48 protein-coding genes and 2 pseudogenes (2 of these 50 cut by a window edge) are annotated in these 57,671 nt (G+C 61.7%); 30 read left to right on the forward strand and 20 right to left on the reverse strand.

Annotated features, from left to right (window positions below):
* On the forward strand, window positions 1-1,004 hold the 3' portion of the coding sequence (locus CFE428DRAFT_RS16925) for an ATP-binding cassette domain-containing protein (RefSeq protein ID WP_237705518.1). The gene continues 1,153 nt to the left of window position 1, outside the view; only the last 1,004 of its 2,157 coding nucleotides appear in the window; its start codon lies beyond the left edge, outside the window; it ends in the stop codon at window positions 1,002-1,004.
* 34 nt (window positions 1,005-1,038) lie between these two features.
* On the opposite strand, the gene CFE428DRAFT_RS16930 is transcribed toward CFE428DRAFT_RS16925, so the two are convergent.
* The 6 genes from CFE428DRAFT_RS16930 to CFE428DRAFT_RS16955 form a co-directional block, all read right to left on the reverse strand.
* Entirely contained in the window at window positions 1,039-1,845 is an 807-nt protein-coding gene (locus CFE428DRAFT_RS16930) for a glycosyl hydrolase family 18 protein (RefSeq protein WP_042725194.1), read from the reverse strand.
* A gap of 202 nt (window positions 1,846-2,047) precedes the next feature.
* Window positions 2,048-2,857 (reverse strand): glycosyl hydrolase family 18 protein, encoded by an 810-nt coding sequence (locus CFE428DRAFT_RS16935; RefSeq protein ID WP_237705514.1) that lies wholly within the window; start codon window positions 2,855-2,857, stop codon window positions 2,048-2,050.
* Window positions 2,858-3,040: 183 nt separating this feature from the next.
* Window positions 3,041-5,830: a PVC-type heme-binding CxxCH protein gene (locus CFE428DRAFT_RS16940; RefSeq protein ID WP_157447552.1), complete on the reverse strand. Its 2,790-nt coding sequence runs from the start codon at window positions 5,828-5,830 to the stop codon at window positions 3,041-3,043.
* The gene (locus tag CFE428DRAFT_RS16945) at window positions 5,736-7,061 is read right to left on the reverse strand and encodes a polysaccharide deacetylase family protein (RefSeq protein WP_006980828.1); all 1,326 of its coding nucleotides are present in this window, start codon (window positions 7,059-7,061) and stop codon (window positions 5,736-5,738) included. The genes CFE428DRAFT_RS16940 and CFE428DRAFT_RS16945 overlap by 95 nt, the downstream gene beginning before the upstream one ends.
* 59 nt (window positions 7,062-7,120) lie before the next feature.
* Complete coding sequence (locus tag CFE428DRAFT_RS16950; protein WP_006980829.1) at window positions 7,121-8,617, reverse strand: hypothetical protein; 1,497 nt, start codon at window positions 8,615-8,617, stop codon at window positions 7,121-7,123.
* 120 nt (window positions 8,618-8,737) lie between these two features.
* Complete coding sequence (locus CFE428DRAFT_RS16955; protein ID WP_006980830.1) at window positions 8,738-9,010, reverse strand: hypothetical protein; 273 nt, start codon at window positions 9,008-9,010, stop codon at window positions 8,738-8,740.
* A gap of 131 nt (window positions 9,011-9,141) precedes the next feature.
* Here CFE428DRAFT_RS16955 and CFE428DRAFT_RS16960 point away from each other — a divergent pair, with 131 nt between their 5' ends.
* The 9 genes from CFE428DRAFT_RS16960 (at window position 9,142) to CFE428DRAFT_RS17000 (ending at window position 19,050) form a co-directional block, all read left to right on the forward strand.
* The gene (locus CFE428DRAFT_RS16960; protein ID WP_006980831.1) at window positions 9,142-10,353 is read left to right on the forward strand and encodes a sialidase family protein; all 1,212 of its coding nucleotides are present in this window, start codon (window positions 9,142-9,144) and stop codon (window positions 10,351-10,353) included.
* A gap of 21 nt (window positions 10,354-10,374) precedes the next feature.
* On the forward strand, window positions 10,375-11,787 hold the full coding sequence (locus tag CFE428DRAFT_RS16965) for a right-handed parallel beta-helix repeat-containing protein (RefSeq protein WP_006980832.1): 1,413 nt from the start codon (window positions 10,375-10,377) through the stop codon (window positions 11,785-11,787).
* On the forward strand, window positions 11,777-13,366 hold the full coding sequence (locus tag CFE428DRAFT_RS16970) for a glycoside hydrolase family protein (protein WP_006980833.1): 1,590 nt from the start codon (window positions 11,777-11,779) through the stop codon (window positions 13,364-13,366). The genes CFE428DRAFT_RS16965 and CFE428DRAFT_RS16970 overlap by 11 nt, the downstream gene beginning before the upstream one ends.
* A 7-nt stretch (window positions 13,367-13,373) precedes the next feature.
* Window positions 13,374-14,138: a sialidase family protein gene (locus CFE428DRAFT_RS16975; RefSeq protein WP_006980834.1), complete on the forward strand. Its 765-nt coding sequence runs from the start codon at window positions 13,374-13,376 to the stop codon at window positions 14,136-14,138.
* Window positions 14,139-14,307: 169 nt separating this feature from the next.
* Window positions 14,308-14,538, forward strand: a complete 231-nt coding sequence (locus CFE428DRAFT_RS38270; protein ID WP_006980835.1) for a hypothetical protein — start codon at window positions 14,308-14,310, stop codon at window positions 14,536-14,538.
* A gap of 2 nt (window positions 14,539-14,540) precedes the next feature.
* Window positions 14,541-15,356, forward strand: coding sequence for an HpcH/HpaI aldolase family protein (locus CFE428DRAFT_RS16985; RefSeq protein WP_006980836.1), 816 nt, complete (start codon window positions 14,541-14,543; stop codon window positions 15,354-15,356).
* Between the two features lie 5 nt (window positions 15,357-15,361).
* Window positions 15,362-17,065 (forward strand): FAD-dependent oxidoreductase, encoded by a 1,704-nt coding sequence (locus CFE428DRAFT_RS16990; RefSeq protein ID WP_006980837.1) that lies wholly within the window; start codon window positions 15,362-15,364, stop codon window positions 17,063-17,065.
* Between the two features lie 178 nt (window positions 17,066-17,243).
* Window positions 17,244-17,999: an RraA family protein gene (locus tag CFE428DRAFT_RS16995; protein WP_006980838.1), complete on the forward strand. Its 756-nt coding sequence runs from the start codon at window positions 17,244-17,246 to the stop codon at window positions 17,997-17,999.
* A gap of 52 nt (window positions 18,000-18,051) precedes the next feature.
* Window positions 18,052-19,050, forward strand: a complete 999-nt coding sequence (locus tag CFE428DRAFT_RS17000; RefSeq protein WP_042725229.1) for a galactose oxidase — start codon at window positions 18,052-18,054, stop codon at window positions 19,048-19,050.
* Window positions 19,051-19,084: 34 nt separating this feature from the next.
* Here the strand turns inward: CFE428DRAFT_RS17000 and CFE428DRAFT_RS37465 are convergent, their stop codons facing one another.
* Entirely contained in the window at window positions 19,085-19,822 is a 738-nt protein-coding gene (locus tag CFE428DRAFT_RS37465; protein ID WP_006980840.1) for a GntR family transcriptional regulator, read from the reverse strand.
* A gap of 76 nt (window positions 19,823-19,898) precedes the next feature.
* Between CFE428DRAFT_RS37465 and CFE428DRAFT_RS17010 the strand changes: the two genes are divergently transcribed.
* The 9 genes and pseudogenes from CFE428DRAFT_RS17010 (at window position 19,899) to CFE428DRAFT_RS17040 (ending at window position 29,356) form a co-directional block, all read left to right on the forward strand.
* Complete coding sequence (locus CFE428DRAFT_RS17010; RefSeq protein ID WP_202797452.1) at window positions 19,899-21,122, forward strand: MFS transporter; 1,224 nt, start codon at window positions 19,899-19,901, stop codon at window positions 21,120-21,122.
* Window positions 21,123-21,131: 9 nt separating this feature from the next.
* Window positions 21,132-22,055 (forward strand): dihydrodipicolinate synthase family protein, encoded by a 924-nt coding sequence (locus tag CFE428DRAFT_RS17015; RefSeq protein ID WP_006980842.1) that lies wholly within the window; start codon window positions 21,132-21,134, stop codon window positions 22,053-22,055.
* Window positions 22,056-22,105: 50 nt separating this feature from the next.
* Window positions 22,106-23,536 (forward strand): discoidin domain-containing protein, encoded by a 1,431-nt coding sequence (locus CFE428DRAFT_RS17020; RefSeq protein WP_006980843.1) that lies wholly within the window; start codon window positions 22,106-22,108, stop codon window positions 23,534-23,536.
* Window positions 23,493-23,621: pseudogene (locus CFE428DRAFT_RS41160) on the forward strand (histidine kinase); the annotation flags it as partial. The gene CFE428DRAFT_RS17020 and the pseudogene CFE428DRAFT_RS41160, both read left to right, overlap by 44 nt.
* Before the next feature lie 88 nt (window positions 23,622-23,709).
* Window positions 23,710-24,099: a sensor histidine kinase gene (locus CFE428DRAFT_RS39870; protein WP_237705515.1), complete on the forward strand. Its 390-nt coding sequence runs from the start codon at window positions 23,710-23,712 to the stop codon at window positions 24,097-24,099.
* Window positions 24,100-24,106: 7 nt separating this feature from the next.
* The gene (locus CFE428DRAFT_RS17030; protein ID WP_006980845.1) at window positions 24,107-24,757 is read left to right on the forward strand and encodes a response regulator; all 651 of its coding nucleotides are present in this window, start codon (window positions 24,107-24,109) and stop codon (window positions 24,755-24,757) included.
* Between the two features lie 55 nt (window positions 24,758-24,812).
* On the forward strand, window positions 24,813-27,134 hold the full coding sequence (locus tag CFE428DRAFT_RS17035) for a DUF1549 domain-containing protein (RefSeq protein WP_006980846.1): 2,322 nt from the start codon (window positions 24,813-24,815) through the stop codon (window positions 27,132-27,134).
* Window positions 27,079-27,855: a DUF1553 domain-containing protein gene (locus CFE428DRAFT_RS38945; RefSeq protein ID WP_006980847.1), complete on the forward strand. Its 777-nt coding sequence runs from the start codon at window positions 27,079-27,081 to the stop codon at window positions 27,853-27,855. Before CFE428DRAFT_RS17035 ends, CFE428DRAFT_RS38945 begins: the two co-directional genes overlap by 56 nt.
* A 4-nt stretch (window positions 27,856-27,859) precedes the next feature.
* On the forward strand, window positions 27,860-29,356 hold the full coding sequence (locus CFE428DRAFT_RS17040; protein ID WP_202797453.1) for a DUF1501 domain-containing protein: 1,497 nt from the start codon (window positions 27,860-27,862) through the stop codon (window positions 29,354-29,356).
* Here CFE428DRAFT_RS17040 and CFE428DRAFT_RS33875 read toward each other — a convergent pair.
* On the reverse strand, window positions 29,353-30,081 hold the full coding sequence (locus CFE428DRAFT_RS33875) for a GntR family transcriptional regulator (protein ID WP_083805204.1): 729 nt from the start codon (window positions 30,079-30,081) through the stop codon (window positions 29,353-29,355). The two genes, CFE428DRAFT_RS17040 and CFE428DRAFT_RS33875, sit on opposite strands and share 4 nt — an antisense overlap.
* 97 nt (window positions 30,082-30,178) lie before the next feature.
* Here CFE428DRAFT_RS33875 and CFE428DRAFT_RS41165 point away from each other — a divergent pair, with 97 nt between their 5' ends.
* The 6 genes and pseudogenes from CFE428DRAFT_RS41165 to lpxD all read left to right on the forward strand — a co-directional run bounded on the left by CFE428DRAFT_RS41165 (window position 30,179) and on the right by lpxD (window position 37,558).
* A complete protein-coding gene (locus CFE428DRAFT_RS41165; RefSeq protein ID WP_202797454.1) occupies window positions 30,179-30,751 on the forward strand; it encodes a c-type cytochrome domain-containing protein in 573 nt (190 codons plus the stop codon).
* Window positions 30,664-31,230: pseudogene (locus CFE428DRAFT_RS41170) on the forward strand (DUF1549 domain-containing protein); the annotation flags it as partial. The gene CFE428DRAFT_RS41165 and the pseudogene CFE428DRAFT_RS41170, both read left to right, overlap by 88 nt.
* Before the next feature lie 1,036 nt (window positions 31,231-32,266).
* Window positions 32,267-33,577 (forward strand): DUF1553 domain-containing protein, encoded by a 1,311-nt coding sequence (locus CFE428DRAFT_RS33895; RefSeq protein ID WP_006980852.1) that lies wholly within the window; start codon window positions 32,267-32,269, stop codon window positions 33,575-33,577.
* Between the two features lie 3 nt (window positions 33,578-33,580).
* Entirely contained in the window at window positions 33,581-35,062 is a 1,482-nt protein-coding gene (locus CFE428DRAFT_RS17055) for a DUF1501 domain-containing protein (protein ID WP_006980853.1), read from the forward strand.
* A gap of 524 nt (window positions 35,063-35,586) precedes the next feature.
* Window positions 35,587-36,420, forward strand: a complete 834-nt coding sequence (locus tag CFE428DRAFT_RS17060; RefSeq protein ID WP_202797455.1) for a fatty acid desaturase family protein — start codon at window positions 35,587-35,589, stop codon at window positions 36,418-36,420.
* Window positions 36,386-37,558, forward strand: coding sequence for a UDP-3-O-(3-hydroxymyristoyl)glucosamine N-acyltransferase (gene lpxD, locus CFE428DRAFT_RS17065; RefSeq protein WP_006980856.1), 1,173 nt, complete (start codon window positions 36,386-36,388; stop codon window positions 37,556-37,558). The genes CFE428DRAFT_RS17060 and lpxD overlap by 35 nt, the downstream gene beginning before the upstream one ends.
* A 19-nt stretch (window positions 37,559-37,577) precedes the next feature.
* Here lpxD and CFE428DRAFT_RS17070 read toward each other — a convergent pair whose 3' ends face one another.
* The 6 genes from CFE428DRAFT_RS17070 to miaB all read right to left on the reverse strand — a co-directional run bounded on the left by CFE428DRAFT_RS17070 (window position 37,578) and on the right by miaB (window position 45,306).
* Window positions 37,578-41,474, reverse strand: coding sequence for an FtsK/SpoIIIE domain-containing protein (locus CFE428DRAFT_RS17070; RefSeq protein WP_006980857.1), 3,897 nt, complete (start codon window positions 41,472-41,474; stop codon window positions 37,578-37,580).
* Window positions 41,467-41,679 carry a hypothetical protein gene (locus tag CFE428DRAFT_RS17075; RefSeq protein ID WP_006980858.1) on the reverse strand — a complete coding sequence of 71 codons (213 nt, stop codon included), beginning with the start codon at window positions 41,677-41,679 and terminating at the stop codon, window positions 41,467-41,469. Before CFE428DRAFT_RS17075 ends, CFE428DRAFT_RS17070 begins: the two co-directional genes overlap by 8 nt.
* On the reverse strand, window positions 41,676-42,209 hold the full coding sequence (locus tag CFE428DRAFT_RS17080) for a hypothetical protein (RefSeq protein WP_006980859.1): 534 nt from the start codon (window positions 42,207-42,209) through the stop codon (window positions 41,676-41,678). Before CFE428DRAFT_RS17080 ends, CFE428DRAFT_RS17075 begins: the two co-directional genes overlap by 4 nt.
* A gap of 3 nt (window positions 42,210-42,212) precedes the next feature.
* Window positions 42,213-42,485 carry a WXG100 family type VII secretion target gene (locus CFE428DRAFT_RS17085; RefSeq protein ID WP_006980860.1) on the reverse strand — a complete coding sequence of 91 codons (273 nt, stop codon included), beginning with the start codon at window positions 42,483-42,485 and terminating at the stop codon, window positions 42,213-42,215.
* Window positions 42,486-42,946: 461 nt separating this feature from the next.
* Complete coding sequence (locus CFE428DRAFT_RS35080) at window positions 42,947-43,753, reverse strand: L,D-transpeptidase (RefSeq protein WP_006980861.1); 807 nt, start codon at window positions 43,751-43,753, stop codon at window positions 42,947-42,949.
* A 161-nt stretch (window positions 43,754-43,914) separates the two neighbouring features.
* Window positions 43,915-45,306, reverse strand: a complete 1,392-nt coding sequence (gene miaB, locus CFE428DRAFT_RS17095; protein WP_006980862.1) for a tRNA (N6-isopentenyl adenosine(37)-C2)-methylthiotransferase MiaB — start codon at window positions 45,304-45,306, stop codon at window positions 43,915-43,917.
* A 215-nt stretch (window positions 45,307-45,521) separates the two neighbouring features.
* On the opposite strand from miaB, the gene CFE428DRAFT_RS17100 reads away from it, so the two are divergent.
* Window positions 45,522-46,055 (forward strand): adenine phosphoribosyltransferase, encoded by a 534-nt coding sequence (locus tag CFE428DRAFT_RS17100; RefSeq protein WP_042725198.1) that lies wholly within the window; start codon window positions 45,522-45,524, stop codon window positions 46,053-46,055.
* A 93-nt stretch (window positions 46,056-46,148) separates the two neighbouring features.
* The gene (locus CFE428DRAFT_RS33900) at window positions 46,149-49,226 is read left to right on the forward strand and encodes a PAS domain S-box protein (RefSeq protein WP_006980864.1); all 3,078 of its coding nucleotides are present in this window, start codon (window positions 46,149-46,151) and stop codon (window positions 49,224-49,226) included.
* 142 nt (window positions 49,227-49,368) lie between these two features.
* Here the strand turns inward: CFE428DRAFT_RS33900 and CFE428DRAFT_RS17110 are convergent, their stop codons facing one another.
* Window positions 49,369-50,319: a DnaJ C-terminal domain-containing protein gene (locus tag CFE428DRAFT_RS17110; RefSeq protein WP_006980865.1), complete on the reverse strand. Its 951-nt coding sequence runs from the start codon at window positions 50,317-50,319 to the stop codon at window positions 49,369-49,371.
* Window positions 50,320-50,395: 76 nt separating this feature from the next.
* Complete coding sequence (locus CFE428DRAFT_RS17115) at window positions 50,396-50,944, reverse strand: hypothetical protein (protein ID WP_006980866.1); 549 nt, start codon at window positions 50,942-50,944, stop codon at window positions 50,396-50,398.
* Between the two features lie 172 nt (window positions 50,945-51,116).
* On the opposite strand from CFE428DRAFT_RS17115, the gene CFE428DRAFT_RS17120 reads away from it, so the two are divergent.
* The 3 genes from CFE428DRAFT_RS17120 to CFE428DRAFT_RS17130 are packed head-to-tail and all read left to right on the forward strand — an operon-like array spanning window position 51,117 to window position 53,821.
* Window positions 51,117-51,947 (forward strand): DNA-methyltransferase, encoded by an 831-nt coding sequence (locus tag CFE428DRAFT_RS17120; RefSeq protein WP_006980867.1) that lies wholly within the window; start codon window positions 51,117-51,119, stop codon window positions 51,945-51,947.
* An 18-nt stretch (window positions 51,948-51,965) separates the two neighbouring features.
* On the forward strand, window positions 51,966-52,913 hold the full coding sequence (locus CFE428DRAFT_RS17125) for an ABC transporter permease (protein ID WP_131989294.1): 948 nt from the start codon (window positions 51,966-51,968) through the stop codon (window positions 52,911-52,913).
* On the forward strand, window positions 52,910-53,821 hold the full coding sequence (locus CFE428DRAFT_RS17130) for an ABC transporter permease (protein ID WP_006980869.1): 912 nt from the start codon (window positions 52,910-52,912) through the stop codon (window positions 53,819-53,821). Before CFE428DRAFT_RS17125 ends, CFE428DRAFT_RS17130 begins: the two co-directional genes overlap by 4 nt.
* Here the strand turns inward: CFE428DRAFT_RS17130 and CFE428DRAFT_RS17135 are convergent, their stop codons facing one another.
* The 4 genes from CFE428DRAFT_RS17135 to CFE428DRAFT_RS17150 form a co-directional block, all read right to left on the reverse strand.
* Complete coding sequence (locus CFE428DRAFT_RS17135; protein ID WP_006980870.1) at window positions 53,822-54,535, reverse strand: NlpC/P60 family protein; 714 nt, start codon at window positions 54,533-54,535, stop codon at window positions 53,822-53,824.
* A 28-nt stretch (window positions 54,536-54,563) separates the two neighbouring features.
* On the reverse strand, window positions 54,564-56,438 hold the full coding sequence (locus CFE428DRAFT_RS35085) for an alpha/beta hydrolase (protein ID WP_006980871.1): 1,875 nt from the start codon (window positions 56,436-56,438) through the stop codon (window positions 54,564-54,566).
* An 80-nt stretch (window positions 56,439-56,518) separates the two neighbouring features.
* Window positions 56,519-57,496, reverse strand: a complete 978-nt coding sequence (locus CFE428DRAFT_RS17145; protein WP_042725199.1) for a hypothetical protein — start codon at window positions 57,494-57,496, stop codon at window positions 56,519-56,521.
* A gap of 106 nt (window positions 57,497-57,602) precedes the next feature.
* On the reverse strand, window positions 57,603-57,671 hold the final stretch of the coding sequence (locus CFE428DRAFT_RS17150; protein ID WP_006980873.1) for a hypothetical protein. The gene runs 246 nt beyond the window's last position; only the last 69 of its 315 coding nucleotides appear in the window; its start codon lies off the right edge, out of view; it ends in the stop codon at window positions 57,603-57,605.

Raw genomic sequence — 57,671 nt, forward strand, 5'->3', positions numbered from 1 at the left:
ACATCATTCGCGATCGCGTGGTGCTGCATCGCGAGCGCAATCTCGACGTCAAGCTGCCGTACTACATCTTCGCGAAGTTCACCACGCTGGCGCTCTTCTCCGCGGTGCAATGCATCTTGTTTGTGCTCGTCGGGAACAAGATCCTGATGATCCGCGGGATGTTCTGGGAATATTTCTTCTTCATGTTCATCACCGCGGCCAGCGGGACGAGTCTCGGCCTGGTCATCTCCTCGATCGTGGCCGATGCGAAGACGGCGGCGAATTTCGTGCCGCTGGTCTTGATTCCGCAGCTCATCTTTGGTGGCGCGTTGATCAAATACGAGGAGATGAATCGCGACATGGATTTCATCTACGGCTTCAAACGCTGGCTGACCCGGCATCCCGAAGCGAGCGCGCAGGGGAGGCGTGACGACTCGGCGTTGCGTGTGCCGTTAATCAGCCGCTTTGTGGCGACGCACTATAGTTACGAGGCGTTGATCGTGGCGCAGGCGAAGCTCAATCCGCTGACAATCCGGCAGGACCGTCTGCAAAAACAGATGGACGATCTCGTGTCCAAGAAGAACCGCTCCGACGCCGAAGCCGCACGACTCGAAGACCTGAAGGACACGCTCGCCTTGCTCAGCGGCCTGGAGGCGGCGACGCCGCGGGACATTGAGAAGAAGCTGAAGCGCGTGGATGAAATCCTCGACGGCAAACCGCTCGATGCCGGCGCGCTGAAGAGCCATTCCGGGGTGACGGCGGAGCGTCTTTACACGAACCAGAAGGTGACCGACCTCGTGGCCAAGGCGGAGACGGAGCAAAACGACTACCGCCGCCTGCGCGCCATCAATGTCTTCTTCAGCCCGGAGAAGCACTACGACATGTACATCTTCGGGCACTATTACATGCTGCGCATCAGCGTGCTCACCTACGCGACGACGATCCTCGTCGGTTCATCGCTCGGTTTGATGGCGATCCTCTACGGTGTCTTGAAGCGCCAGCTCCGCACGCGATCGCGAAATTAACGGAACGCGCTCCGAATCGGAGCGTATTCTCTGATCAGTGTCCCGCGCGCATCCTGGCCAGGCCCTTCCACGCTTCCGGCGTGTGCCAGTAGGGTGCGCTAAAACTGGCATCCCAAATGGAAATCCCCACCTGGCCATCGTTCAAGATCCACTCCATGTGCTCGGCGGCCGTGTTGCCCTGCCACTGGTCCTTGGCACCCGGCATTCCGATGAGTAGCTTGGCAGCATTGTCACCCGCGGCCGCCTTCTGCGCGGCATAAGCGCGCCACTCCGTGGCATGCACGCCGATGTATTCGTAGCCCATGGAATTGACCGCATCGACCAACGGAAACAGCTCCGGCCACCACGTTCGATTGGGCGCATTCCAAGTATCCGCGAAGCTATCCACGGTGACCTGTTTGTGCAGTGCGTGAACGCGCGTCGAAAGATCGCGAATGAACGCGAGGTAAGGTTCCTTCGAAGTCCTGAAGTCACCGTTGCCTTCGAGGTCGATATCGATCCCGTCGAGGCCGAGGCGCTCCATCTCGGCGACGAGCGCTTGGGCGAACTCTTCGCGGTGTTCAGCAAAAGCCGCCTGGGCCAGCGGCCAGTCCCACTTATCGACGTAATTATAGACACAGAGCATCAGGCGAATGTGATTCTGGTGCGCCCAATCCCGGATCTCCGCGATGGTCGCGTCGCTAGTCTTGTAACGCGGCGCTTTCTCTACGCCGCCCTCGCGGGTCGGAACCCAGAACTGGAGCCCGAGATGAGTGAACGCGTCCTTGGGGCCGAGACCGTCGACATCCTGCTGCAGCCTCGCGCGGCATTTGGCGACGTCGTAGGGCGGGATCCAGGTCATCACGATGCGCGCGGAAGGAGATTCGGCATGGAGGAAAAGGCAGGGGGAGAAAAGGCAGAACAGCCAACAGCCTACGCCCAACCGTTTCGACAAGCTCAAGGTCCTGAGCTTGTCGAAGGATATCCAACTTCCAATGGCCCCGCGGCGGGAGCGCGTTTTCAATGGAGAGGCCGTCTTCGAAGAGAAATTCATCGGATGTTTTTCAACGTCCAGAGCGCATCCTGGCGAGAGCTTTCCACGCCGCCGCCGTCTGCCAGTACGGAGCGCTGAAGCGCGCATCCCAAATGGCAACCCCGACGCTCTCATCCTTCGCGATCCAATCCATGTGTTCGGCGGCGGTGTTGCCGAGCCAGTCTGTCTTGGAACCGGAAACGCCGATGAGGAGCTTCGCGGCGTTGTTGCCCGCGGCAGCCTTTTGCGCGGCGTAGGCCCGCCATTCGGCGGCCTTCGCGCCGATGCGTTCGTAGCCCATGGTGTTGACGCCATCGACCTGCGGGAACAAGTCCGCCCACCAAGTCTGGTTGGGCGCGTTCCATTTGTAGGCGAAGCTGTCGACGGTGAGTTGCTTCTTCAGCGCATGCACCCGCGGGGCGAGGTCGCGAATGAAGGTGAGATACGATTCCTTCGACGAGTCGAAGTCGCCACTGCCCTCCAAATCGATGTCGATGCCATCGAGCCCGAGTCGTTCCATCTCGGTGACCAGCGCGCGAGCGAACTCTTCGCGGTGTTCGGCGAAGCCGGCCTGCGCCAGCGTCCAGTCCCAGGAGTTGACGCTGTTGTAAACGCAGAGCATCGCACGAATACCGTGCTGGTGCGCCCAGTCACGAAATTCGATCACCGTGGCGTCGCTGATCTCGCCGTAACGGGTCGTCTTCTCCACGCCGCCGGCGCGGGTGGGCAGCCAGAATTGCAGGGCGAGATGGGTGAGCGCGTCCTTCGGACCAACGCCGTCGATGTCCTCGTGGAGACGTGCCCGGCACTTGTCGATCGCATAGGGAGGGACCCAGGTCATGACCATGCGAGAGGGAGGAGGAGCGGCGTGGCAGAAAAGAAGGCAGAACATCCAACATCCAACGCCCAACATCCAACGTCCAATGGCTCCGCAGCGAGAGCGCGTTCTCGTGCGAGATGGCGTTTTCGAAAGGAAACTCATTGGATGTTGGATGTTGGATGTTGGGTGTTTCTTACCACCCCTCTATTTCGCCCGCAGATACGAAATCACATCCGCCACGTCCTGCGGCTTGAGCACCGTTTCCAGGCCCTCCGGCATGAGCGAGCGATTCGTCGCCTGGTCGCTGACGATGTCCACGCGGAGCACGGGCAGATCCGTCCCACCGGGAAGACGCAGGACGATATTATTGGCGGTTTCCGCGGAGATGATGCCGGAAAGCTCAGTGTCGTTCTTCAACTTGAGAACGTGCATGAGATACCGCGCCTCGACCGCGGCGCTGGGATCGAAGATCGCGGTGAGCAGCCAGTCGACCGGCTTGTCGCCGACCTGGCCGAGATCCGGGCCCACTTCCTTGCCCTCACCCTTGAGGTGATGGCAGATGCTGCAGTTCTGCAGGAACAATTCGTGCCCGTGCCCCGGCGTGCCCTTGAGGTCCGCGACGCTGGCGTAGCTGGCGACGACCTTCGCGCGATCCGCGGTGGTCGGCTTGGGCAGCACGATCTTCGGGATCACCGTCGCGTTGGCCACGTTGAGCTTGGCGAAGAGCGGATTTTCCGGCGCGAGCGAGGAGAGAATCGCGAGACGCATTTGCGGTTGCTCGCCACTGCGCTCGGCGAGCGTGGCCAACGCCGTTGTCGCGCGTTCATCGTGAAACGCACCGAGGCTGAGCGCGAGTTGATGCCGCACAACGAAATCGGTGTCGTCGACCATGGTGGCCAGGGCGGTCAGCACATCGCTGGTTTGGTCGGCCAGCGACTCGCTGACGCGGATGGCCTCGGTGCGCACCTCGGGCCGGGCATCGTGCAACGCGCTGCGGACGATGTCGCTATCGATGGCGTGCAGCACATTCAGCGTGGCCAGCGCTTGCACGCGGGTCTTCGGGCTCTGCGCGGAGGTCACCAGTTTTTTGAGCGCTGGCACGGCGTCCTGCGCGTTGCGCTCGTAGAGGAGGCGTTGCGCGGTGTCGCGCTGCCAGCCATTCGGGCTCTCGAGCGCGGCGACCAGTCCAGCGTTGTCGAGTTTCGCCAGGTTGGGGATGGGATGCAGCTTCGCGCCCGTCGGATAGATGCGATAGATGCGGCCTTTACTGGCGCCGGCGCGGACATCGAGACGGCTGAGCGTTTCCGGCGCAATCCATTCGGGATGTTCGAGCACGAAGCGGTAGAAATCCGCGACATAGAGTGCGCCATCGGGGCCGGTCTTGAGGAACACCGGCCGAAACCAGGGGTCTTTGCTGGCGAGGAATTCGCGGTCTTGTTCGTCGTTCGCGCGATGGCTGATGAAGGTCGCGCCGTCTGGGGCGAGCACTTCGCGATGGACGACGTTGTGCACCGGCTCGCAGGCGAAGATGCTCGTCGCGAAGCCGGGCCCGAAGAGCTCTTCGCGATACGGCACCGCGCTGCAACCGCTGGTGACATGGCCGAGGGCTTGCGGGTCATTGAAACGAATCGGCAACTCGCTGATTGGGAAGACGCGCGTGGAGTCGGGATAGTTGGCGAGTTGTTGCTTCGTCGTCTTGACGGCAAGGCGTGGGTTCCGTCGGAGGTAGTGCTCGGCGATGGTGTAGTGCCAGAGCCACGCGGAGTTGTAGTTGCCGAACCAGTTGCCCCAGTCGTCGCGATGGCGGCCGTACTGTGTCGAGCCGCTTTTCCGCTTCGAACTCACCGGAATCCGGCCCGGAAACGGGAAGTCGCGTCCCGCTAATACCTCACGCCATTTGACTGCGCCGCCGCTGTCGCCGTTGGCGCCGTAAATCCAGCCGTCGAGCCCCATTTCGAAGCCATTGACCCGATGCTGCTGATTACCTTCGCGGAAGCCGGTGAAAAGCACCCGCTGGTCGGTGGCCTGGCCATTGGTTTCGGTGACGAAGAGGATATTTGGCGCGGAGGAAATGAGAACGCCGTTGCGCCAGGGCATGACGCCATTGGGAAAGGGTAAACCATCGAGGAAGGTCGTCGCTTGGTCGTAATGGCCATCGCCCTTGCTGTCGGTGAGAATCTTGACCTTGCCGCCCGGCTTGCCGTTGCCATCCATGCCGAGCGGATAGTCTGGCATCTCCACGACCCAAAGCCGGCCCTGCGCGTCCCAATCGAAGGAGACCGGGCTCTCGATCAGCGGCTCGGAGGCCACGAGTTCCGCGGTGAAGCCGGGGCGCAATTGCATGGACGTGAGCGAATCCATCGGCGACTTCGGCGGCGGCATGGCGAAGGCGATGAGCTCCTTGAAGGTGCGCTGCACGGTGTCCGAATCGAGCGAGTAAAGCGCTTCGTTTTGCCAGACGATGCGGTCGCTGTGCACCCACGCCCCGAAGTTCCGGCCATCCTTCACGAAGGGCAAAATCTTCGCAGTCTTGAGGTCGGTGGCCGCCGGGCCTTTCGCCACGAGGTGCGGCCAGCCCCGGCTCCAGCCGAGCCGGGCCTTCACCGTGCCGGCCCAGATATAGATGACGTAACCGTCGCCGTTCGATTGGACGACGTCCTCGAAGCCATCGCCATTGAGATCGATGAAGCGGAGACCGTTGTCGTCGCCGTGGGAATTCAGCGCGGCGCAGTCCGGTGGCAGATTGAAATCCGCCGGCTTCCAGCGCTGCTCCTTTTCATCCCACGCCGAGATATCGCGATTGGCGAGCAACTCACAGACGCCGTCATGATCGAAGTCCCGCAGGAGCAATTTCGATCCGCCGGGAAGACCGTGGGTCAGCGGTTCGTCGAGCGTCCATTTACCGTCCGTGAAGGTCCACGCCTTGGGATCGGATTCGAGGGCGAACAACGTCGCCGCGCCGGAGGGCCGGATGACCCCGAAAGAAGCCGCCACCGTGTGTCGCCAGCCCGCATTGTCGAGCGCGAGCGCCGGTCGGCGTCGGGCAATCGCGCCAGCGGTTTTCCTTCGGCTGCCACACGCGGGTCACGTGCCGGCCCGGTCCGCCTTCGACGATGTCCATGTAGCCATCGCCATCCACATCGAGCAGGCGCACGCCGTTGTCCTTGCCTTCTGTGGAGCGGAGGCTGTCGCCGAGGGCATTCTTCTCCAGGCGCTCCAGAGCTTCGTGGAAATTGAGGAACTTCACCCGCTTGCCGTAGGTCTTCTCCGCATAGTCGATGAACTCCACCCACTGCTCCGGTGCACTCCAGCCATGCGGATGAAACACCGCGGTGAAGACGCCCTGCTTCTGCACCACATGATCGAGCGCGGCCTTCCAATCGTCGAGCATGGTGGGCGAGTTGGCGCCCTGCACGTTGAAGGATTCCCAGTCGCTCGGGACCATGCAGGGAAATTCCCAGCACAGCTTTCCGATGACGTAGGGATAGGGATAGTCATCGATGAAGCCGGCGTAATCGCCGAGCGAACGCTTCATCGGTGGACGCATGGCATCGGGGAAATACTTCGTGAAGCGCGCGCCCGGCGGCAGGGTGAAGACCGAGGAATCGATGCTCAGGAAATACCCCTGCGAACTCGGGTGATTGAAGATCTCCGAATAGAAACGCGGGCTGGCCGAATTCATCGAGTCGCAGCATGGCATGCGAAACGCGACCGGGTGATTGCCGGGCACCGTATTCAGCAGATCCACGCTCTCGTGATAGACGCGCTGCGCTTCCTCGAAGGTCGCCTTGCCGAGACACGGGCAGGGATGCGTGAGGGTGTGGCTTTCGAAGGTGAGACCTTCTTGCAGCCAGGAACCGAGTTGCGGGTCGCTGGGCACGACCGTGTTGGTCATGATGCTGAGCGGTGCGCGGCCATCGCCGCCATGCGCGGGCTCGATCTTCTTCAGTCGATCGAGGATCGGACGGAGAAACGCCTCATACTTCGCCGTGCCCGGTTTGCCCTCCGGGGTGTTCGGCGTGTTGCGCATGTCGTCGATGGCGAGGATAACCACGGCATCGACGCCCGGTTCGCCCACCCACTGCGGGGTGATGAATTTCGGCGACTGCGCCGTCGGCCAGAACGGCGAATTGTCGTCGAGATAGGTGAGCCGGTTGCCGTCGACGGCCCAAGCAGAGGCCGTGGCGAAGGCGAGAACGGAAAGGACGAGGGGGCGCAGGTTCATTGGGGGAGAAGAAGCTTAGCAGCATTACCCCCATGCGTGGCGATTCTAAGATGGAACGTCTACTCCTGCGCCGGCTTCAACCGCGGGTCGGACAGATCGAGCCGATAGAGGATCTGATTATAGTCGTAGTGCGGCGTGCGGTCCTTCCGGCCGGAGAAAGTGAAACTGTAGGTGCCTTCGAAATAGATTTTGCGTCCGCCATCCTCGTCGAAGAAAGGATGCTGGGTGGGGTTGTAGAAAGAATACTGGTTATGAGTCACGATCTTCACGGCGTGGGTCCACGGGCCGGTCGGCGCGGCAGATTCCGCGTACCAGACCTCCCCAAGAAACGACGGCTTGCCGCCGTGCTGCACCGCGATGAGCACCCAGCGCTGGCGATACGCATTCCAATACACGCTGCCCTCGTGCAGTTCGATGCGCTGATGCGTGGCCACGTCCTCGGGCATCACGCGGCATTCTTCAGGCTTGATGAGGTGATGCTGGACGAGTCGTGCTTCCTCGGGCGATTCGGCAGGCGGCGCGTCCTTGCGCCACGCGAAATCGAGCGAACCATCGGCGCGGCGGCGCGGTCCGGTGGCGCCGATGTAGGTCCACGCCTCATATTTGCTCGGATCGCAAACGTCGCTCAAGCGCGCCGGCACGCGAATGCAGGGACCAGCGTCGCCGAAGTAGAGATAATCCGTGTCGCCCTCGCGGATCGGCGTGACGCGTCCGCGCGGGAAGCGCCACTTTTCATTCATCGGCAAGGTGGCCGCGCGCTCGAAGATTTCCTTCTCGTCGTTGAAGACCGCGATGCCGTGCTCAAACTTTTTGTCCAGCCCGCCCCGGCGCGAATAGTGGGCGATGAGACGCTCTTCACCCTTGTCGTCGCGCACTACGGCGAGGCCGAAGAGCCACACCACGCCCTCCTTATGTTCCAGCGGACACATCTCCTTGGCGAAGCCATCTTTGTCGGTGATGTAGTGAAGATTCACGCCCTGTTCGGGTGGCAGGCCGCCTTTGTCGGGCAGATCGGACCAAGCGCAGCTCGTGCGAAAATTGCCGAGCGGATAGGACATCCGCATCGTGTCGCCCCAGAGCCAGAAAATACGTCCGCGATAGACAACCGCTTGCACGGAATCCTGGCCGACTACGCCGCCATCGGTCAGCGGCTCGGCGAGCGGCACTTTTTCGCCGAGCAACACGCTGTCACGATAGATGCCCTGGCCGGTGAGGCGGCAGAGACGCTCGGCGATGTTCTGGCGCTTGATCTTCACCACACTGTTTCCGCCCGGTGCGGTGGTAAAACGCTGGCCGGTCATGCCGAAGCCATCGGTAGGGAATTCGTAACCGTGCGAGCGCATGGAAAACCACACCGGCATATTCATCTGCCCCGGTTCGTTAAACGCCACGCGACCGGCGCTGTCGGTCACATAGAGCTGATTGTCCATCGTTTCCAATTCCACCATCGGCACGCCGCGGCCGGTGGCCTCGTCGACGACCTGGATGGCAAAGGGTTTGTCCGCAGCGAAGGCGACCGTCGTGAGTACCGCTAGAAAAAGAGGGACGCGAGTCATGGAAGAATTACACGAGAAGGCAGTTTCAGAGCATACCGAGTTGCACGAGAAGTGCACGGTGCTTGTGACGTGAGGGCGAGTTGATTGCCCCCCGGACCAGTCGAGTCGTGATGGAGTCGATCACGCCGCGTGCCTACGCTGGGCGAGGATTGCTTCGGCTTTGAGCGTGCTGACGAAACGGTTCAACGCCACAAATTCCGCCAGTTCCTCGCGTTCATTGTCGGCGAGGGTTGCTTCGGTGTTTTTGGTGGCCAGCTCTTCATATCGACGTTGCGCGGCCTCATCCAGTCGCAGGTCCACCAACGCCTGGGTCAATTCGGCGGACGCCCGGTCGCCCAGTGGACGCAGGATGGATTCCAGGGTCAGTGCGTTGTCGGCGGAGCCGTTCGACATGGTGGCACCGTATTGACGAAGTGATGCGTGGTCAAGGTTTCAGGACTTTTAGCGATTTGCTTAACTGGTCAATTCAACTGACCAGTAACCCCGGCTTCCCTCCGCACGCACGCTCCGCCAGATTCCCGCCCATGCGATCCCTCCTTTGCTGCCTGCTGGCTGCGCTTTCCCTCTCCACGGTTTCTGCCGCCGAACCTTTTCTCGAGAAAAGCGACCTCTTCACCGCGGGCGATGGCGGTTACAAGCTCTTCCACATTCCCGGTATCGTCGTCACGGCCAAGGGAACTGTGCTTGCTTGGTGCGAGGCGCGGAAGAAGGGCGGCGATTGGGACCAGATCGAAATCGTCCTCAAACGCTCGACGGACGAGGGCAAGACGTGGAGCGATTTCAAGAGCATCGCCAACGTGCCGGGTCCAAAAACGAAGAACCCCGCTTCGCTGAAGGTGAAAGGCGTCGACCCGAACGACGTGACCTACAACAACCCCGTGCTCATCGCCGATCGCGACGGCACGGTGCACATGCTCTTCTGCCTCGAATACATGCGCTGCTTCTACCAGCGCAGCACCGATGACGGCCAGACCTGGAGCACACCGGTGGAGATCACAAGCGCTTTTGAAGGCTTCCGTCCCGCCTACGCGTGGAAAGTGCTGGCGACCGGCCCGGATCACGGCATCCAGCTCCGCAACGGCCGGCTTGTCGTGCCCGTGTGGCTTTCTCTGGCCACGGGCAACAACGGGCACCATCCCTCGGTGACCGCGACGATCTACAGCGACGACCAGGGCAAGACCTGGCACCACGGCGAGATCGCCGTGCCCAACACGGAAGAATGGATCAACCCCAACGAGACCATCGCGATCGAGCTCGCCGACGGCAGTGTGATGCTCAATGTGCGCAGCGAATCGAAGGCCCACCGGCGGCTGGCCACGATCAGCAAGGACGGCGCGACCAATTGGAGCACACCGAAGTTCGACGACGCGTTGCTCGAGCCGATCTGCATGGCCAGCATGGTGCGCTATTCGCTGGCCAGGAACGGCGGCAAGAATCGCATCCTCTTTTGCAATCCCGACAATGTCTCGCGCGAGGATGGAAAAGGAGTCGCCGGCCGGTTTCGCGACCGCAAAAATCTGACCGTGCAACTCAGCTACGACGAGGGCAAGACGTGGCCGGTGAAACGCGCCGTCGAGCCCGGGGCGAGCATGTATAGCGATATCGCCGTGGCCAAGGACGGGACGATCCTGTGTCTCTACGACCGCGGGACCAAGGTGGGTTTCGCCGGCGAATACATCACGCTCGCCCGCTTCAATCTCGAGTGGCTCACCGAAGGCAAGGAAAGCGCGAAGTAGACCCCCTGACCACTGTTTCCCATGCCCCCGCTGCTTCAGAAATGGCCGGCCCTCTGCTTGGCGATGTGGACGGTCGGCTTACTGCCTGCGTCGGCTAAAGGAGCGGATGGATTCGCCATTCGTGTCGAGGCGCCGGGGCCGGACAAGCCCGCGGACGAAGCTTTGCAAAAGGCGATCGACGCTGCGGCTGAGCGAGGTGGCGGCGTGGTCGAGCTCGGAGCCGGTGAATTCAAGCTTACCCGCCATGCGGGCGATGAGACGATCATCGTGAAGAGCGGGGTGACCCTGCGCGGCCAGGGCTACGCGACGCACCTTTATCTCGATCCGAAGACGCCACCGAATCCGCTGCGCTATTACCCGGTGCGGATCGGCAGCGAATCGACGCCGGCCAGCAACGTGGTCATCGAGGATCTACGCTACACGGGGAATAACGCGAAGATCGGCGGCGGCTCGATCATGGGATTCAATGCCCGCCTGGGCGCGCCCGAGGCACTGCTCCTTTCGTGCGACAATATCACCGTGCGGAATTGCTGGATCTATGATGCCCAGCAGGCGGCGGGTTGCACCAAGCCCGGTGGCACCGGTTACACCCAGCCGGCGCGATTGGCCACGCAGTTCAAGAACTGGCGCGTGTATGGCAACACCATCGATACCTGCGGGAACAAGGCGGTCGAACTGGATGAATGCAACGGCGGTCTGATCGCCGACAATGATATCGACAATACGCAGGATGGTCCCCAGGTCATCTTCGGCAGCCGGAATGTGGAGATCCGCGGCAACCATGTGCGGTTCACCTACACGGGCATCAATATCACCGATGGCTCGAACCACATCCGTGTGATCGGCAATGACGTGGAGCCGGTATCCACGATCAAGAAGAGCAACGGCGGCGCCTGCCTCTTTTTCCGCACCGAGCCGCAGCCGCATGTCTCGGAAATTTACGATGTCGTGGTGACGGGTAATATCTTCCGCGATCAACTCACCACGCAGAAGAGCACGCTGAAATTCAACACGCGCGTCGAGTCCAAGGGCTGCACCTATCACGGGATCACCATCACCGGAAATGTCTTCGACGGCGACGTGCAGTTCGTCGATCGGCTCACCCCGGCGATGACAACGATCCGGGACATCGTTTTCGCGGACAACATTTGCGAAGGCACGATCGTCTCGGCTCCGGCGCAGACCATGGCGTCGAGCAATGTGCTGATTCGCGGCTGCATTTTGCGCAAACCCGGCGAGCATGTGCTCCAGGCGAGCGGATGGATTTGGAACGGCAATAGCTTCCCCGTCGGCACGCTGACCATCGCGGCGGACGCACAGGGCAACGTGGTGCACGACAATGTGACTGCGGAGCCGATTCATGACGCGGGCACGGCGACGAATCTAGCTGGCAATGTGGTGCACGCTCCTGCTTCCTCACCCCATGAACACTAACTGGACACGGCGGAATTTTTTGCAAACAGGCGGTCTTGGCGCCGCCGCTTTCCTGGCGCGGTCAGCCCACGCCGAAGACATTCAGAAAACAAAATCCGGGGCGGTCCACAGTGCCATCGATATCGGCGAACGCCGGCAGCTTTTCATCGATGACGCGCTGATTGATTCCGACCGGACGCAAGGTGTTGCCCGCCAATTGAACGGGCCCCAGCGGATTCAGCGGGTGCTCACGCCCACGCAACCGTGGGAGGCGCTGGGTTTTGTCTTTTACTGCGGCGTGATCGACGATAACGGCACGGCGAAGCTCTATCACCACAGCTACGATGCGGAGAAAAAGAAGCACAGCATGCTGGCCACGAGCATGGATGGGCTGAATTGGGAGCGGCCGAAGCTGGGACTGAAAGCCTACGAGGGCGGCAAGGAGAACAATTTGCTGCCGATGACTTCCGTGGAAGCCACGGTGTTTCTTGATCCCCATTCACCGCCCGAGAAGCGCTACCGGATGGTCTACACGCGCGGCTTTCCCGACCCGGCGAAAGCGGGTGTGTGCGTGGCTTCGTCGAGCGACGGCCTGCGCTGGAATGAAGCCGCGGAACGTTCGCTGCCCTTCATCCCCGATAGCCAGCCGAGCGCGTTTTGGGATGAGCGCCTTGGGAAATACGTCATCTATCTGCGGGCGTGGAACCCCATCCGGACCGTGGCGCGCGTGGCGGTCGACGACCTCGAGACGGCGTGGCCCTACGACGCCTCGGTGCCACCGTTCCATGTGTGGGGCAAGGACAAGATCCCGACGCTGAGCCGCGAATTGCCGACGGTGATCGCCTACGACGAAAAGGATCAGCCGTATTTGCAGCCCTACACCAGCGAGGCGATGCCGTATCCCGGTACGCCGGATGTCTATTTTGCCTTCCCGGCGGATTTCCAAAACTACAAGGCCCCGGAATGGAAATCACGCGCGCTCACGGGCAACGACGGCACCTTCGACATCGGTTTCGCCACGAGCCGCGACGGGGTGACGTGGAATCGCTGGCGGCAGCCCTACATCCCGACCGGCCTTTACGGCGATCTCGACCTGCGGCTCGTGAGCATGGGCTTTGGCATGGTGCGCCGCGGGCCGTGGTTGCATCAGTATTTCGTCGGCTGGCCTTACACGCACGGTCGGCCGGAAGTGTGGGAGCGCGATCCCTCCACGCGGGCGGCCTGGTATGGCAAAAACCTCGGCGGCATCTACTGCGCCACCCAGCGAGTCGATGGCTTCCTCTCGATGGACGCGCCGAACGCGGGCGGGATGCTCACCACGAAGCCGCTGAACTTCAAAGGAGACCGCTTGCGCTTGAACATTCACACCACCGGCGGCGGCAGTGCGCGAGTGGCGTTGCTCGATGCACAAGGGAAAGCGTTTCCGGGATTCAATGCGGACGAGTGCGAAGTCATTCAGGACGACGACGTCGATTTCGAAGTGCGCTGGAAGAACGGCCCCGACGTTAGCTCGCTGGCGGGACAAGCGGTGAGCGTGCAGGTGACCATGCGCAACGCGAAGCTCTACGCCCTGCAATTTTCCCGCAGTAACGCGGCGTGATCGATCCATGAAACAACTCCTCACTCTCCTCCTCGGTATCGCGGTTTTTCAGTCGGCCGCCTTTGCCGGACCGGATGAATACACCGGTGACGTCAAAGACGTGCGTGTGGTGCGCAGCAGGGAACAGCATCCCGGGGCGTCGTTGCTCTGGGAGCCGTATATCGCACAGTGGAAACCGAAGCACCTCGTGGTGGCTTATGGTGCGGGCATTCCTGGGAAGACCGACATGGGAGATATCTATGCCAGCGTCTCGACGAACGATGGCGATACCTGGAGCGAGCCGGCTTTCATCTTCGACCACAACCAGCGCTTCGGTTCGCTGCAGTTCGGCTACGCCAATCCGGTCCTGTTCAAGCCGCCGGGGCAGGATGTGCTGTGGTGCTTTGCCATGCGATGCTCGATGAACTATCAGCACAGCGAGGACTCGCAACTCGTGGGAGCATTCAGCGCGGATGGCGGGCGCTCGTGGACGCCGGTGGAACTGGCGATGCATTACACCGGCCCGCTGATCATCGTCGCCGGTATCCAGCAGATCATGGAAAATGGGCAGCCGCGGTATCTGTTACCCGCGCATCGCAACACGCGCCGCAACGATCCGCTGGGCTCGCGCGATCAATTCATGCTCAGCAGCACCAGCCTGCTCGAGTGGCGACTGGCGGGACATATTCCCCAGCCGGAAAGCGGGCCGGTCTTTTTGCACGAGGGGAATCTCGCGCCCGGCGATGCGCCGGGAGAATTGAAGCTCGTGATGCGCACGGCGACGGCCGGATGAAAAAGCGGCGCTGAATCCGCCCCGCGCCTTTTCCAGTGTAAGCCAGGACGGTGGCCGGACGTGGACCCCGGCGCGCCAGGAGCCGGATCTCTGGAATGCGCGCTCGAAAGGCTTCTATGGCCAAAGCACGAATGGCACACACCTCTACGTCTACAATGACGGCCCGGCGATGCCGGCTCCCGGCGGCCGCATGGCGCTGCGCTACAAGCTTCAACCGACACCGGGTGGCGCGTGGGGCGCGGAGAAAACCTTTTACGATTCCGGGACGCATAACTCGTATCCGACGCTGATCGAGATCGCGCCCGGCGATTTCCGCGCGGTGTGGGACAGCGGGACCAGGGATCGCTCGCGGACGAATATCCGCTTCGGGAAGTTCCACCTTTCGCCGGAGAGCAAGTAAGTATGCCGATGAAAAGACCATTCCCAGAGCGATTGCGCAGCGGGGAGAACGTCTTCGGCACATTGATCGTGTCGCCATCGCCGATGTGGCCGCGGGCGCTGGAAGGCAGCGGGCTGGATTTCGTTTTCATCGACACCGAGCACATTGCCCTCGACCGCGCGCAGGTGAGCTGGATGTGCCAGACCTACGCGCGTATGGGGTTGGCGCCGATCGTGCGAATTCCGTCGCCCGATCCCTTCGAGGCCACGAAGATGCTCGATGGCGGAGCCGCCGGCATCGTCGCGCCCTATGTGGAGACAGCGGAGCAGGCCCAGGCGTTGCGCGGTGCGGTGAAGTTGCGGCCGATCAAGGGACGCCGATTGGAAGACCGTTTGGCCGGAACTCCATTCGAACCGGAGTTGGAGGAGTATGTCCGTGGACGGAGTGCCCAGGCGCTCATCCTCAATATCGAAAGCGTGCCGGCGATGGAGGCGCTCGATGAGATTCTCGCAGTGCCGGATCTGGATGCGGTGCTCATCGGGCCACACGATCTTTCCTGCAGTCTCGGTCTTCCCGAGCAATACACGCATCCTCGTTTTCGCGAAGCGGTGCGGACGATTTTTCGCAAGGCGCGTGGTGCGGGAATCGGCGCGGGCATTCACTTCTGGGGCGATCTGGAGCTGGAGGCGGATTTCGTGCGCGACGGGGCGAACATGCTCATCCACAGCGCCGATATTTCGCTGTTTCAAAAGCATCTGCGGCTCGAACTCGACGCGCTCCAACGCGCCTTGGGGGCGAAACCCGCGGACGAAAGCGGTTCCGAACGGATCACCATTTGATCGTGATGAGTCGATCATTCGCCTTCATTTTCTTCGCGGCAGTCGCCTTCGTATCCGGTGCTTTGGCCAAGGATGCACCTGCGGTCATCGACGCGGATGTGTGCGTCTATGGCGGCACATCAGGCGGAGTGATGGCCGCGGTGCAAGTCGCACGGATGGGCAAGCGTGCGGTGATCGCTGAGCCGGGACGACATCTCGGCGGAATGACTTCGGGTGGATTGAGCGCGGTGGACGTCGGCGACCCGCGCACGGTCGGCGGGCTGGCGCGGGAGTATTTTGCCCGGCTTGTCGGCAGCTACGGAAAGACGCTGGCGTGGGACAAGCCATTTACCAGTAAAGGCGGCGGACCGGCGACGGGCGGTGCGTATTCCATCGAACCGCATGTGGCGGAGCAGGTCTTCAATGACCTGGCGCTTGAGGCCCATGTCGCGGTGCATCTCCAGGCGCGGCTGGCCTCAGTGAAGAAAGACGGGACGCGTATTCGGGAATTGGTCATGGAAGATGGCACCGTCTTCCACGCCACCGTGTTCATCGACGCGACTTATGAAGGTGATCTGATGGCGAAGGCGGGAGTGACTTACACGCTGCGGCGCGAAGGAAATGCGAAATATGGCGAGACTTACAACGGCATTTACTACGCGCCGAATTTTGCGCCACGGACGGACCACGCGAAGCCGCGCGCGAATGGCCGCACCCCCAGCGGGCAGGGTGTCTGGGATCGCGATCTGCCGCTCGATCCGTATGTCGTGAAAGGCGATTCGCAGAGCGGATTGCTGCCTTTGATCAGCGCGGGAGACCCTGGCACTCCGGGCGAGCCGGCCCCGGGTGTGCAGGCCTATTGCTATCGTCTTTGCCTGACCGCCGCGCCGGATCGTCTGCCGATTGCGCCGCCGCCGGACTACGACCCGAAGCGCTATGAGATCGTCGCGCGCTTCATCGAAGGCTGCGAGGCGATCGGTGACGACATGGACCTGCGGTGGTTCTCGAAGCACGACCCGTTGCCCCACGACAAATGGGATTTCAATACCGCGACCTTCGGCGGCAATTTGCCGGGCGCGAATTGGGATTGGCCGGAAGCGTCTTATACCCAGCGCGAACAGATCGCGAAGGAGCACGAAAACTATCATCGCGGCCTGCTCCACTTTCTCGCCACCGATCCGCGGGTGCCGGAAAAGGTGCGCGAAGAGATGCAGCGCTTCGGTTTGCCGCGGGATGAATTCGTCGACAACGGAGGCTGGCCGCACCAGCTCTACATCCGCGAGGCCCGCCGCATGGTGAGCGATCTCGTCATGACCGAGCATCACACCTTCGGCAAGGAGATCGCGCCTAAATCGGTCGGCCTGGGTTCCTATGGCACCGACACACACGAGGTGCGGCGCATTGTGAAGGATGGCGTGGTGACCCGCGAAGGAAAGACGGCCGGAGGCCGCGGGGGAGCGCCGCCTTATCCGATCGGCTATGACGCAATCGTTCCGCGGGCCAGCGAATGCGAAAATCTGTTCGTCACCTTCGCCCTTTCGGCGAGCCACACGGCTTTCAGCAGTATCCGCATGGAGCCCGTCTTCATGGTCACGAGCCAATCCGCCGCGACGGCGGCCTGCCTGGCCATCGATGCCCGGACGCCAGTCCAGCAGGTGGATTACTCCGCCCTGCGCGCCCGGCTGGAAAAGGATGGGCAGATTCTCGAATGGCCTCCCTCTCAACGATGAAACGACTACGAACCAGCGTGGCACATGGGTGGATCGCGATCTCCGAGCGCGATGGGTACCATTCGCGCGTAGCGCCTTACTTTTCCACCGATGGACGCCTCCGGCGTGTGGGCTTTTCCCATGCCGCTCGGAGATCGGCATCCACCCACTCTCCGTTCACGTTTCTCGCTCTTCCAAAATGAACCCATCCCGACCCACTCACTCCGAAATTCTGCAACTCAAGCGTTGGAACACGCCGACCATTTACAATGGTTGGGAGCAGATCACGAAACATGACGCCAGCGCGGTCGGCTTCAATCTCGAAGAGACGCGTGATTTTATGCCGCAGATGGGACCGATGGTGGGCTATGCGATCACGGTGATGGTCGAGCCGAGCAAGGCCGAGCATCCGGAAAGGAATCCCAACGCCTGGAGCGAGTATCGGGAATATGTGGCCAGCGTGCCAGGGCCGAAGATCGTCGTCGTGCAGGATATCGACAGGCCACGGACCATCGGTGCCTTTTGGGGAGAGGTGAACAGCAACATTCATCGCGCGCTGGGCTGCGTGGGAACGATCATCGATGGAGCGATCCGCGATTTGGATGAAATGACCAATGCGGGGTTCAAGGCCCTCGCGCGGCGGATGTGCGTGGGCCACGCTTTCTCCTGCCCGATCCGGTGGAACTGCGAAGTCGAGGTTTTCGGTCGCAAGGTTCAGCCAGGCCAACTCATTCATGCCGACAAACATGGCTTCCTCGCGGTTCCGCCGGAGGATGAGTCGCGTTTGCTCGAGGCGGCGCGCTTCATGGATACCAATGAATGCGAAACGCTGATTCCCGCCGCGCGGGATGTTGCCGGTAAATCGTCCGCCGAGGTGCTGGCGGCGATCAACGCAGCGGGGCGGAAGTTTGGCGAGAACGCGCGGGCCAAATTCGGTCGGAAAGGGGAGTGGTGAACGCATGTGGTCTGCCCTGCGTTTGGCGATTCGCGCTGCAATCGGTCTCCTGATGGTTACTCATTTGCCGGCTCAACAGATGGAGTGGGATCAACTGCCGCCGATCCCTGATCACGAAGGTTTCGCCGGCCCTTTTGCCGGGGTGAGCGGAGGTGCGCTCATCGTCGCTGGCGGCGCGAATATCCAGGGCGATAAATGGAAGGAACCATTCGTGAAGAAATGGTACGACTCCATTTTCGTGCTCGATGATCCGAAAGCGAATTGGCGCAAGGCGGGCAAGCTGCCGCGTCCACTGGGCTATGGCGTTTCCATCAGCACGGACGATGGCCTGATCTGCCTCGGAGGCAGCGATTCGAAGCGGCATTACGCGAGCGCCTTTCTGCTGCACATGAAGGGTGGTGCGCTGCAGCGCAAAACCCTGCCCAGCCTGCCGATGCCCTGCGCCAATGCCTGCGGAGCCTTGGTAGGGCGGACGATCTATCTCGCCGGCGGGATCGAGACGCCGCAGGACACGACCGCGCTGCACAAATTCTGGGCGCTCGATCTTGATGCACAGGAACCGATCTGGCGCGAACTCGACCCGTGGCCAGGGCCCGAGCGGATGCTCGCGGTGGCGGGGGCGCTCGATGGCGCCTTCTATTTGTTCAGTGGGACCAAGTTGGCCGCCGATGCCGATGGCAAGCCGGTACGCGAGTATTTGCGCGATGCTTATCGCTACACTTCGGAGCAAGGCTGGAAGCGGCTCTCCGATCTTCCTCGCGCCGCGGTCGCGGCGCCTTCGCCGGTCCCGACGATTGGAACGAAACTGCTGGTCATCACGGGTGACGATGGGCTGAACGTGACGTTCCAACCGGTGGAAAAGCATCCGGGTTTTCCGCGCAACGCGTTGAGCTACGATTCTTCGACCGATACGTGGACGGTACTCGACACGGTGCCGATTTCTCGCGCGACGGTGCCGACCGTGCTGTGGCACGACCGGGTGGTATTTCTCAATGGCGAAGCGCGCCCGCGAGTGCGGACACCGGAGGTATGGTCGCTGCGGCTCCACTAGTGAAAAAGGAACCGACGTGCGGAATCTTGCTTCTTCACCAACCGTGCCGCGATCGCTCGGCGCTGTCGAAATCGGCAAGCCGCTCCTCGAGGCTCAGCCGAATGTGTTCGCCCAGCAATTGCATGGCTTCTCCCCGTTGACCTTTCGCCACGGCGTCGAGAATCCGCCGATGGAAGTGATACACCTCGGAAACCAACGCGAGGGTGTGGTGCTCGCGAGGGAGGGCAAACACGCGCAGAAGAAGACTGGTGGAATCGAGGATTTTCAGCATCCGCTGATTGCCGGCGGCCTGGAGCAGAAGCGTGTGAAAATGGAGATCCGCAGTGACGAATCGTTTCAAATCGTTGCCTTCCAAAGCGGGTGTCCCGGATTTTTTCAGGTCGGCGACGATAGTGCGCAATTCCTCGACGAGGCCATTGAGCGGTTCGAGCATTCGGGCGCTGAGGCGTTGCCCGGCGACTTTGCCGATGGCGTGAACTTCGAGGGCCTCGCGCAATTCGTAGAGATCGATGATGTCCTGCCGGGTGGGTTCCGCGACGATGGCGCCACGGCTGGTCTTTTGCAGCATGCCTTCGGCGATGAGCTGGCCGAGGGCTTCGCGGATGGGTGTGCGGCTGATGCCGAGCTCGGTAGCGAGCGCGATTTCGGAGAGCGAAGCGCCTGCCGGGAAAGCGCCGTTGCCGATTTTCGTCAGGATGTGCTGGCGGGCCAGAGCGAGAGCGCCGCGATTGCGGGGAAGAGGGCGTGGAGAGCGGGAGGTCGTCTTCAACATTTCAATTGCATACAACAGTATGCGAACGTATGCAACGAAAGATGAACTGCTGCCTTTTTCCCCCAGTCGATTCCCAGTGAGCTCCTCCACTCGCAAAGCCTGGCTCGTCGTCGCCCTTCTCTGGCCGGTCGCCATGCTGAACTATCTCGACCGCCAAATGCTCGCCACCATGCATCTCTCGATGCAGAAGGATATCGTCGAACTGCAGAGCAACGAGGTTTACGGAACGCTCATGGGTGTATTCCTGTGGGTGTATGCCTTCTGCAGTCCGCTCGGTGGCTTTGTGGCGGATCGGATGAATCGGAAATGGCTCATCGTGGGCAGCCTCGGTGTGTGGTCCAGCGTGACCCTGCTCATGGGCACAGCGCATGATCTGACTACGCTGCTCTGGCTGCGTCGGGCGATGGGCGTCAGTGAGGCGCTCTACATCCCTGCCGGGTTGTCTCTCATCGCGGACTACCATCACGGCGCCACCCGCTCGCTGGCCATCGGAATCCACATGAGCGGCATCTATGTGGGGCAAGCCTTAGGCGGTGTCGGTGGATGGATCGCGCAAGAAATCTCCTGGCGCACAGCGTTTGCGAGTTGCGGGTGTGTAGGGGTAGCTTACGGGATCGTCCTTGCGTTCTTTCTCCGCGAAAAGGAGGACCGTGGCGCCGTGACCACTTCGCCGGAACTGCGCGCAGACGGCGGAGGACCGTCGGTGGCATGGGTAGGTTACATCATCCTGATCCTTTGCTTTGCGCTGCCGAGTCTTCCCGGCTGGGCGGTGAAGAACTGGCTGCCCACGCTGCTGCAGGAACGCTTTTTCCTCGATGAAAAGAGCTCCGGGTTGTGGGCGACGATCAGCCATTCCGGAGCGGCCTTTCTCGGTGTGGTTGTGGGCGGACGGCTCTCGGATTACTTGTTCAAGCGTAGCGTCTACGGTCGCACGTGGGTCAGCGCTTCCGGACTTTTCCTCAAGTCGGTGGTCATCATCGGCCTCGGCCTGGCGCCGGGTTTTGGATTCGTGATCGTGTGCTCCGCTCTCTACGGATTCGGCTTCGGTCTCTTCGATGCGAACAGCATGCCCATTCTCTGCCAGGTGGCGCCGCCTCGCTTCCGGGCGACGGGCTATGGCTTGATGAATTTCTTCGGCACGGCTGCCGGGGCGCTGATCACGCCGTATCTCGGCAAGCTCAAGGACAACGGGACTCCGTTTGCCGTGAGTTTCGCTTATTGCGCCATTCCGGCCCTGCTGGCCGCGATCCTCATGATTCTGCTCCGCCCGCGAGACCGCGATCGCGGAGTTGCCGCCTGATATTTTCCTATGTCGAACTTCACCGCACCGCTCACCGGGCTGATCTCCGCCCCTTTCACCGCATTTCACAACGATGGCAGCTTGAATCTGCAAGCAGTCGAAAAACAAGTGGCCTCGCTGGTGGCCAACGGTGTCTCCGGCGCCTTTGTCTGCGGAACCACAGGAGAAGGGATCTCGATGACCGTGGAGGAACGCATGCGGGTGGCGGAGCGCTGGCAGCAAGTCGCGGAAGGGAAACTGCAGGTCGTCGTGCACGTGGGGCACACCTCACTGGGAGATGCGCGAGCGCTGGCCGCTCACACGCAAAAGATCGGCGCTCAAGGCACATCCACGCTGGCGCCTTATTTCTTCAAGCCGGGGAACGCTGAGGACCTTGCGATGTTCTGTGCCGAGGTGGCGTCGGCGGCGCCCGCGCTGCCGTTTTATTATTACCAGATTCCTTCGATGACGGGCGTGAATATCCCGGCCGCCGATTTCCTGCGGGCCGCCGCGCCGCGCATTCCGAATCTCGCCGGGGTGAAGTTCACGTTCGAAAACCTCATGGATTTCTCGGAATGCGTGCGCTTGGAGGGCGGTCGCTACAATATCGTCTTCGGCCGCGACGAAATCCTGGTGGCGGGTCTTAGCCTCGGGGCACGCGGAGCCATCGGCAGCACCTACAATTTCATCGCTCCCATCTTTCACGAAATCATCGCAGCATTTGAAAAAGGCGACCTCGCCCTGGCGCGAGAGAGGCAGGCGGCGGCCAATGCGATCATCCAGATTTTCATTCGCTACGGTGGTCCGCCCGCGGGGAAAGTGATGATGAAAATGATCGGCGTCGATTGTGGTCCGGTGCGGCTGCCGCTCCGGGAGTTGAGCCCAAAACGCGAAGAGCAAATGCGCGCCGAACTCGAGGCCGCCGGCTTCTTCCAGATGTGTTCGCGCGGCTGAGCGCGACGAGTGGCTTGCGTGAATGGCGAAGAGTGGGTCTGCTCACCGCCATGTTTCCTCGTTGCTGGCTGTTCCTCTGTGCGCTTGTTGCGCAGTGGCTGGCCGCGTCCGCTACTTTGGCGGAGGAGTCGCGCTGGTTTGAGCCCGCGGCGCGCCTACTGAGCCAGGATTATCGCCAACTTGCGGAGCGAGAGGCTCAGTTGCGCGCGGAATTGGTGACCCTGCCGAAGGCGCCCGTCTCGCAGCAGAGCGAGCATCTTGGCTGGCACAGTTTGTTTGCCCGCAGCGCCAATGCGACCAAATGGCTGCAACTGGATCTGGGCGGGGAAACGAAGTTCGACTCAGTGGTGCTCGTGCCGGTGGATGTCGCCTACGGGGCCTATCCCGGACCGGGGTTCGGCTTCCCGCAGCGCTTTCGCGTGGAAGTGTCCGACGATGTCGCCTTCTCGGAACCACGTTTGCTGGCGGCGTTCGACGATGCGGACTTTCCGAATCCAGGAAACGCTCCGGTGTTTCTCTCCACGCCGGGCGCGTCAGGCCGGTTCATTCGCATCACCGCCACGCGTTTGTGGCCGCGCGGAGATACGGCCCTTTTTGCGCTCGGTGAAGTCTTCGTATTGCGAGAGGGGATGGATGTCGGCGCGCACGTGAACGTGACGGTGAGTGATGCTTACAACAACCCGCCGACGTGGGAGCCTGCCAATGCGACCGACGGCCAGAGCGTCCTCGGTCCGCCGGTGGCAATCGGTCGTGCGCCGGGCAATGGCTGGCACGCGCAAATCGCGCGTTCGCCGGATGTGGAAAAATGGGTGCAGGTCGATCTCGGAGCGGAAATGCCGCTCGAGGAGGTGCGGCTTTACCCGGCGCGGCCCAATAATTTTCCGGCGCGACGTGGGTTTGGCTTTCCACCGCGATTTCGCGTCGAGGCGGCCAACGATGAGGCCTTTAGCCAACCGGTGATGATCTTCGATCAGACCGGCACGGATTTTGTAAATCCCGCGGAGAATCCCGTGAGCGTTCCGATTAAAGACGTCCGCGCACGGTATATCCGCGTGACCGCGACCAAACTGTGGGAACGGTCGGACGATTACATCTTCGCGCTCGCCGAGTTGGAAGCCTACTCGGGCGGAAAGAATGTGGCGCTTGGGGCTGCGGTCACGTTTCTCGATAGCATCGAGGCGTATACCTGGTCGGGCCGTTTTCTGGTGGACGGCTTCAACAGTCAGGGCCGCATTCTCGAGCTGGAGAGTTGGCTGCGAGGTTTGTCGCGACGCCCGGGAAATCGGCAACGAACTGCATCAACTCGAAGACGAGCGAGCACGCCTGGCGGCGAACTTGATGACGCGTGTGACGCGTTGGGTTGCGGCGCTGGTATTGCTAGGCGTAGTGATGATCATCTGGTGGGCCCAGCGTCGAGCGCAGGCGCGGAGAAGGGAAGTGGACCAGCTCCGACAGCGCATCGCCGGCGATCTGCACGATGAGATCGGGAGCAATTTGGCCACGATTGCGCTGCTTAGCCATCTCGCGCAACAGGAGGGAGGCCCCGCGCAGGAAGATCTCGCCGAGATCAATCGCGTCGCTCGTGACACGGCGAATTCCATGCGGGATATTGTCTGGCTCATTAAGGCCAGGCGCGGAGGAAGCTGGGGACTTTGTGGCAAAGCTGCGCGAAACGGCGGCGCTGATGCTGGCCGGGCTGGAATGGCAGTTCGACGGCGACGCGCTGACTGGTTCTCTTTCTCTCGAGTGGAAGCGCGAGATCCTGCTCATTTTCAAGGAGGCGTTGCACAATATTCGCCGCCATGCCTCCGCGCAGCGGGTGACGATTCGCCTGGCCGACGAAGACGGCGAATTGGTGATGGAGATTTCGATGACGGGAGTGGCTCGATGTGCACGGCGCGACGACAGACACGGCCTGACGAGCCAACGACAGCGTGCGCAGGCGCTGGGAGGAGAATTGAGGGTTGCCTCCCAACCCGGTGAAGGAACAGTCGTGACATTGCGCGCGAAATTGGATTCTGCTGCGCAGCCGGAACACACTTGATTTCGTCATGGCCGCCGAATCCATCACTGTCTGGTTGATTGAAGACAACGCGACTTTTCGCCGGACGGTAATGCGCGCGCTGGACCAGGAAGACGGCTTTCATTGCCTCGGTGGATTTGGCTCCTGTGAGGACGCCTTCGCCGCGCTGTCGCGGCAGCCTGCACCGCAGGTCGTCCTCCTCGATGTCGGATTGCCGGGGATGAGTGGGCTCGATGGGATCGCGCGTTTTCGGGAGCAGGCGCCACAGGCCAGGATCATCGTGCTGACGGTTTTTGAGGATGAGGACAAAATCTTCCGCGCGATCTGTGCCGGGGCCGCGGGGTATTTGCTGAAGACGGCGCCGGTGGAAGAGATTGCCCGGGCGATCCGCGATGCCCTCGCGGGGGGGGCGCCGATGAATGGCCGCATCGCCCGGCGCGTTCTCGATATGTTCGCCCGCTTCGCGCCGACGCGGGGGGACGGCGATTACGGCCTGACCACCCGCGAAACGCAGATTCTGGAAGCGATGGTCAAAGGCCGAACAAAAAAGGAAATCGCCGCGCAACTCGACCTCAGCTTTCACACGGTCGATACCCATCTGCGGAATATCTACCAGAAGCTCGAGGTGAATACGCGGACCGGCGCGGTAGCGAAGGCGTTGAAGGAAAAGTTGGTCTGAGCCCATCCCGCGCATGCGTGATGGTGGGCATGGAGGCGGAACGTAGAGTAGGCGCATGTCACTTTCCGTTTCTGCCCGGACTTGGAGCCTTGCCCTGCTTTCGGTGGCCTGGCTGGCGCAACCGGTTTTCGGAGCGGAGAAGCTCGATCTGACGAAGTTGCCGCCGGCAGTGACGCGGGCGGTCGACTTTGCCCGGGACATCCAGCCGATTCTCGAATCGCGCTGCCAGAAATGCCACGGACCCGAAAAGCAGAAAGGTGGCTGGCGGGTGGACGTCAAAGACGCGGCCATGACCGGAGGGGACGAGCACGCGCCGAATATCGTGCCCGGCAAGAGCGCCGAGAGTCCGATGATTCAGTTTATCGGCGGACTCGATGAAGACATGAAGATGCCGGCGAAAGGGGACCCGCTCAGTGCCGAGCAGATCGGATTGCTGCGGGCCTGGATCGACCAAGGCGCCGTCTGGCCGGAGAGTGCGGGCAAGCCGAAGCGCGATCCGTTGGATTGGTGGTCGCTCAAACCGATCGTGCGACCGACGGTGCCGGGCCCGGGCAATCCTATCGATGCCTTCGTGCGGGCGAAGCTCGCCGAAAAGAATCTCTCGCCGTCGTCGGAAGCGGATGCGCGCACGCTGTGCCGCCGGCTCTATTTTGATCTCACCGGCCTGCCGCCAACGCCGGAAGAAATGGACGCCTTCGCCGCGGATACTTCACCGGGGGCGTATGAGCGGCTGGTGGATAAATTGCTCGCCTCCCCGAGATACGGCGAGCGTTGGGCGAGACACTGGCTGGACGTGGTGCACTACGGCGACACCCATGGTTACGACAAGGACAAGCCGCGGCCGAACGCGTGGCCGTATCGCGATTACGTCATCCGCGCGTTCAACGAGGACAAACCGTATGCGCGTTTCGTGGAGGAGCAGATCGCGGGCGACGTGCTCTTTCCGAATACGCGGGATGGCATCGAGGCCCTCGGGTTCATCGCTGCGGGGCCGTGGGATTACATTGGCCACAGCGAAGTGCCGGAGACGAAGGTCGACGGGAAGATCGCGCGTCATCTGGATCGCGATGACATGGTGGCGAATACGATCGGCACTTTCTGCAGCGTCACCGTGCATTGCGCGCAGTGTCACAATCACAAGTTCGATCCGATCACGCAGGAGGATTACTATTCGTTGCAGGCGGACTTCGCGGCGCTGGATCGCACGGATCGCAAATACTATCGGGACGATGCGACCAATGCGCGTTTCCGGGAGCTGCAACGACGGCAGCAACAAGTGGAGAGCCAGTTGGCCGAATTGGAAAAGCCGCTACAGGAAAAGGCCGGTGAAGCGTTTGCGGCATTGACCCACAAGATCGATGGCGCCTCCAGCGTAGCGGCTAAGAAGCAGGGCAATACGAGTCCGGACTTCGGATATCACAGCGCCATATCCCAGACGCAGGACGCGACCAAGTGGGTAGAGGTCGATCTCGGCAAACACGTCGGTATCAACTACGTGACGCTGCGCCCTTGTTACGACGATTTCAACGCCGTCGGCGCCGGCTTTGGTTTTCCAGTGCGATTCAAAGTCGAGGCGAGCGATGACCCGGAATTCAAGACGGGCGTGATGTTGCTTTGGCGGCGGCATGACGAGACGTTCATGAACGATTTCAAGAATCCTGGCCTGCAGCCTTTCACCACCGGCGGGGCCAAGGATGACGGGATCGGGGGCCGTTATGTGCGAGTCACGGCGACGAAGTTGGCGCCGCGCAAGAACGACTTCATTTTTGCTCTCGCGGAACTGCAAGTGTTCGATGCTGCGGGAAATAATGTCGCGCAGGGTAAAGCGGTGACGGCGTTCGATTCGATCGAAGCGCCGCCGCGCTGGCGGAAGATGAATCTCACCGATGGTATCGCGCCCGTGGCGGCGTCGGCGGACGAGAAGGAGAAACTGGTGCAGGAGCGCGATGCCTTGCTCCTCAGTTTTGCGGATGACGAGACCAAGGCGAAGCGGGCCGCGTTGCTGGCGGAAAAGTCGCGGGTGAGCGACGACTTGAAGAAACTGCCTCCACCCAGTGTGGTCTACGCGGGCGGCATTCACACCGGCACCGGGGCTTTTCGTGGCACTGGGCCGGATGGAGGCAAGCCGCGGCCGATCTTTGTTCTGGCTCGCGGACAGGTGACGCAGCCGGGCAAGGAAGCGGTGCCGGGGGCCTTGAGCGCATTGAGCTTTGAACCCGCGCGCTTCGCGCTCGCGCCGGATGCGCCGGAGGGCGATCGCCGCGCGGGCGCTCGCGCACTGGCTATCGGACAAGCGGAATCCGCTCACGTGGCGAAGCATCGTGAACCGCGTTTGGCAGTATCATTTCGGGCGCGGTTTGGTGACGACGCCGAATGACTTCGGCCGCAACGGAGCGCTGCCGTCGCACCCGGAATTGCTCGATTGGCTGGCTTCGGATTTCCGCGACAGCGGTGGCTCGCTCAAGCAACTGCATCGGCTGATTGTGACCAGCGCGACCTACAAGCAGGTTTCCACGTCCAATGCGCCAGGAGAAAAGATCGATGTGGATAACGCACTGCTCTGGCGGCAAAACCGGCGCAAGCTGGAAGCAGAAGCGGTGCGGGATTCGGTGCTCGCAATGAGTGGAAAGCTGGATCTCACGATGGGTGGTCCGGGTTGGCAGGATTTCGTCATCGAGCATCCGGAACATTCCCCGCACTACGAATATGATCTGGCTGATCCGGAGGACCGGAAGACCTGGCGGCGGTCGATCTACCGCTTCATCGTGCGTTCGCAGACGCAGCCGTGGATGACCTCGCTGGATTGTGCCGACCCGTCGATGCGCGTCGATCGACGCAACGAAAGCCTCTCGGCCCTGCAGGCGCTGGCGTTGCTGAACGATGGCTTCATGGTGACTCAGTCGCGGCACTTTGCGGAGCGCGTAGAGGGCGAGGCGCCGGACGTTGCCGGTCAAGTGGAGCGAGCGTATCGCCTGGCTTTCGGCCACGCGCCGAGTGCGGCGGACCACGAACATCTGACTGCCTTCGCGCAGGCCAACGGCCTGCCGAATCTCTGCCGCGTGCTGCTGAACCTGAATGAATTCATTTTCGTCGATTGATGCCATGAAGAACGACTCTCCTTTTCATCGAATGCCCGAGCGGTGCGGGCTGAGCCGGCGGGAATTTCTGTGGCGCTCCGGCGGCGGTCTCGGTGGGCTGGCGCTCGCCTCCCTACTGGGCACGGATCGGGCGCTGGCGACCGATGGTCTTTTGACCGGCAAGCTACAGTATCCGGCGAAGGCGAAACGAATGGTGCAGTTTTTCATGGCCGGTGCGGCCAGCCATATCGATCTCTTCGACTACAAGCCGGAATTGGTGAAGCGTGATGGACAGCCGAGCGATTTTGGTGAGCACGTGGAGGCGTTTCAAAATGGGCTGGGGCCGTGGCTGAAACCGGTTTGGGATTTTCGACCCTACGGTCAGAGCGGCAAGATGCTCAGCGAGGTCGTCGCTCCGCTGGGTTCGGTGGTGGACGACATGGCGTTCATCCACAATGTGGTCGGCAAGTCGGGAGTGCATAGCTCGGCGACGCTCTTGCAAGCGACGGGATTTCAATTGCCGGGCTTTCCGGGAGCAGGCTGCTGGGTGAGTTATGGATTGGGTTCGATGAATGACAACCTGCCGACGTTTGTGGTGTTGCCGGATCATCGCGGCTTTGCTTCCAACGGCGTGAAGAATTGGGATTCGGCCTTTCTGCCGTCGCAGCATAGCGGGACGATTATTTATCCCGGAACGGCGACGCCGATCGCCGACCTTTTCCCGAACAAAGCCGGCAACTACATTACACAGGAAGGCGAGAGCGCGGCGCAGCGACTCATGGCTGACTTGAATCGCGAGCATGCGGCGACGCGGGAAGGGGACCAGCGGTTGGAAGCACGCATTCGCAGTTATGAATTGGCGGCGAAGATGCAACTCGCCGCACCCGAGGCGCTCGATCTCAAGACGGAGCCCGAGCACATTTTGAAGCTCTATGGTCTCGATCGTGGAGCGCAGACCTGGCCGAAGGAGATCAATGCGGAGGAAGAGAACTTCTACTTTTCGCAGAAGTGCCTGGCGGCGCGTCGACTGCTCGAGCGCGGAGTGCGTTTCGTGCAGGTGTGGAGCGGAAATGACAACGGTTTCCCGCGGCGAAACTGGGATTCGCACGAGGATGTGCGGCGTGATCACGGACCGCTGGCCCGGGGAATGGCGCGTGGATGCGCAGCGTTCATTCAGGATCTCAAGCAGCGCGGGATGCTGGAGGATACGATCATTCTTTGGACTACGGAATTTGGCCGCATGCCGTCATCCCAAGGCGGCAAGGGGCGCGACCATAATCCGTATGTATTTACGAACTGGCTTTGTGGTGGCGGGATCAAAGGCGGGACCACGCATGGCGAGAGCGATCAATGGGGGTACAAGCCGCTCGATCGGAAGCATCCGACGGAGGTCTACGACATCCACGCCACGCTGCTGCGGCAACTCGGGATCGATCACACGAAGCTGACGTATCGGCACAACGGCATCGACCGTCGCCTGACCGATGTGCACGGGCACGTCATCGAAGAATTGATCGCCTAGTGAGAGATATCCTTTCCTGGTGGAGCGAGGATCGGGCGAATCGCATCCACCGCGATCTTTCCGGCGTTATGGACGTGTGTGCGCATGGCCGCGGCGGCTTTCTCTGCATCCTGCCGCAGCAGGGCGGCAAGGACTGCCTTGTGTTCCTTGATTGCGGTGTCCTGAAAGCGGTGCCGATTGCCGACCGTCTCACGAACGATTTGGACGAAAGTTTCGTAGCGCGCGATTTCGCGGGCCAATCGGCGATTGGGACAGCGCGCGGCGATGAGGTCGTGGAGGCGTCGATCAGCTTTCCAGGCGCGCTGTGACCACGCCGCGGAGGTGGACGAAGTGGCAAGCAATTCGGTGGCCTCATCCTGCAACTCTCGCAATTCCTCAGCGGTGACGGCCTCGCCGGCCAATCGCGCAGCCTCCGATTCCAGCAGGGCGCGCACTTCGTAGATCTCCTCCACCTCGCGTGGGCCAAAAGGGGTGACAACGGCGCCGCAATTGGGGCGCAATTCGATGACGCCGACGGCTGCGAGTTCCTGCAGGGCCTCCCGGATCGGCGTGCGGCTGACATGAAAATCTGTGGCCAGTCTTTCCTCGCGGAGACGCTCCCCAGGTCGCCAGGTGCCGCCGAAGATATTCAGGAGCATGCGGCGGACGAGATCAGGCTTGAAGATCGGCTCCGCGGTGGAGGCGGGCTTGGCGACCGGTGCGGGGTTGGAGGGGTGGGAAAGCAAAGCTTTTTGGGAAAGAAAAATTTTCGGCTAACGTATTCGCTCTGCGGAAAGTTGTATACAAAAACAATTTTGCATACAATCCTGTTTGGCCCCACCCATGAAACGCTCCCTGCTCCTTCTGCCGCTCCTGCTCTTCGCCCACGGTCTGTGCGCAGCGGAGGTGGATGTTTCCAAGTTGCCACCGCCAGCGGCGCGTCCGGTGGATTTTGCGAAGGACGTCCGTCCGCTTTTTGAAAAGTACTGCTTCAAGTGTCACGGGCCGGAAAAGCAGAAGAGTGGGTATCGCCTGGACGTGCAGGATGTGGCGCTGAAGGGCGGCGACGATCACGCGCCGAATATCGTTCCCGGCAAAAGTGCGGAGAGTCCGTTGATTCATTTTGTGGCGGGACTCGATGAGGACATGCTGATGCCGCAAAAGGGCGAGCGGCTGACGGCGGAACAAATCAGCCTGCTGCGGGCGTGGATCGATCAAGGCGCGAACTGGCCGATGGAGGCGCAGGCCTCCGATCCGCGAAAGACGCATTGGTCCTTCTGCCGCTCAAGCGATCCGAGGTTCCAGCGATCAAGGATGCGAAAGCGAAGATGCGCAATCCGATCGATGCTTTCATCCTCGCGAAACTGGCGGAAAAGAATCTCACCCTTTCGCCGGAGGCGGATCGGCGCACGCTGATTCGCCGGCTGAGTTTCGATCTTTTGGGGCTGCCGCCGGCGCCGGAAGAAATCGAGGCGTTCGTTTCCGACCCGGATCCCAAGGCTTACGAAAAGCTCGTGGAGCGCCTGCTGGCGTTCCCGCACTACGGCGAGCGCTGGGCGCGACACTGGCTGGATGTGGTGCGGTTCGCCGAGAGCAACGGTTTCGAAATGAACCGGGCGCGGCCGAACGCGTGGCCTTATCGCGACTACGTTATTCGCGCCTTCAATGATGATGTGCCCTACGATCGCTTCGTGCGGGAGCAACTGGCTGGCGATGCGCTTGGAGTGGATGCGGCGACCGGGTTCATTGTGGGGGGCGCGTACGATGCGGTGAAGAGTCCCGATCCGGTGCTCACCGCCCAGCAGCGCGCGGATGAATTGCATGACATGGTGAGCACCACGGCGAGCACGTTCCTCGGTCTCACGCTTGGCTGCGCGCGTTGTCACAATCACAAGTTCGATCCGATCTCGCAAGCGGACTACTATTCGGTCACGGCGGTGTTCCAAGGGGTGCGTCATCAGGAACGGCCGATGCGGCCGGCGGATTACCAGGAACGGATGAAGCAGGCGGATGCATTGCGCGCGGAGATGGCGCCTTTGAATGCGAAGCTCGCGCAATTTCGGCCGCTCGCGGAACAGAGGCGGGTGCTGTTGCTTGACGAGAACACGCCGCCGTCGGGGAACCCGGCGCTGCCCGGAGTGACGCAGATCGAACAGCCGAAGAACGGGCAACCGGCCATGTATTCCGAGGGCAAGGAGAAGGGACAGGCGAGCGATCCGGGGGATATCGCGCGGTTGCCGAATCTGGGAGAGAGCTATAGCTATTGGACGGCGAAAAAGGATACGCGCGAAGATTTCCTCTCGTGGGAGCCGCGGCTTTCGGGGCGGTTCACGATCTGGCTTTCCTGGGCGACGTATCCGACGCACGTCTCCGATGCGCGCTACGTGCTCGATCGCGACGGTGATTTGAAAACCACCACTGACCAGGTGGAGATCGCGCGCGTCGACCAGAGCAAGTTTACCGATGGCGCACCAGCGATTCCGAATCAGCGGCGCTGGAGCGGACTTTTCAACGCGGGCGTCTACGATCTGAAGCCGGAGAGTCGGGTGATTCTCCGGTCGGGCGACGTCGCGGGGCCGATCGTGGCGGATGCCATTCTCTTTGAGGAAGCCGCGGCGGATGCGCCGGCCAAGTCTCCGATTATCGCGCCGCACGTGCGTCCGCCGGTGACACAGGGGAGAAACGAAGAGTTTTTCCATCCGGTGGAGGCGAAGTTTGTGCGCTTCACGATTCACGGTTCGAGCTCGGCCGAGCCGTGCATCGATGAGCTCGAGGCTTTCACGGCTGAGAAGAATTCGCGCAATGTCGCCCTGGCCAGTGCGGGGACAGTCGCCACGGCCTCGGGCGTATTGGATGGAGGCCACAATCCCAAGCATCAGCTCGCGCATATCAATGATGGACTCTACGGCAACAGCCATAGTTGGATTTCGAATGAAAAAGGGCGGGGGCTGGGTGCAGTTGGAATTTGCGAAACCGGAGAAGATCCAGCGCATCACCTGGAGCCGCGACCGCGCGAACGAGAAGAAGGTTTACGACGACCGTCTGCCGACCGATTATCGCATCGAAGTTTCGCTGGATGGCCAGTCGTGGCGGACGGCGGCTTCGTCCGTGGATCGGTTGCCGGTCGAGATGCGCAAGCGGATCACCGCGATCCCGACGCTGAGCAATGTGCCACCGGACCAATTGCCGGAAGTCACCAAACTCGTGGCACAACGAGGGAGGCTGGAAGAGCAGATTCACACTCTCACTGCGTTTCCGCCGGTGTACGCCGGCAAGTTCGAACAACCTGGGCCGTCCTATCGGCTCTATCGTGGCGATCCGATGCAGCCAAAGGAACAGGTCGTGCCGTCCGGGTTGGCGGAGTTTGGCGGGAATCTCTCGCTGAGCGCGGATGCGCCGGAACAGGAGCGGCGCACGGCCTTCGCGAATTGGATTGTCGATTCGAAGAATCCGCTCACGGCGCGCGTTTTCGTCAATCGTATCTGGCATTACCATTTCGGCACCGGGATTGTGGATACGCCCAGCGACTTCGGGCTCAACGGTGGAAAGCCGACGCATCCGGAGTTGCTCGACTGGCTGGCGAGCGAGTTCATGGCGCGTGGGTGGAGCGTAAAGGCACTGCAGCGCTTGATCGTGCTGTCGGCGACTTACCGGCAGTCGAGCCAGCCGAGGACCGAGGCGATGAAGGTCGACGCGGGCTCGCGGCTGCTCTGGCGCTTCCCGCCGCAGCGACTAGAGGCGGAGGAGTTGCGCGATACGATTCTCGCGGTGAGCGGGAAGCTTGATCTGCGGATGGGCGGGCCGGGGTTCGATCTCTTCGAATCGAATGACAACTACGTGAAGGTCTATACGCCGAGAAAGGAGTTTGGCCCGGCGGAGTTTCGTCGCATGGTGTATCAGTCGAAGCCGCGCGTGCAGTTGGATGATGTCTTCGGCGCGTTCGATTGCCCGGATGCGGGACAGATCACGCCGCGGCGCACCAGTTCCACCACGCCGCTGCAAGCGCTCAATTTGCTCAACAGCACCTTTGCCATGCAGCAAGCCGGGTATCTCGACGAGCGATTGGAAAAAGAGGGAGGCGGAAGGGTGAAGGAGGAAGTGAACCGTGCGTTTCTCCTCGCCTTTGGACGTTCGCCATCGGTGGAGGAATCGGCAGCAGCGGCGCAACTCATCCAGCAACATGGATTGAAAGTTTTTTGCCGCGCGCTCTTCAACGCCAACGAATTCATCAACGTGTTTTGATTTATGAACGATCGACTGCTTTCTCATGCGGGGCGCCATTTGCTAAGTCGCCGGGATTTTCTGCGGTGGGGCGGGACGGGGTTGGGCGGGATCGCGCTGGCGACCTTGCTTGGTGAACAGCAACTGCTCGCGGAGGATCATTCGCCCATTCGCCCGGTCATCGATCCGACCCAGCCCTACGCGCCGCGACCGCCGCATTTCCCGGCGAAAGCGAAGCGCGTGGTGATGCTCTTTTGCTCGGGCGCGCTCAGTCACGTAGATACGTTTGACTACAAGCCCGAGTTGGTGAAACGGCACGACACGCCGATGCCGGGTGGCGATGGGCTGGTCACTTTCCAGGGGCAGCAGGGCAACCTCATCAAGCCGCTGTGGGAGTTCAAGCCACGTGGGCAGAGCGGCAAGATGGTCAGCGATCTCGTGCCGCATCTCGCCGAGTTGGCGGATGAGATGTGCTTCATCCACTCGATGACCGCCAAGTCGAACACGCACGGCCCGGCGGAGAACCAGATGAGCACGGGCTTCACCCTCGACGGCTTTCCGGGAATCGGTTCGTGGGTAACGTATGCGCTGGGCAGCGAGTGCCGCGATCTCCCGGCTTTCGTGGCGATTCCCGATCCGCGCGGTGTCCCGCAGATTGGTTCGCGTCATTGGTCGTCGGGCTTTCTCCCCGCGGTATTTCAAGGGACGGCGTTCAATGCGGACAAACCGATTCCCAATCTCGAACGCCCGACAGGAATCAGCGCCAGCGACGACCGTGCGACCCGGGATTTTTTGAAGCTGCTCAACGATCAGCAATTGGCGAAGAATCCCGGGGACAGCGATCTCGCGGCGCGGATTTCCGCGTATGAACTGGCGGCGAAGATGCAGTTGGCCGCAGCGGAGGTGAGTGGCACTTCCGGCGAAAACGCCGCAACGCTCGAGGCGTATGGGGTCAATGATAGCAACACGACGAAGGCGGGCTTTGCGAAGAATTGCCTGCTTGCTCGGCGGTTGATCGAACGCGGGGTGCGTTTTGTACAGCTCTTCAATGGCTCCTACGCGATGGGCGAGGGCGTGGGGAATTGGGACGGGCACAAGAAGATCCAGGACCAATACAACATCCATGCGCCAATTCTCGATCAGCCGGCGGCGGCGCTATTACGCGATTTGAAAGAACGCGGATTGCTGGCGGAGACGCTCTTCGTTTTCGTCACGGAATTCGGGCGCATGCCGACGTTCCAAAAAGGCGCCAATGGGCGGGACCACAACCCGAAAGGCTTCACCGTGTGGCTGGCGGGCGCGGGTGTGAAGCGGGCGTTCAGCTATGGGGCGACGGACGAGTTCGGCTACCGGGCGGTCGAGCAGGTCGCGACCATCTATGATCTGCACGCGACCATCCTGCGCATCCTCGGGCTCGATCATGAGCGGCTCACCTTCTATCACAACGGCATCGAGCGGCGGCTCACCGATGTGCATGGGAAGGTGATTGAAGCAATCCTTTCATAGGCGGGGCACACACCGAAATGGCCGATCCGGTAGCAACGTCGGTGCTTCTGCAGAGAGGCGGAACTTTATGCGGCTGCCGCGACGATTCCTCTTGGTATTGTCGGTCACAGCGTGTCTGGTGAGCCTCTATGGGACACAATAAAGGCAAAGACAACGCCAAGAAACGCGCCGCTCGCCGGAAGAAGACAGAGCGACTCGCGCTCGCCAAAAAGACGAAGGCGGCTTAGCCGTCGCGATCTGCGACAGGACCAAATCCCAGCGCTGTGGTGGTAAACACCGCAGGGTCTTCTAGGAGATTGTCCTGAATTGCGGGCGACAAGATTCCTTTTCGGGTGCATACTTCTTTCTGAAGCTAAACCTAAAAAGCGGTCGGGAGTTAATTCTTGCCACCAAGCGATACGCCAGGGACTCCACCGCAGAAAGTTGGTGGTACGTCCTGTCGACCACGTTCCTTCTCCTCATTGCATTCGCCGGAACGCATTGGAGTTTGAATCTGACCTCACGGGTGGTCTGCAGCGTTCTCAGTGGGCTGCTGCTCCTGCAGACTGTTTGTCATTTACCACGACCAACAGCACCACGCCATCCTGCCTCGCTCGCGGGCGGCGGACCTGTTTATGCGGGTGTTTGGAATTCTCGCCTTGAGCCCCAGTCACATCTGGCGCAGCTCGCATAACCATCACCACAGCCACAACTCCAAGTTGCGCGGATCGCATATCGGCTCGTTTCCGATCATGACGAAGGCCCAGTATTTGAAGTCCTCCTCGTTGGTTCGTTTTCGTTACCTTTTCACCCGGCATCCCCTGACGATTCTCTTCGGCTACTTCTTCGTCTTCATCGTGGGAATGTGCCTCGTTCCGTTCGTGAACAATCCGAAGCGGAACTACGACGGTCTTATCGCACTGCTACTGCATGCTGCCATCGGCGTCGCCTTGGTTCACTATTGGGGCTGGATGGCGCTGCTCCTCACCCAGACGATTCCGCACTTCGTGCTCTACGGGATTGGGACGTATCTCTTTTACGCGCAGCACAATTTTCCCGGTGTTTTGTTCAACGACAAGGCCGGCTGGACTTATGAAAAGGCGGCGATCGAGTCCTCCAGCTTCCTGCGGACAGGCGCCATCATGGCCTGGTTCACGGCGAACATTGGCTACCATCACATCCATCACTTGAATGCCCGGATTCCATTCTATCGGCTGCCCGAAGTGGCGCGCGGCGTGCCCGAGTTGAGCGCTTCCCGTATCACCTCTCTTCATCCGCGCGAAATTATTCGCTGTCTCCGCCTGAAAGTGTGGGATGTTGAACAGCAACGCATGGTCGGCCTCGATGAAGCGATGCGGCAACCCGCACCGGCCGTCTAAGCGAACCCTTCCATCGAAGCGATGGGCGCCTCGGCGTCTTTCGTGTTTCCTCTTCACGCTTATTTCCATTTCCTTTACCGCGGGTGAAATTGCCAACCGAGTTCAGGGCGAAGTCGAGGGTGACGCGGACACGCTTTTAACTGGCCTTGCCGCGGCGGATGCCGCGGGGTGTGGAGATCTCACGTTTGCCGAAAAAGGCGCGCATTTCCAGGCGGCCGCGCAAAGTGCGGCGAGTGGCATATTGGTCGCGGGCCCATTTCGATCCCCAGAGAAAGTGCTGATTCGGGTGCGAGATGCCCGCGTGGCTTTTGCCCGGTTGCTGCCGCTCTTTTTCCCGGAGGAGCAATATCCGGCCGGGATTCATCCGAGCGTTGTCACGGCCTCCTCTGCCGAAGTGCATCCCACCGCGCACATCGGCCCTGGCTGCGTCATCGGTGAGGGAGCTTGCATCGGAGCGCGTTCCGTCCTGGTGGGCGGAAATCACCTCGGAAAGAACGTTCACTTGGGTGAGGATGTGCGCCTGTTTCCCAACGTGGTCGTTTACGACCAGACGTTGATCGGCAACCGCGTGACCATTCACGCTGGCACCGTGATTGGGGCGGACGGCTTTGGATACGTCTTTGATCAAGGCGTGCACCGGAAAATTCAGCAGGTTGGCAAGGTGGTCATTGAGGATGATGTGGAAATCGGCGCGAATTCAGCCATCGATCGCGGGGCGCTTGGTTCGACGGTGATCGGCGCCGGAACCAAGATCGACAACCTCGTTCACATCGCCCATAATGTCGTTCTCGGCCGCCATTGTCTGATCATGGGCCAGGTGGGTTTTGCCGGCAGCACTCGTCTCGGGGATTATGTGGTCGTCGCCTCACAGTCCGGCATCGCCGGTCATCTGCATCTCGGCGATCAGGCAACCATCGGAGCGAAATCCGGAGTCATGCGCGACGTGCCGGCGGGCGGCACCGTGCTGGGAATTCCCGCCATGTCCGATAAACAGACCAAACGCCAGTGGATCGGGGTGCAGCAATTGCCGGAAACAACCCGGCGCATTCGCGAACTGGAACATCTCGTGGGACGTTTGACGGCCCGGTTGGACGCCCTCGAAGCGTCTTCGCCGGAACCAGATCAACGCTCCGCCTAAGGCTCTCCTTGTCCGCCGTCTATGCAGGCGTGGCCGCGCCGGGCTGGGCTTGCTTGAGGCGGGCCAGTTTGGCGGCGGCGTCGGTGAGCCACGCGGCGTCGGGGGCAGCGTAGGGGCGGAAGGTTTCGAGGGTGCCGGCTTGCTCGTTGTAGTAGAGCGCGCGGTGCAGGCCAAGGTTGCTGGCCTTGGGCGAGTCGATGAGGCTGGCGGAATCGTTGGCGCTCATCTGGAAGACGACGCGCATTTCGAATTCCGTCAGCGCCTTGCGGCTCATGCTGCGGTTGACGTTGTTGAGCGTGTCGATGCTGACCAGCAGGTGAATGCCGTAGCTGCTGCCCTCGGTGATGAGATCGGCGAAAAGCGCACCGGGATTCGCGGCCGAGTCGTCGCTGCTCATTGAGAAGCTGAAGTCGTCTTCCTGCCGCAGCTTCTTGAAACGGTGCAGGCCGTGGATGAGGACGAAGATCGCCGGCGCATCGTGCGGCGCCTCGCCGTTGGAGCGCGCTTTCAGCTCCGTGGAGAGGTCGGACATGATCTGCGGGATTTCCGGTCCACGGCTGACCGTCACCGGATGCGGAATGGCGGCGACGACGCGGTCGAGCAACTCCGCGTCCTGGGACCCGGGCGTGGTGCTTTGGATCAGGACGAACTTCGCGGCGCCGAGCGGATATTGCGCGGCGAGCGAGAGCATGGAAATGCCGAGCATGGTGAGCGCGGCTTCGTCGCGCTGACCGACGATGAGCAGATGGTTGCCGCTCTGCCGTTGGAACATCGCTTCGGTGGGGCCTTTGATGGAATTCGGCGCGCCGAACCAGGCGCGGCCCACCGCGGGGGCCACGCTGGGCGTGGCGTCCAGCGTCCGGCGGAGGACATCGTTTTCCGGGAGCGCTGCAGGCGCGTTGCCCTCGAAGACGATGGGCGTGCCGTAGTCCGCGTGGCGCTGTTCGACCAAGGCATGGATTTCATCGAGCCGCACATCGCGCTCGCTGTCGGAGAGCCAGCAAACTTGGAAGGGACTGTTGCCTTCGATGGCGCCGGCGGCGTCGTTGTAGATGCCTTCACCGGGGCGCGAGAGCAGACGCGGCGCCGGGTTGTTGTCGTCCATGATGAGATAGGCATCGGCCTCGTTACACTGCAACGCGACGCGAATGACCATCTGGCCGAGGGTCGCGCGAGCCAGCGAATAGGCGCCGCCGAGTGTTTGCGAACCGAGCAGCACGTGAATGCCGAAGGCACGACCCTGACGAACGATGCGGTCGAAGAGCAGCGAAGCCGTCTGCGCGATGGTATCGTCGTCGACGAAGAACTCCTGAAATTCGTCAATGATGAGCAGGGCGCGGGGCATCGGCTCCGTGCCGCCTTCGCGCTTGTAACCGGCCACGTCCTGCACGCCGAGCTTGCGGAAAATATCGCCGCGGCGCTTCAGTTCTTCATCCACGCGCTGAAGCACGCTGAGGGCGAATTCGCGATCGGACTCGATCGCCACGACCCTGGCATGGGGCAGCCGCTTTTCGGCGTAGCACTTGAACTCGACGCCTTTCTTGAAATCGATGAGGTAGAACTCGACCTGCTCCGGCGAGCAGGAGAGCGCGAGGTTCGTGATGATGATGTGGAAGAGCGTCGATTTACCGGAGCCCGTCTTGCCGGCGAAGAGCGCGTGCTGGCGCGTGCCTTTGCCGATGGCGAGATACTGGTGCTTGGTCGCGCCGGTGCGGCCAACGGCGATCTTGAGTTCGTTGGTCGTATCGTTCGTCCAGAGCTGGCCGGGCGCGGGCGCGATCTGCGAGAAGGGGACTTCGACGCGATTGGAATCGACGCTGGCCTTGCCGATTTTGTGGACGAATTGCGCGGCGAGTTCGTCGGAGGGCGGGGCGTCAAAAGTCAGCCGGGCCATCGCTTCGGTGGGCGCGTTCGCGATCACGAATTGATTGCCCTGGCGCTTGAGCACGAGGCTGCTCTTGCGCAGTTCGTCGGGCACGAAACCATCCGGCAATTCCTGCCGCTCGTCCCAATGAATGAGGGTGAAGACGCCGCAGCGCGCGCCGCTGGTGGCGATGCTTTGCAGGCGCTTGGCGGCAGTCTCGCTGAAGTTCGCCGGGAAATCCGCGACGACGAGGAAATGATACTTCTCCGCCACGCTGCCGGCTTTCTCGTTGTATTCGGTGATCGTCGCGTATTCGTTGCGCAGATACATCTGGATTACCTTCTCGATGTGCTCGTTGAGCTCACCGAGGCGTTCGTCGATCTGGTCACGCTGCGTCCAGATGCGCCGGTTGATGAGCGCTTCCTCGTAATCGGAGAAGTGCATGAGGCCGGCGAAATTCTGGCCGAGGCCGACCGGGTCGATGATGGTGAAAGCGAGCTTGCCCGGCTGACTGGTGGTGAAGAGGCGCAGGATGATGTCGTTGAGCGTGCCAATCATCGTGGCATCGCCCGATTCCTTCGTTTCGAAGAGCAGCGAGCCCTCGAGCGGATAGGTCAGGGCGAGCGGCGCGGTCAATTGCGCGGGGCCGGGCAGGGGAAGCCGCGGGTCCTGCGGGTGCGCCGCGAGCGTCGTATCGAGCTGGCCGAAGCGCGTGGCCCAGGTGAATGACTTCGGGATGGTCCAGCTTTCGAGGAAGGATTCCGACCAGGGCGGGAAAGACTCGGCGGAGGCCGACTGGATGGCGTGCAAGTTTTCGTAGAGCGGGGTGATGGCGCTCTGCCACTCTGCGGCGAGCGCGTCCCAGCGGGTCGCTTCTTCCTGCGTGATGGCGGTCGATTCCGTGGCGTGCGTGGCATCGAGCGTCTGCCGGCGGGCATCGGCATCCTGGCGATAACGCGCCTGGCGTTCATCGCGTTCGGTGACGAACCGGGCGAGTTTCGGTGCGGAAAATTGATCGATCTTCGCCGTCACGCGCGGCATCTGTGCTTCGATTTTCTTGCGCATCTTGTGCTCGAACTCGGCCTCCACCTGGTCGGAGCGTCTCCACTGCTCTGCAATCCCGCCCCGGGTCTTTTCGAATTCCTCCTGGGCGCGATCTTTCACCACCTGCTGCTCGTGGTCGGCCAGCCCCTTGATGGCCGCGTGCTGCACGGTGGCCACGCGGAGAGCATTGGCAAAGTGCGGCACGAAGGCCTTGCCCTGTTGGTGCCCCATGACCGCGCCGATGATGAAAAGGAAAGCCAGCGCGCCGAGAATGCCCGCGAGCACGATGCCATTCGGCGGCATCGCCACCGCCGCCGCGACCGCGAGCAGGAGCAGCACCGGGATGACCACATAGGGCAGCGCATAGCCGAAGAACTTCGGCAACGGACGCCGCAGGTATTCACCGAGATATTGCTGGGCCACGGCGACCGCGTTGTTCAATTCCTTCAATCCTTCCTCGCAGCTCGCCGGCGTCGGCGCCTGGGCATTGATCGGTCGCAGTTGCTTGAGAAAGCTGAAGTAACCGCCAAAGGCCCGGCGCGCCTGCCGGCGCATTTTCTTCATCGCATCCTCGGCAGCGTCGAGCTGCTCCATGCAGTTGCCGTGCACCTTGTCCGCCGCTTTTTGGTCGGTCTCGAGTTTGCGCTCGGCTTGGAATTGCTTGAGCTGCAGGTCCCCCATCCAGCGCTCCTTGGCCTGGCGGGCGTGGAGCGGCAGCTTGCGCAGCATGGCGGTGCCGGAGCGGTTCACGCGCATGCGGCGGCCTTCGTAGAGCGCGGTCAGGCGCTGGCGGCCGTTTTGGCAATACGCATTAGCCTCCTCGACGAGGTTGGTGAAGCGCGTCTCGGCCTTCTCCTTGCCGTCGCGCTGCTGGCGATTAATGGTATGTCGGCGCGCGGCAAAATCCCGACTCAAGGCCTCTTCGCGCTGGGCGAAGGCGGCGGCGGTTTTTTGCAGCGTGGCGAGGAGTTCGAGGACGCGGGTGGGACGAAGGTCGGGCTTACTCACATTCACTTCTTACACGTTTCAAAAGGACATCGATTTCCTGCATCACGCCCATGGTGCGTTGGACGTGATCGGGCAGATCTTCGAGATAATCGCGCTGGAACTGCTGCGCCTTGTGATCATGCCAATGGGAACGCGCTTCGTTCCATTTGAGATTCAGTTCCTTCAGGGCCTGGACGAGATTGGCGCCGCTTTCTTTGGCACTCATGCGGAGGGGGCTTCGGGTTCGGCCGCAGGGGCGGCGTTGGGCGCGTCTTTCGGCGCCTGCACTTCGGCATAGGCCTCGAGGGTCTGGGCCGCGTGGACGAGGTAGGTGATGCCTTTGGGCAGGTTGAAATCGAGAAATTGCCGCAGGCCTTCCAGGCGCTTGGCCATGGGGTCGGCAATGGCGTCGAAATTCTGGTTCCACTTGCGGATCATGCGCAGTTTTTCCTCGGCCTCGGCGACGGCGGCCTTGGCTTTGCGCACGGCGTTTTGCTGGAAGGTAATATTGTCGCGCAGGCTGGAGAGCTTGGCGCTGATCAGCTCCTGTTCGGCGGCTTCGAGGGCACGCATGCGCTTCTTCATCTCATTTTCCCAGCGGGTGCGCTGCTCGTGTTGCAACCACATGCGGGTGCGCCGCAGCTCATCGGTGGCGTCATCGAGGGCGCGGCGCGCTTTGCTCTGGAAAATGATGAGGCCCGCGCGAAAAGCATCGAGCGCATCGACCGAGGTGACGTTTGCCTGGTTGCCGGCCATGATTCAGCGCTGGTCGAGATATTCCTCGATCCGCTGCGCCTTGCGCAGGAGAAAGGGCGTGTGTTTCTCCGAGATCTCGGTGAATTTCTTGATCACCTTCATGGTGGTGATGAATTCCTCGGCGAACTTTTCGTGTTCCTGATCCTGCCAGGTGGCGGAGAGGGCGGAGAAACGAGCTTGCAGCGCGGAGGCCTTGGTCTGCACGTCGTCATTGAAACGCTTCAGCTCCTTGGCGAAGCGCCGCACCTCCTCGGGATCCATGATTGCTTGGGCCATAAGTGTGCTTGGGTGGGGAAGGTTGAGCGGGTCAAACCCGCCGTTGCGTGAATACACCTAATCTAAACAGTCAGGTGGATAAATACAAATTGCGGGTTGTAAAGGGATGGTAAATCCCGGCGGCTTTTTCCGCCGGCGAAACGGAGAGGGCGGGACGTGGGCCCTCGTGCGCCGGGATTACCTCGTGAAATGGGCTTCTCCCGGCAGGTGAGGACACCTGTCCTATACCTAAACGCCGCATGGGTTCTCCTTTTGGAAAAATATTTTGAGGGCGCTGCGGTGCGCTTAGACGGATCGATTCGGTTGGAGTGTTTCACCAGCGGGTTGCATTCTCCAACCCCGTTTCCCATCTCAGGTTGCCATCCAGATGGATGGGCGTCGTAACCAATTTGGGGTTCAAAAGTCAAAGACGGTAGCGATGATTCCGGGGAGCGCGCCTTTGCTGAAACCGTCGCAGTCGCCTAACTCCGCGTTTTCGTCGACTCCGTGAGACCGGCGGAGGCGGGACGCGAGATCGGGATGGGCGTCGGGCCGGCGCTCGGCGCCGTGGAACCGTTGGAACGCTTTTTGGTCACCTTGCTCTTCGCCGGGGTCGGTGCCGCGGTGGCAGCCATCGGGACGGGTGTGGACGCCGGCGCAGCCGTCGTCGCGGCAGTCGTGGGCGGATTCGTCTCCATATTGTAATGGCCGGCCGGAGCGGTCGCGCCATTGCCCACCACCATTCCGCTGGGGAAGTGGTTGTTGACGACCTCCACCCGGGTGCCGACGCCGATCCGGTCGAAAAGCTGAATGACATCGTGCGAACGCATGCGGATGCAGCCGTAGCTGGCCGGGGTGCCGATGCTCCATTCCTCGGCGGTGCCGTGGATGTAGATATCGCGGTCGAAGGCGCGGTGGTTTTGCGGCTCGAGGCCCCGGAGCCAGAGGATGCGCGAGACGATGGGGTCGCGTCCCGGGGTGTTGGGGCGCACGATTTCGCCGGTCGGCCGGCGGTTCTTGAATTTCATGCCGCTCGGCTGTCCGCTGCCGATTTTCTCCCGCACTTCCATTTCGCCCAAGGGCGTGGCGTAGCTGCCGGGACGGTCGCCGACGCCGAATTTCGAGGTGGAGATATCGTAGCGGGCGATCTCCACACCATGCTCGAAGAGCACCATTTTCTGGTCGGGAACGCTGATGCGGATCAGATGAGGGTTCGGCTTGGTCGCGCAGGAAGCGAGACCGAAGGCGAGGGCGGCGGCCAGGAGGCCACGGGCGATTTGTCTGAACACGGCAAGTATTTACGCGGCTTCGCACCAAGTCTCAAGGGGCGAACCCGCAAAATTACGGGGCGACCGTCTTTTCTTAATCTTAATCGTAATCATAATCTTAATCCTCTGAGCGCTGCAGAGGATTAAGATCAAGAGTAAGATTACGATTAAGATTCGCCGCCCTACACCCCAGCCAGCGCCGCGCCATCCAGCACCGCTGGATCACCATAGAGCGAGAAGCCCGACGAGCGGCTCACGGCGACTTCAAAGATCTCGCCGATGTGGCGCTCGCTGCCTTCGAAAATGACGATCTTGTTTCCGGGCGTGCGGCCCGTGAGTTTGGCGTCGTTCGTCTTGCTCGGGCCTTCGCAAAGGATCTCCACATTGCGTCCCACAAGCGCCTCGCCCTTCGCCTTGGCGAGCGTATCGACCACCCGGAGCACGTCTTGATTGCGCTCTTCCTTGACCGCTTCGGCCACTTGGTCGCCCATCGTGGCGGCGGGCGTATCGCGGCGCGGCGAGTAGCGGAAGATGTAGGCGTTATCGAAGCCTACGCGCTGCACGAGATCGCGGGTGGCGGCGTAATCTTCATCTGTCTCCCCCGGGAAGCCGACGATGATATCCGTGGTCATCGCGATGTCCGGCCGGGCGGCGCGCAGCTTTTCGGTGAGCGAGAAATACTTTTCCGCGGTGTAGCCGCGATGCATGGCTTTCAGGATGCGATCAGAGCCGGATTGCATTGGCAAATGCACGTGCGGCATGAGCTTCGGCAGCTCGGCGAAGGCATTCACGAGATCGTCGCGGAAGCCGATCGGATGCGGAGAGGTGAACCGCAGCCGCTTGAGGCCTTCGATGGCGTGGACGGCTTCGAGGAGCTGCACGAAAGGCGATTTGCCGTCCTGCTTTTCAAACTCGTGCCGGCCGAAAAGATTCACGATCTGCCCGAGCAGCGTTACTTCCTTCACCCCGCGGGCGACGAGCCCCTCCACCTCGTGGACGATTTCCTCGATGCGCCGCGACCGTTCCGCGCCGCGGGTGCTCGGCACGATGCAGAAGGTGCAGTGCATATTGCAGCCCTGCATGATGGAGACAAACGCCGTGGCTTGCTTCTCCGTCAGCACGTGCTCGCGAATGGTTTCCTGCGAGCCGGCCTCTTCCTCGACATCCACGATGGAGAAGCGTGCATCGTCCATGAGTCGCTCGCGCAACTCCCGCTTTCGCTGGATGATCTGCTCCACATATTCCGCCACGCGGTGAAATTTCTGGGTGCCGACCACGAGATCCACGTGGCCCATGTCGCGGGTGAGTTCCGCGCCGCGGGATTGCGCCATGCAGCCGAGGAAACCGAAAATCATCTCGGGTTTGTTCGCCCGCAGCCGGCTGAGCATGCCCATCTTGCCGATCGCCTTCTGCTCGGCCATGTCACGCACGCTGCAGGTATTCAGCAGCACCACGTCGGCCTCCGTCTCGTGCGGGGTCATCTCGTAACCTTTCTCCACGAGCATGCGCGCGACTTGCTCGGAGTCGCGTTCATTCATCTGGCAACCGTAGGTCTTCAGGAAAACTTTGGGCATGGGAGGGGCGGAAGGTAGCGAAGAAATGGGAAACGTCCAATTGGGAAAGGCGGAAAGGCAACACCCAACATCCAATGACGCAAGCGAGGACCGGTGTCCGCAGATGGGGACGGTGGCGGGTTCTTTGATTGGATGTTGAATGTTGGGTGTTGGACGTTGGACGTTGGATGTTCTGCCTTTCCTCTTCCCCCATCCTCTGCCACAAACCCTCCCCCATGCCTTCCGATAGCGATCTCCAGATTCTGCGCTCTGCCATCCGTGATGTGGTCGATTTCCCGAAACCGGGGATCGTTTTCAAGGACATCACTCCGGTGCTGGCGGACGCGAAGCTCTTCCGGTTGGCGATCGATTGCTTTGCCGAGGCGACCCGGGCGGCTGGAGCCGAAAAGGTCGTGGGGATCGATGCCCGTGGTTTCCTTTTCGGGGCGGCGGTGGCGTATCAGCTCGGGCTCGGCTTTGTGCCGATCCGCAAGAAGGGAAAGCTGCCCTACAAGACGCAGAGCGCCGCTTACACTCTGGAATACGGGGAAGCCGTGGTGGAGATGCATGTGGATGCCGTGCAACCGGGCGAGAAGGTGGTCTTGATCGATGATCTCCTGGCGACCGGGGGGACGGCTGCTGCGGCGATCAAACTCATCGAACTGATGGGCGCGAAGCTGGTGGAGGCCCAATTCCTCATCGAACTCGACTTTTTACAGGGCCGGGTGAACCTCCCGGCGGACCGGGTCCGGGCGTTTTTGCATTTTTGAGGCTTCGCCCGCCGCATTTGCCATTTTTGGCAAAAAGAGGGCCTAAAACCCCCATAGGCATGCCTTTAGCTCTCTCAGAAGGAGTAAATGGCCATGTCCTCGTTTGCTCAGCATCTTCCTACCTTCCACCGGTTCCGCCGGTGGTGGTCCAAGGAGGACGGGTTGGCCTCGCGGCATGTCGGGTCCTCGGTGCTGGCGGTCGGCGTCATCCTGGTGCTCGCAATTGTGTTTCTCACGTTGGCGATTCGTGAACACGCCACCGATACGGCGCGGACTACGGAGTATGCGATTTTGCAGGCGGCCACGGGGGCGGAAAACGACTTCGCGGCCGTGGAGATCTCGCTCCGTAGCTACCTGTTGACGGGGCAGTCGTTGCACCTCGAGCAGTTCGAACGACGCCGCGTTGCTTTCCAGGCCCACCTGATTGAGCTGATGCCTCTGCTGCAGAGCAAGGCGCCGCGTCGGGAGTCGATCCGGTTCATTGGCGCGGAATTCCAAAATTGGCTGCAAAACGCGGCCCGGCCGGAAATCGCCCAACGCAAACAGGGACACGAGGGTACGACCCTGATGGCCCGCGGGTTGGACAGTTCGCGGTTCGACCAGATTCGCGCGGAGCTGGGCCGCTTTGTCCGCGCATCCAACGCGGAGCTGGAGGCCCTGAACGATGCCACGCGCTGGCGGCGGCTGCTGCAGACTTGCGGTTTCGCGCTGCTCAGCGCGCTCGCGGTGAGTTTCCTCGTTACGTCCAGCTATCAAAATTATCGCGCCTTCCGCCGGCACCTGCGCAAGGCCGAAGAGGCCACGGCGCAGAACCGCGCCATTATCGACAACACGCTCGATGGCGTGATTACTGTGGATGAAAACGGGATGATCCAGTCGCTCAATCCCGCCGCCGAACGCATGTTCGTGCAGGAGGCGAAGAGCGTGATCGGCCAAAACGTTTCCCTGCTCATCCCGCAGCGGCTCTTTTTCCATGACATGAAGAATGTCAAGCGGGGGGCGATCATGGCCGTGGGCCAGCGCCAGGGGTACTATCCTTTCCCGATCGAGATTTCGTTGAGTTCCATGGAATTCGCGGGGCGCCGGCAATACGTGGCCATCGTGCGCGACGTGGGCGAGCGGCAGAAATCCGAGGAGACGCTGCGGCAAATCAGCCTCGGTGTGTCGCAGAGCACGGGCGAGGAATTCCTGCGCTCGCTACTCAAGCAGCTCTCGAAGGCGCTGCCGACGGATTATGCGTTTCTCGTCGAGTTGAGCGGCAAGGGCGCGGGGCAATTCAGTACGCTGGCGCTCGCGGAGCAGGGGAATATCCGGCGGAACGGTCAGTGCGCGCTGGCTAATTCCGCCTTTGCCGATGCCATCTCCCGCGGTTTCCGCGCGCATCTCGGCGGGGCGCGCGTGCTCTTCCCGGAGGACGTGCTGCTGCAGGAACTGGCCATTGAAAGTTTCATCGCCGCGCCGCTCATGGATCATCGGGCCCAGACGGTGGGGCTGATCGGTGTGCTCGACCGCAAGCAGCTCGGCGATACGCAGGCCACGGAATCGACCCTGCAGATTTTCGCCGGTCGCGCGGCGGCGGAGATCGAGCGCAAGCGTTCGGAAGAAGATCTCGCCGCGGAGAAGGAACGTCTCGCAGTGACGATGCGCTCGATGGCGGATGGCTTCATCACCATCGACACCAGCGGCAGCGTGTTGATGCTCAATCCCGTGGCCGAAAGCCTCAGTGGCTGGACGCAGGACGACGCGGCGGGCAAGCCGTTGGCGACGGTGTTTCAGATTTTCAACGAGCGCAATCGCAAGCGCTACACGCTGGCCATCCAACGCATCGTCGAGGCGGGCATCGCCGAGGGGCTCGATGGCCCGGCGCTGCTCATCGCGCGCGACGGCAGCGAGCGGCTCGTGGAGAGCAATGCGGCGCCGATTCGCGATCGCTCAGGCGGCCGGGTGGGCGCGGTGGTGGTCTTCCGCGACGTCACGGAAAAGCGCCGTCTCGATGAAGAGCGCCAAAAGGCGGACAAACTCGAATCGCTCGGCGTGGTCGCCGGTGGTATCGCGCACGATTTCAACAACCTGCTGACCGCGATCCTCGGAAATATCTCGCTGGCGCTCTTGTGCGCGCCGGAGCCTCAGGTGGGCGAGCGCCTCGGCGCGGCCAAGCGCGCGACGAGCCGGGCGCAGGAACTTGCGCAGCAGTTGCTCACCTTTGCCAAGGGTGGTGCGCCGGTGAAGCAGACGGCGTCGATGTCGCAACTCCTGCGTGACACGCTCAGCCTCACCCTGCACGGCTCGAAGGCGCACATCGAATTCCATGTGGCCGACGACCTGTGGCCGGTGGATATCGATCCCGGTCAGATGAGCCAGGTGATCAACAATCTCGCGATGAACGCCGACCAGGCCATGCCGGCGGGCGGCGTGCTGCGCGTGCAGGCGGAGAATGTCGACCTCGTGACGCACAGCGTGAGTCTCGGCCTCGACGCCGGACGCTGGGTGAAGATTTCCCTGCAGGATCAGGGCATCGGCATTCCCGAGGAGTATCTGAAGAAGATCTTCGATCCGTATTTCACCACCAAGCCGAAGGGCAGCGGTCTCGGCCTGGCGACGGCCTATTCGATCGTCAAGAACCACCACGGGGTCATTGCGGTCGATTCAAAGCCCGGCGAAGGCTCGACGTTTACCATCTGCCTGCCCGCTTCCGAACATGAACTGCAGGTGCAGGATACCAGCCCCGTGCCGATGGCGCCGACCGGTTCCGCGCGCGTCCTGGTCCTCGATGACGAAGAGGCCATTTGCATGCTCGTGACCTGCGCCCTCGAGGAGCGCGGTTACAAGGTGACCGAGACCAACGACGGCACCCAGGCGATTGCCGCTTATGAAAAGGCAATGCAGGAAGGCAAGCCCTACGACCTCTTCATTTCCGATCTCACCATTCCCGGCGGCATGGGCGGGCAGGAGACGATCAAGCGCCTGCTCGAGATCGACCCGGACATCCGCGCGATTGTTTCCAGCGGCTACGCCAACGACCCGGTGATGAGCCGCTACGAGGAATACGGCTTCTCCGGCATGATCGCGAAGCCTTACGAGATCGACGCCCTCGGCCGCAAGGTCGCGGAAATACTCGCCCAACCCCGCCGCCGCGTGATCTTCCATCGGTTCGAGCGGAAGACGGCCTAGGGAGAGGAGTGCCAAGAGCCAGGTAGCGAGAGCCAAGTGGGCCGCATGTGATGCCGCGCTCTTCCCGCGCTTCCCGCGCTTCAACGGTTCGACGCTTCGTTATCGGCTATCAGCTATCTGCAATTTGCGATCTGCCATTTGGCTAACGCGTGGTGCCCGCGACTTCTCCCGACGCCCGCGCCAGCTTCTCCCAAACCGCCCGTTGCTCCGGCGTGAGATCGTTCGGCAAGAGCACGACCAGTCGCACATAAAAATCACCCCGCGTCGTCGACCCTGTCGGCAAGCCGCGGCCCTTGATGCGGAATTTGCGATCCGGTTGCGAGCAGCTCGGAATCTTCAATCGGACCGATCCATCCGGCGTCGGGATGCTCGCGTTGTCGCCGAGCACCGCCTGCCACACGGGCACTTCCAGATCGTAGATCAAATCGCTGCCATCGATCGTGTAGTCGGGGTGCTTTTCAAAGCGCACGATGAGATAGAGATCGCCCGCCTGGCCACGCCGGCCGGCCTCGCCCTGCCCGGCGAGACGAATCTTCTGCCCTTCACGCACGCCTTTCGGAATGCGCACCTCGTAAGTCTCCACGTCCGAACGCCCGTCGCGCCGGAACGAAATCTTCTTCTTCGCGCCGTGCAGCGCTTCTTCGATCGTCACCAGTAGGTCGGCTTCGATATCGCTCCCGCGGGCCGGTTGTTGCGCGCCGCCAAAGCCTCCTGGGAAGCCCTGCCGTGCGCCGCCGCCGCCGCTGAAGAATTGCTCGAAAAAGTCCGAGAAGCCGGTGCCGGAAAAACCGCCGCCGTCGCCGAAGCCGCCGAAACCTTGCCCACCGCCACGGCCCCAGCCGGGCGGAGGCTGTTGCGGACCGTGCTCCCAATCGGCGCCAAGTTCGTCGTAGCGCTTGCGTTTGTCGGCGTCGCCGAGGACCTCATAGGCCTCGTTGATCTCCTTGAATTTCGCCTCGGCGGTCTTCTTGTCCTTGGCGACATCGGGATGATATTGCCGGGCGAGTTTACGAAAAGCTTTGCGAAGCTCGTCCTGCGAGGCGGTTTTGGCCACGCCGAGGGTCGCGTAATAATCCTTGTACTGAACAGGCATAGGGTTGCGGCAGGAAGATAGTCATTCGGCGCGCGGCTGCCAGTCTCTCGTGTGACGAATTCGTGATCAACCTGCGCTACATGCCCGACGGATGCCGGGCAATGAACCCATTCGGCTCGCGATATTCGGCCCGCCAGCGCGGCCCTTCGCCCTCCACCTTGCCCGTGGTATCGAGCCGCAGCCCGCAGATGTAGGCGAAAACGTGTCCGGCCTTGGCGTAGATTGTCACCCACTTGCCCGGCCCATACTCGCCGTAGCTGAGAAAGCCCTTCGAGGGCGTCGGCTGTTCGAGCAGCCCGCCATTGTGGAGGAAAAAGGAGACCGTGCCCGAGCAATCGTAGCCGCGATCGTAAAACGTACCGTGGCCGCCGCCCCAGACGTAGGGTTTGCTCGCCAGCGTGTTCGTCGCCCAAATGGCCACCTTGATGTTTTCCGGCGCATTCGCCGGCGCATAGGCGACCCTGCCCTTCAGCACCGCGCGATCACCCGGCACTGTCGGGCCTTTTTTGGGCAAGGGGGTCGGGCCGCCATCCGCCAGAAGGACGGACGTAGGCAACAAAAGTAACAGGCTGCACCAGAGCATGGTGCGCCAGGACTTCAGGACGAATGGGCAGATCGTCTGCATGCCGCCTTTTGCCGGATGAGACGTTTGTCTGGCCAGAAATTTTTGCGGACGGAGTGCGTGACTCGGCGCGAAGCGGTCCAAAAAGCGGTTGTTTAGGACCGCTCCGCGCCCCGAAAAATCACCTCAAAATTTCTCTTGTACGATTTGCAGAGGCTGCCAAATATCCTCGCCCATGCGCACCAATTGCCTCGCCACTCGTTTCGATCTTCACCACGGCGATTGCGTATCTGGCATGGCGGATCTCGATGCCGATTCCGTCGACGTCGTGGTTACCTCGCCGCCCTACAATCTCGACATCGACTACGCCACTTTCCGTGACGACGCCTCACGGGAAGATTACCTCGAATGGTCCGTGCGTTGGGCCACCGAGGTGCATCGCCTGTTGAAACCCGATGGCTCCTTTTTCCTCAACGTCGGCGCCTCACCGGCGAATCCGCTCCTCCCGCATCAACTCGTTCTCGCCCTCCAGCCGCTCTTTCGCCTCCAGAACACGATCCATTGGATCAAGTCCGTGACCGTCCAGCCACGCCGCGCGCCGGAACTCAGCGTCGGCCATTTCAAGCCGATCAACTCGCGCCGCTACATTACCGACTGCCACGAATACGTCTTTCACCTCACGCACAAGGGCGATGTCCCGATCGACCGCCTAGCCGTTGGAGTAGCCTATGCGGACAAGAGCAACATCGCCCGTTGGGCGCATACCCGCGGGGTGAAGCGCGACCGCCGATGCCGCGGCAACAACTGGTTCATCTCCTACGAGACCATCCAGCACCGCGACCGCCAGCGCCCGCACCCGGCCACTTTCCCCACGAAGCTCGCCGAAATGTGCTTCCGCCTGCACGGGGCGCGCGAGGGACTCGTCGGACTCGACCCCTTTCTCGGCATCGGCCACGCCGCCAGCGCCGCGGCGACCTGCGGTTTGGAGCGCTTCATCGGCTTCGAGATCGATGAAGGATATTTGACCGAGGCGCGCTCGCGTCTTGGCATTTCGCCGGAAATCTGAAATCAGCTTCGGCGACCCGTGTTCGCCTTTATCCTCCGCCGCTTCGCCTCGATGATCGTGGTGCTCTTTTGCGTCATCACGCTGACGTTCGTGCTTGTGCAATTGGCGCCGGGCGGACCCTTCACGCGCGAGCGCAGTATTCCACCGACGATCCTCAAGGAACTGCAGGCGCGTTACAACCTGGACGGCTCGCTGTGGGAGCAATACACGACCTACCTCGGCGTGCGAAAAAATTCGCGCGGCGAATATAGCGGCCTCCTGCAAGGTGACTTCCAGCCCTCGCTCAAGTATCGCGACCGCACCGTTCGCGAATTGCTTGCGCAGAGCCTGCCCATCTCGGCCACGCTCGGCTTCGCCGCGTTTCTGCTCGCTACCACAGGTGGCGTGTGGCTGGGCAGCCTGGCGGCAGTGCGACATCATTCGCCCACCGACACCTCGGCGATGCTCGCCGCGCTGTTCCTCATCAGCATTCCGAATTTCGTCGTCGGTCCCGTGCTCATCATGCTCCTGGGCATCAAGATTCGGCTGCTGCCGGTGGGCGGCTGGACGGAATGGTCGAGCCTCGTGCTGCCGGCGATCACGCTCGCCGGCCCCTATGTCGCCTACATCGCGCGACTCATGCGCACGAGTATGCTGGAAGTGCTGCAGCAGGATTACGTGCGCACCGCGCGCGCCAAGGGGCTGAGCGAAGGACGCGTGGTCTACCAGCACGCGCTGAAGGTCGCGATCCTCCCGGTGGTCAGTTACCTCGGGCCGCTGGCGGCCAGCCTCGTGACCGGTTCCATCGTCGTGGAGACGATCTTCAATATCCCGGGCGCGGGTCCGTTCTTCGTGAATTCCATCCAGAGCAAGGATGTCTTCCTCCTCGAGGGCGTTGTCATCGTCGACTGCCTGCTCCTGGTCTTCTTCAACCTCGTGGTCGATATCGCCTACACCTGGCTCGACCGTCGCATCCACCTCGAATGAGCGACGCCCTGCCTCCTCCACCGGGAACCTGGGCGCGCCTGCGGAAAAATCCCGTCGCCATGGGAGCGATGCTCATTCTCGCGGTCATCGTCTTCGCGGCGATCTTCGGGCCGCTGCTCTATCACGTCGACCCGCACGCCACCTCCCGCGCGCAATACCAACCGCCCGGCCACGCGCATTACTTCGGCACGGATAACAACGGGCGCGATTCGCTGGCGCGCATCCTCGAGGGCGCGCGCATCTCCCTGCTCGTCGGCTTTAGCGGGGCATTCATCAGCCTTTTCGTTGGCACCACCTATGGGCTGGTCTCCGGCTATCTTGGCGGGCGGGCGGACAATATCATGATGCGCCTGGTGGAGATTCTCTACGCGCTGCCCCGCCTCATCATCCTCATCCTTTTCACGTTTGTCTTCGACACGCATTTCAAGATCTGGCTGGCCGCGCACGGTTATCTCTCGATGGTCGGTTATTCGAAGATCATCATTCTCATCCTCGCCCTCGGTCTCATCGAATGGCTGACCATGGCGCGCATCGTCCGCGGGCAGGTGCTCTCGCTGAAGAACCTGCAATTTGTCACCGCCGCGCGCGCCTTGGGCCAGAGCCACGCGCGCATCATCTTCCGCCATCTGCTGCCGAATATCGCCGGCATCGTCATCGTCTATCTGACGCTGACGATTCCGGCGGTGATTCTCGATGAAAGCTTCCTCAGTTTCCTCGGTCTCGGCGTGCAAGCGCCCCAGGCGAGCTGGGGCAGCCTGCTCAGCGACGGCGCCCAGGTCATCAATCCGGTGCACAGCTATTGGTGGCTGCTGCTCTACCCCGCGCTGGTCATGTCGATTACGCTCCTCTCGCTCAATTTCCTCGGCGATGCGTTGCGCGACGCCCTCGATCCGCGGGCGCGGAGGTAGCTACTCCAGCAGACGCCAGCGCACGATCTTCATCGGGCCGGTGAACCAATCGTTGCCCGGCGCCGGAGCGGCCACGGTGACGACGCGCCCGGCATCCGGGTCTGCTTCGATCCAGCGTTGTTCACCGGCGTAGGCCAGGATGTGCAGGCCGGAATCAGTGACGGCCATGTCGCCGGGAGCGATGCGTGAATAGTCGAGGGCATTGAGGCTCGGCGTAGTCAGCACGGGCGTGGTGAGCCCGCGATACCCCTGCATGAAGTCCTTGGCCGTGCAATCGTGCCACCAGAGGTCGAACGCCTGGCGGACTATCGCCGGATTTAGATGCCGGCAACCTTCGAGGCACAAGCCGTCGATCATCCCACGCCGCATCAGGCCCGAGCAGTCGATGCCCTTGGGGCTTTCGCCGCCCCAGTAATAATGCGTGCCGGTATAACGAGCCATCCCGCGCAGATAAGCAGCGCGCAGCATGGCGCGGTCCGGCGCCGCTTTCGTCGGCCAGACGAGAAACAGCGAGACTGCGCCGGTGATGCCGAGCAACACTGCCCGCCACGCGCGATGCCGCCAGAGGAGCGCGATCAGCCCCGCCCAGACGATAGGGAACAGGATCAGTCCAGCCAGGCGGGTCAGTCCGGTGCTCACCGGGAATAGCCAAACGGCCAGCCAGAGGACAACTCCGGCGACCCAGAAGAGCCAGCGCGTGCGGGCGGTAAGCATGATGCGGCCTCCTTGTGCCGCAGCGCCGCTACTTCTTCAACTGCTGATCGAAGAAGTGCTGGATAAGGTCCTGTTGGGCTTGCGGGTTTGGATCGGCGGCGCCGTCTTCCGGTTTGTCGGGACGCAGGCCGTGGCCGCCGTTTTTCACGCGGATCAGTTCGTAGGGCACACCGGCCTTTTTCAAGGCATCCGCCATTTCTTCCGCTTGATGGATCGGCACCAGATGATCCTTTTCGCCGTGGAAGATAAGGAACGGCGGCGTCTTGGCGGTGACGTGCAGGGCGGAACTCGCTTGCTTCCACGCATCCGTCTTCGCGTCGTAACCACCGCCGAAGAGTTTCACGAGCCCCGGATGGTCGTCCATGTTGGTGCCCACAGTGGGCCGCCCGGCGGGCGTGAAATCGACCGGACCGGCTTCGTCCACGACCGCTTCCACGCGGCTGCTCTGGTCGTGATAATCGCCCACGTCGAGGCTGGTGTCATCGCCCAGCGTGCCGAGGCAGGAGACGAGGTGACCGCCGGCGCTGTGACCCATCACGCCGATGCGATTCGGGTCGACATGATATTTCGCGGCATTCGCGCGCAGCCAGCGGACGGCCAACTTGCAATCCTCGATCTGCGCGGGCCACGGCGCCTCGCCGCTCAGCCGATATTCGACTGTGGCGACGAAGTAGCCGTGCTCAGCGAGCGAGAGAGGCATGTAACCCTTGTGCGTGCCGCCGGACCAGCCGCCGCCGTGAATGAGCATTACCGCGGGCATCAGCTTCTCCGGGTTCTGTTTCGGATAGCCGATGTCGACGTGCAGTTCAGTACCGTCGACCTTGCCGTAGACCACGTCTTCCTGCACTTCCACGCCTTGGGGCGGATGATAGATCGGCTTGGTCCGCGCGGATTTCGGGGCCGGTCCCTTCAATTTTTCGATCAAGAACGCATCGATGCTCTTGTGCTTCACCTCGGGCGCGCCGGGATAGACCAGCTCGCACTCCACGCCGAGGCGGTGCAGCTTTTCTTGCAGCTTCACGCCGTAGTTGGCGGTATGCGTCGGGTCCTTCTGCTCCTGGCCCAGCGCGGGTGGCGCGGCGTAAATGAGATAGATCGGCGGATCATCCGCGCTGGCATGTTCGATGGGCGAATACTCCTTGATCCACGGCAGGAACTCGTCACGGCGCGCGAGGAATTCCGCGAAGCGAGTATCGCGCGTCTTGAGATTGTTCGGATCCATGAGCCCGAACGCGTGACCACCGTAGCGGCTGTTCGGGGTCCATTCCTTGAGCTGCTCCGGATCGAGCGAAGTCTGCGCGCCATTTACCGCCGCGCACCACAGGCGGGTGGATTCGTGGGCGATGGGATCAGTGCTCTTCGGGTCGGCCATGTCGTCGTGCATGGCGAGCCAGATGCTCGAGCACGCGCCCGCCGAGCCGCCGGACGCACCAATGCGCTGCTTGTCGATATTCCATTCGGCGGCCTTGCTGCGGACGAATTGCAACGCGCGCGCGGCGTCCTCGAGCGGCGCTTTGACCGGGGGTTTGATGCCCGCGAGTTGCGCCTGCCAGGAGTAGCGATAGTTGATCGAGACCACCGAGATGCCGTTGGCGAGCATCTGCTTGAGATAGCCGGGATTCTTTTTGTCCCCCGTCACCCAACCGCCGCCGTGGATGAAAAAGAGCAGCGGCGTCGGCTTGTCGGATTCCGCCTTGTAGAAATCGAGCACCTGTCGCTCGTGGTCGCCGTAGTGGACATTCTCCAGCGTGGGCTTGGGGAGCGTCGGGTCGGGTGTGGCGGCTGGCTTGGCTGCGGGCGTCGCCGGGGCTGCGGGTGCGGAGGGAGTGTCCGCCGCGAACAACGAACCGGCGACGGCGCCGGCTAGCGTGACCGCGAGGAAAGGGGAGAGACGGGGATGCATAGCGAGAGAACCAGCATGGCGCGGTTTTTCTTGGGTTGGCAATGCTGGGAAGCGGAGCGCGTCCCTCCGAAAAACGCACCTCACTCCGGCCGCTTCACGAACTTCCGCGCAAAATCCCGCACGGAACGCGTGAACGTCCACTCGGCACTATCCGGCACGCATTGCGAAGGCGCGTCGATCCAACTCTCGATGACATACGCATTCGGCTTCCCATCGATCAGCGCGTAGTCGTAGCCCTGCTGCATGATCGCCGTGTACCAGGTGCTGTCATCCGCCAGCCCGCGGTGGCTGGCCGCCGGATACCCCGATGCCCAGTAGATCAATTGAAACGGCAGTTGGTGCTGCTTGCACCAAATCTCCAGCCGGCGCAGATCCTTCCATGAACCCTTGCCCTGCGCCTCGAAGCGCAGCCAGTCGACGTCCAGTCGGTAAAAGTCCAGCTTCCGCACGCCTTTCTCCGCGAGCCGTTTGTTCAGCGCCTCGATCCACTGTTCATGTTCCTCGACGGAGGATGACGGATACGCCTCGATGTCGCCCACGAGAATGTTCGGATAATGTTTCCGCACTTCGGCGACGTAGTTCGCCGTTTCCTCGACCGCGTATTCATCCGACTCGTGAATGTGCTCGCGCGTGCAGACCAGCGGCTCATCCATCGCCACGGCGTAGATATTTGCGCCGAGCTTTTGCAAGCGTTCCCAATTCTTCTCCTCCTTGGCAAAACACTCCGCGCCCTTTTTGCCCCATTCCTTGATCGCTCCCACTTCCATGGCGAACTTCAAGTTCCAAGCCTTCGCCTGGGCGAACCATTTCGTCAGTTCGGCATCGGTGAAGCCATCCCGCGTAAAGCTAAGATCGGTGCAGAAAAGCACATCGACCATCGCCCGCGTGTCCTTCCAGTCGTCTGGCCGCTCAAACAAATCGCGGAACGCCTGCCCCTTCTCCCGCCCCGACGGGCTCATCCATAAAGTGGGCCTCGGTTTGGGCGCCTGCGCGTGGGCGGAAACGAGAGTGGCGGTGGAAATCACCGCGGCGAGGAAAAGGTGTGGAAAGCGAGTCACGTCGCTACAAATCCGCGAATCCTCGTTTCGATAGGCGCAAACTGCGCCGACAGTCCTTACGCGATTGCGGAGGAACAATCGGATGGGTCGTGACATCGACGAAACGTCACGGTGCCTTGCTGCTGGTCGACATTTGGCCGAGCAGCCAATCAAAGGACGTCGATTGGTCACGTGG

Source organism: Chthoniobacter flavus Ellin428, from assembly GCF_000173075.1.
In the GTDB taxonomy this organism is placed as follows: domain Bacteria; phylum Verrucomicrobiota; class Verrucomicrobiia; order Chthoniobacterales; family Chthoniobacteraceae; genus Chthoniobacter; species Chthoniobacter flavus.

Bases quoted from the DNA above. Each gene is read 5' to 3' on its own strand.
- CFE428DRAFT_RS16930 (WP_042725194.1), bottom strand. From the start codon at position 1,845: ATGACCTGGATCCCGCCCTACGACGTCGCCAAATGCCGCGCGAGGCTG.
- CFE428DRAFT_RS16935 (WP_237705514.1), bottom strand. From the start codon at position 2,857: ATGACCTGGGTCCCTCCCTATGCGATCGACAAGTGCCGGGCACGTCTC.
- CFE428DRAFT_RS16945 (WP_006980828.1), bottom strand. From the start codon at position 7,061: ATGAACCTGCGCCCCCTCGTCCTTTCCGTTCTCGCCTTCGCCACGGCC.
- CFE428DRAFT_RS16950 (WP_006980829.1), bottom strand. From the start codon at position 8,617: ATGACTCGCGTCCCTCTTTTTCTAGCGGTACTCACGACGGTCGCCTTC.
- CFE428DRAFT_RS16955 (WP_006980830.1), bottom strand. From the start codon at position 9,010: ATGTCGAACGGCTCCGCCGACAACGCACTGACCCTGGAATCCATCCTG.
- CFE428DRAFT_RS16960 (WP_006980831.1), top strand. From the start codon at position 9,142: ATGCGATCCCTCCTTTGCTGCCTGCTGGCTGCGCTTTCCCTCTCCACG.
- CFE428DRAFT_RS16965 (WP_006980832.1), top strand. From the start codon at position 10,375: ATGCCCCCGCTGCTTCAGAAATGGCCGGCCCTCTGCTTGGCGATGTGG.
- CFE428DRAFT_RS16970 (WP_006980833.1), top strand. From the start codon at position 11,777: ATGAACACTAACTGGACACGGCGGAATTTTTTGCAAACAGGCGGTCTT.
- CFE428DRAFT_RS16975 (WP_006980834.1), top strand. From the start codon at position 13,374: ATGAAACAACTCCTCACTCTCCTCCTCGGTATCGCGGTTTTTCAGTCG.
- CFE428DRAFT_RS38270 (WP_006980835.1), top strand. From the start codon at position 14,308: ATGCCGGCTCCCGGCGGCCGCATGGCGCTGCGCTACAAGCTTCAACCG.
- CFE428DRAFT_RS16985 (WP_006980836.1), top strand. From the start codon at position 14,541: ATGCCGATGAAAAGACCATTCCCAGAGCGATTGCGCAGCGGGGAGAAC.
- CFE428DRAFT_RS16990 (WP_006980837.1), top strand. From the start codon at position 15,362: ATGAGTCGATCATTCGCCTTCATTTTCTTCGCGGCAGTCGCCTTCGTA.
- CFE428DRAFT_RS16995 (WP_006980838.1), top strand. From the start codon at position 17,244: ATGAACCCATCCCGACCCACTCACTCCGAAATTCTGCAACTCAAGCGT.
- CFE428DRAFT_RS17000 (WP_042725229.1), top strand. From the start codon at position 18,052: ATGGTTACTCATTTGCCGGCTCAACAGATGGAGTGGGATCAACTGCCG.
- CFE428DRAFT_RS37465 (WP_006980840.1), bottom strand. From the start codon at position 19,822: ATGTTGAAGACGACCTCCCGCTCTCCACGCCCTCTTCCCCGCAATCGC.
- CFE428DRAFT_RS17015 (WP_006980842.1), top strand. From the start codon at position 21,132: ATGTCGAACTTCACCGCACCGCTCACCGGGCTGATCTCCGCCCCTTTC.
- CFE428DRAFT_RS17020 (WP_006980843.1), top strand. From the start codon at position 22,106: ATGTTTCCTCGTTGCTGGCTGTTCCTCTGTGCGCTTGTTGCGCAGTGG.
- CFE428DRAFT_RS17030 (WP_006980845.1), top strand. From the start codon at position 24,107: ATGGCCGCCGAATCCATCACTGTCTGGTTGATTGAAGACAACGCGACT.
- CFE428DRAFT_RS17035 (WP_006980846.1), top strand. From the start codon at position 24,813: ATGTCACTTTCCGTTTCTGCCCGGACTTGGAGCCTTGCCCTGCTTTCG.
- CFE428DRAFT_RS17040 (WP_202797453.1), top strand. From the start codon at position 27,860: ATGAAGAACGACTCTCCTTTTCATCGAATGCCCGAGCGGTGCGGGCTG.
- CFE428DRAFT_RS41165 (WP_202797454.1), top strand. From the start codon at position 30,179: ATGAAACGCTCCCTGCTCCTTCTGCCGCTCCTGCTCTTCGCCCACGGT.
- CFE428DRAFT_RS33895 (WP_006980852.1), top strand. From the start codon at position 32,267: ATGAAAAAGGGCGGGGGCTGGGTGCAGTTGGAATTTGCGAAACCGGAG.
- CFE428DRAFT_RS17055 (WP_006980853.1), top strand. From the start codon at position 33,581: ATGAACGATCGACTGCTTTCTCATGCGGGGCGCCATTTGCTAAGTCGC.
- lpxD (WP_006980856.1), top strand. From the start codon at position 36,386: ATGAAGCGATGCGGCAACCCGCACCGGCCGTCTAAGCGAACCCTTCCA.
- CFE428DRAFT_RS17075 (WP_006980858.1), bottom strand. From the start codon at position 41,679: ATGAGTGCCAAAGAAAGCGGCGCCAATCTCGTCCAGGCCCTGAAGGAA.
- CFE428DRAFT_RS17080 (WP_006980859.1), bottom strand. From the start codon at position 42,209: ATGGCCGGCAACCAGGCAAACGTCACCTCGGTCGATGCGCTCGATGCT.
- CFE428DRAFT_RS17085 (WP_006980860.1), bottom strand. From the start codon at position 42,485: ATGGCCCAAGCAATCATGGATCCCGAGGAGGTGCGGCGCTTCGCCAAG.
- miaB (WP_006980862.1), bottom strand. From the start codon at position 45,306: ATGCCCAAAGTTTTCCTGAAGACCTACGGTTGCCAGATGAATGAACGC.
- CFE428DRAFT_RS17100 (WP_042725198.1), top strand. From the start codon at position 45,522: ATGCCTTCCGATAGCGATCTCCAGATTCTGCGCTCTGCCATCCGTGAT.
- CFE428DRAFT_RS33900 (WP_006980864.1), top strand. From the start codon at position 46,149: ATGTCCTCGTTTGCTCAGCATCTTCCTACCTTCCACCGGTTCCGCCGG.
- CFE428DRAFT_RS17110 (WP_006980865.1), bottom strand. From the start codon at position 50,319: ATGCCTGTTCAGTACAAGGATTATTACGCGACCCTCGGCGTGGCCAAA.
- CFE428DRAFT_RS17115 (WP_006980866.1), bottom strand. From the start codon at position 50,944: ATGCAGACGATCTGCCCATTCGTCCTGAAGTCCTGGCGCACCATGCTC.
- CFE428DRAFT_RS17120 (WP_006980867.1), top strand. From the start codon at position 51,117: ATGCGCACCAATTGCCTCGCCACTCGTTTCGATCTTCACCACGGCGAT.
- CFE428DRAFT_RS17130 (WP_006980869.1), top strand. From the start codon at position 52,910: ATGAGCGACGCCCTGCCTCCTCCACCGGGAACCTGGGCGCGCCTGCGG.
- CFE428DRAFT_RS17135 (WP_006980870.1), bottom strand. From the start codon at position 54,535: ATGCTTACCGCCCGCACGCGCTGGCTCTTCTGGGTCGCCGGAGTTGTC.
- CFE428DRAFT_RS35085 (WP_006980871.1), bottom strand. From the start codon at position 56,438: ATGCATCCCCGTCTCTCCCCTTTCCTCGCGGTCACGCTAGCCGGCGCC.